Source organism: Yersinia fenwicki (assembly GCF_043099325.1).
In the GTDB taxonomy this organism is placed as follows: Bacteria; Pseudomonadota; Gammaproteobacteria; order Enterobacterales; family Enterobacteriaceae; genus Yersinia.
This window is the reverse complement of record NZ_CP170755.1, coordinates 2,304,646-2,362,316: the sequence shown is the minus strand read 5'-3', so window position 1 is coordinate 2,362,316 and position 57,671 is coordinate 2,304,646. Positions and strand designations below refer to the sequence as shown.

The following is a 57,671-nucleotide window of genomic DNA, read 5'->3' as shown; positions in this document are numbered from 1 at the left end:
ACCATCGGTACCATTTTTGAAACCCACCGGGCAGGAGAGGGCTGAGGCCATTTCGCGGTGGATTTGACTTTCAGTCGTCCGCGCGCCAATCGCGCCCCAACTAATCAGGTCGGCAATATATTGGCCGGTCACCATATCAAGGAATTCGGTGGCAGTAGGCAGGCCTAACTCATTAACGGCTAATAGCAACCGGCGCGCCATTTCAATGCCTAAATTGACCTGACATGAGCCATCAAGCGCGGGATCTGAAATCAATCCTTTCCAACCAACCACGGTGCGCGGCTTTTCGAAATAGGTACGCATGACGATTTCAAGACGGTCCTGGTAGCGAATCCGCAATACATTCAGCCGCTTTGCATAATCGATTGCCGCATCCAGGTCGTGAATCGAACAAGGGCCGACGACAACCAGTAGGCGTGAATCTTCACCGGTGAGTATTTTTTCAATTCGTTTACGTGACGCTGTCACGTTATCAGCAACAGCCTCGGAAATCGGTAGCTTTTCCGCCAACTGTTGTGGCGTCACTAAGCTATCGATGCGCGCGGTCCGCAGTTCATCAGTTTTGTGCATGAAAATTCTCTAAATCTGTTCTTCTCTGCGGCAGGAATACCGGGAAGTGATGGCGATCACAATAAACCAAAAATAGACGAATTCAACCGCCAGCGTCATGATTCATAGAAATTTTGATGAAATAAGCCTTAAATTATCACCAGTATGAATATTTGTACCCAAAGTAATGGGAGTCACAGGAAGGTAGCAAGCGAACATCCTACGACTCACGGACGAAGGGGATAATCAGAACATCCGCCGACTCATGCCCAAAATATCGAGAATTTTGGTTGATATCTCTTCAACGGAGTAGTTGGTTGAATTCAGATAGCGAATTTGATTCTTACGAAATAGGGCTTCCACTTCACCAACTTCCATCCGGCATTGGCGCAGTGAGGCGTAGCGGCTGTTTTCGCGACGTTCTTCTCGAATAGCGGCCAGTCGCTCAGGATTAATCGTTAAGCCAAATAACTTATGCTGAAAGGGCTTCAGTGCCGTAGGGAGCTGTAAATTATCCATATCATCGGCGATAAAAGGATAATTGGCCGCACGAATGCCAAATTGCATGGCCAGATACAGGCTGGTGGGCGTTTTGCCGCAGCGGGAAACGCCCAATAAAATTACCTGAGCCTGGTCGAGGTTACGCAGCGAAATACCGTCATCATGTGCTAATGCATAATCGATAGCAGCAATACGCGCATCGTATTTTCCCAGGTTACTCTCGGTTAAGCCGTGGGTGCGATTGAGAACCGGTTGTGGGGATACGCCCAGTTCGCCTTGAAGTGGGGCCACCAAGGCTTGCACGATATCCTGACAGAACCCTTCACTATGTTGAATGAGTTCCCGAACTTCAGGGCTGATTATTGAATAGAAAACCAAAGGCCTGACACCGGTCTCGCGGTATATTTCATTAATTTTTTCACATACTTCTTGAGCACGCGCCGCACTTTCAACAAAGGGCAGCGTGAAAGTCGTCGCTTTAACTGGAAATTGCGATAAAACGGCATGGCCGAGCACTTCGGCAGTGATGGCCGTCCCATCTGAAATATAAAATACACTTCTTTCCACGCTGACTCCTGAGTCATTTTTTGGCCAATTGATACCACTGGTTAACCCCATCAGTGTGCCTTATTCGTCTTATCCGTAAAGGGTTTGCTGCCAGAATAGCCTGAAAAACATTTTTCTTGTTGGGTTGATCGATTCACCTGTCTATGGGCTATGGATGATTGTGCTAGTCTGAAATGTCTCCTTCGTCATTGACGCCGCAGCTCACTCACCTGCAACGCCAATGATTTTGGGCAGATGTACCCTACTGATCGTCCGTAATTAATGACAATGTAAAAAGGATTGTTTCGATGTCCAACAATGGCCTAAATCTGTGTAATGTGCTTTGGTACAACCAGCTTGGCATGCACGATGTTGAAAGGGTTGGCGGCAAAAATGCCTCCCTGGGTGAAATGATAACCCATCTTTCTGAACTGGGTGTTTCGGTGCCCAATGGTTTTGCCACCACCGCTCAGGCGTTCAACGACTTTCTGGAGCAAAGCGGCGTTAATAACCGTATCTATCAATTGTTGGATGAAACCAATGTTGATGATATTGCGGCGTTAGCTAAAGCCGGCGCACAGATCCGTCAATGGGTGATTGAAACGCCATTCCATCCTGAGTTCGAACAATCAATTCACGATGCCTATCAGCAGCTAGCTGATGATCCACAAACGTCATTTGCCGTACAGCCGAAGATATGCCGGATGCTTCTTTTGCCGGGCAGCAGGAAACCTTCCTGAATGTTCAAGGTATTGATGCGGTAATGATTGCTATCAAGCATGTCTTCGCTTCACTGTTTAATGACCGGGCCATTTCTTATCGCGTGCATCAGGGATACGACCATCGCGGCGTAGCACTGTCTGCGGGGGTACAGCGCATGGTGCGCTCAGATCTTGCCTCATCGGGTGTTATGTTCACCATTGATACCGAATCTGGTTTTGATCAAGTGGTCTTTATCACCGCGGCTCATGGTTTGGGTGAAATGGTGGTGCAGGGGGCGGTCAACCCTGATGAATTTTATGTACATAAGCCGACGCTGCGTAAGGGAAAACCCGCGATTGTACGCCGCAATATGGGATCGAAAAAAATCCGTATGGTTTATGCCGAAAACCAAGACCACGGTAAACAGGTCCGTATTGAAGATGTGCCAGAGGCACAGCGCAATCGTTTCGCTCTCAGTGATGACGAAGTTGAAGCTCTGGCCCATCAGGCTTTATTGATTGAAGAACACTATGGCCGCCCGATGGATATCGAATGGGCAAAAGACGGCCATACCGGCCAGTTGTTTATTGTGCAGGCGCGTCCGGAAACCGTGCGTTCCAATGAACAGGTTATGGAGCGCTATCAGCTTAATAATCAGAGTAATGTGCTGGTGGAAGGCCGTGCTATCGGCCATCGTATTGGTGCCGGGCCAGTTAAGGTTATTCATGATATCAGTGAGATGGATAGAATTCAGGCTGGTGATGTGCTGGTAACAGACATGACTGATCCTGATTGGGAACCTATCATGAAAAAGGCATCGGCCATCGTCACTAACCGTGGCGGACGAACCTGTCATGCCGCCATTATTGCGCGTGAGTTAGGTATTCCGGCGGTAGTGGGGTGCGGTAATGCCACAGATATTCTGAAAGAAGGGCAAAATGTGACGGTTTCCTGTGCTGAAGGGGATACCGGCTATGTTTACCATGAGTTGCTCGACTTCTCTATTCAAAGCTCTCAGGTGGCAGAATTGCCTGATTTGCCTTTGAAAATCATGATGAATGTCGGCAATCCGGATCGGGCTTTTGATTTTGCCCGCTTGCCGAATGAAGGTGTTGGGTTGGCGCGGTTAGAATTTATCATCAACCGGATGATTGGTGTGCATCCTAAAGCACTGCTGGAGTTTGATACTCAACCGCCTGCAATTCAATCAGAGATCAAGGCGTTAATGAATGGTTATGATGATCCAGTTGAGTTTTATGTCGGCCGTTTAACCGAGGGGATTTCGACTCTGGGCGCGGCATTTTGGCCCAAACGTGTGATCGTGCGCTTGTCAGATTTTAAATCTAATGAGTATGCCAATTTGGTCGGCGGAGAAGCCTATGAACCACATGAGGAGAACCCGATGCTGGGCTTCCGGGGGGCAGGGCGTTATGTCGCAGACAGCTTCCGTGACTGCTTTGCACTGGAGTGTGAGGCGGTTAAGCGTGTCCGCAATGAGATGGATTTGACTAACGTTGAAGTGATGGTGCCTTTCGTGCGCACTGTCGCTCAGGCTGAGGCAGTGGTAGCTGAACTGGCCCGCCAGGGACTTAAACGTGGCGAAAATGGCTTGAAGATCATTATGATGTGTGAAATCCCATCTAATGCTTTATTAGCCGATCAATTCCTTGAGCATTTCGACGGTTTTTCCATCGGCTCCAATGATATGACCCAATTAACATTAGGGTTGGACAGGGATTCTGGTGTGGTATCAGCGTTGTTTGATGAGCGTAATGAAGCCGTTAAGGCATTACTATCAATGGCTATTCAGGCCGCTAAACGTCAGGGAAAATATGTCGGGATTTGCGGGCAGGGGCCTTCAGATCATGAAGATTTTGCGCTATGGCTAATGGAGCAAGGGATTGACAGTCTGTCTCTTAATCCGGATACCGTGGTACAAACTTGGTTAAGTCTGGCAGAACATATCAAACATTGATAGATAGTGCTTTGACGACAGACAGATAGTGTTTTGGCTAATATATTTATCATCCGCAGCTTAGGTTGCGGATTTTTTTATCCTTTCTGGCAGTCATCCCCCTTACTCAAGTGATTCAAGGGAATGTATGTGGCGAATACAGGCGCTATTCTAATTACACAGAATATAATAAAAAAAAAGCCCGTCTTAGGTGACAGGCAAAGACTACACACAGCAATATTTATATTCGATTATAGATATTTAAATAAGTCACTATTAGATAATTTATTTAAATATCTCGGGGGAAAGCACTACTGAATAATAGTAAGTAAATTCCGTGAGTTAGTCATTAAGAATCATCTGAATAAGATTGATTGAATATATATTTACAATAAAAGTGATTTCACCTCGTTATTAATAGCAACTTTATTTAATGACTAATACGAACGGTTGTTTTGAATATAAATATGGATATTAAAAAGGCTATTATTTATTTCCAGTAGAGGATGTTGCTGGATAATAGGGGTTAAGTAGCATAACCCCTATTATATTTTAAAGCTCTTCTAAATGTTTGGCGACTTCGGTAATACTCTCTTCAGGTTCCGGTGCTTCATTGACCCAAGCTGAGGTCAATCGATAAGAGATAGCCAGTACCACTGGGCCGATAAACAAACCAATCATACCGAATGACAGTAAGCCACCAATAACGCCGGACAGAATTAATATCATCGGCATATCGGCTTCCATGCGGATTAGGTAAGGCCGCAACACGTTATCCATTGTTCCTACGATACAACTCCACACCAGTAATATCGTGCCCCAGGTTGAATCCCCCGTCCAGTATAGCCAGATGACCGCAGGTATCAGTATTAGCAGCGGCCCAAGTTGCGCGACACAACAAATAAACATTAAGACGGTAAACAACGTCGCGTATTGGATTCCAGCAACAGCGAGACCAATTCCACCTAACACGGCTTGCACCAGTGCGGTAACGACCACCCCCAACGCCACTGCCCGAATGGCCTTTGCTGCCAGCACAACCACCGCATCCCCACGTTTATCGGCAGCCCGCACCGCAAAATGGCGAATACCCAAACCCACTTGCTCGCCATGGAAATAGAGCAAAATGCTGAATAGCACCATCAGTGCTAAATGAATCAAAAAGTAGCCAATATGAGCGGCTTGTGCGACCAACCAGGTTGCTGCAGCACCGACATACGGCTGAATTTTGGCGATTAGCACATTACCGCCGCCAGCAATGAGTGAATGCCAGCCACTATAGAGTTTGTTACCCACCATGGGGATTGATTTGAGCCAGGTGACATCAGGCATTTTCAAATTGGATGGACTGGATGCCCACTGGATGAGCGGGCCGCTATTCTCAACCAGGCTACTGACCAGCAGAGCAATAGGAATAACGAACAGCAAAACCAGCAGAATGGTCATAATAGTCGCGGCCAACCAGCGCTTACCCCATAAGACTTTTTGTAGCCTGATCAGTAAAGGCCAGGTAGCAATCACTACCATGCCAGCCCAGGCAAATCCCATAATAAACGGTTGTACCACCCAAAAACTGGCGATAATCATTATCATAATGAATATCACCCCAAACATCAGTTTGGGTAAATCGAAACGACGTAGCTGCGGGTAATTCATCAGTGGGTTCTCACTTCACAAATCATGGCAAGGTGGCCATCGCACTGTTTTATTTGTACTCATTACAAAATGCACTAATGAGATATTTACACCAATCTTATTCAGGAACAGCTGTAATCATGGTGTATTTCAGTGGTTTTTAACAGATACACTTGAGTTTTACTGCTACATTTTTATCAAAAAAGGGCGATATCCTCGGGATAATATAAATCCGATTGCAGTAAAAGTGATGTAACCGCGCGTTCTGATTGTGGTTTGATTATTATTTGCGCAATATAAAATTTTGATACTTAATAGTTTATTACTGTATTTAACCTTGGTCGCCAGACATCTCTTTCCCATCGTTCTGAATTGGTATAAATCGTTCGACAAAGGTGATTGGTAACGGATAGTCTTTCAGTGGAATAGTCCTTAAAACAAACCCACATATAGATAGGGTCACACTAATGATCCCACAGATTTCTCAAGCGCCAGGTGTTATTCAGTTGGTGCTGGATTTTTTGGATGCTTTGAAGCAAAACGGATTCACCGGCGATACCGCCACCAATTATGCAGATCGTCTAACCATGGCGACGGACAACAGTATTTATCAACTGCTTCCTGATGCTGTTATCTTTCCGCGCTCGACGGCAGATGTTGCACTCATTGGTCGTCTGGCAGGGCAGGATAATTTTAAATCGTTGGTCTTCACGCCACGTGGTGGCGGAACCGGAACCAATGGCCAGGCATTGAATACCGGTATTGTGGTGGATATGTCGCGCCATATGAACCGTATTCTGGATATCAATGTGGAGCAAGGGTGGGTACGGGTTGAGGCGGGGGTGATTAAAGATCAACTTAATCAATACCTACGCCCATTTGGCTATTTCTTCTCGCCGGAATTGTCGACCAGTAATCGCGCCACATTGGGCGGCATGATTAATACTGATGCCTCCGGTCAGGGCTCGTTGGTCTATGGCAAAACCTCCGACCATGTTCTGGGTTTGCGCGCTATTTTGCTGGGTGGCGAGATGCTGGACACTCGCGCTCTGCCGACGTCACTGGCGGAAACGATTGCGCAGGAAGATTCCGTCACCGGGCGTATTTACCATACCGTGCTTAATCGCTGTCGGGATCAACGTGCGCTGATTCTGGAGAAATTCCCTCAATTAAACCGCTTCCTGACGGGCTATGATTTGCGCCATGTGTTCAGTGACGACCTACAAACGTTTGATCTGACGCGCATTTTAACGGGTGCTGAAGGGACGCTGGCTTTTATTACCGAAGCTACACTGGATATTACGCCACTACCAAAAGTTCGTCGTTTGGTGAATGTGAAGTATGACTCTTTCGATTCGGCACTGCGCAATGCGCCTTTTATGGTGGAAGCCAAAGCGCTTTCAGTGGAAACCGTGGACTCAAAAGTCCTCAATCTGGCGAAAGAGGATATTGTCTGGCACTCGGTCAAAGAACTGATTACTGATGTTCCGGATAAAGAGATGTTGGGGCTGAATATTGTCGAATTCGCCGGTGATGATAAAGCGCTGATTGACAGCCAAATGGAGTCACTTTGCCAACGTTTGGATGATCTGATGGCGGCCCGTGAAGGTGGGGTGATTGGTTATCAGATTTGCAGTGATTTAGCTGGGATTGAGCGCATTTATGGTATGCGCAAAAAAGCGGTTGGTTTGTTGGGTAACAGCAAAGGGCAGGCCAAACCTATCCCCTTTGCGGAAGATACTTGTGTGCCACCGCACCATTTAGCTGATTATATTGTGGAATTCCGCCAGTTGCTGGATAGCCATAATTTGACTTATGGCATGTTTGGTCATGTGGATGCCGGTGTGTTGCATGTTCGTCCGGCGCTGGATATGTGTGATCCGCAACAAGAAATGCTGATGAAGCAGATCTCTGATCAAGTGGTGCAACTGACGGCGCGCTATGGCGGCTTATTGTGGGGAGAGCACGGTAAAGGCTTTCGCGCGGAATATAGCCCTGAGTTCTTCGGTGAGGTGCTTTACCATGAGTTACGCCAGATAAAATCTGCATTTGACCCTGATAATCGACTGAATCCCGGTAAGATTTGCTCTCCATTGGGGAGCGATGCCCCGATGATGCAAGTCGATACTTCTGACAAACGCGGTAGCCTGGACAGACGTATCCCACTCTCCGTCAGAACTTCATTCCGTGGCGCGATGGAGTGCAATGGCAACGGATTATGTTTTAACTTTGATGCTCGTAGCCCCATGTGCCCGTCGATGAAAATAACCGGTGACCGAATCCATTCACCAAAAGGACGGGCCACTTTGGTTCGGGAATGGCTGCGGTTGTTATCCGAACAAGGGGTTGACCCGGTGGCACTGGAAAATGGGTTGGCGACTCGGCGGCCCAGTTTGCGGGGGCTGATAGAAAAGACGCGCAATACCTGGCATGCCAGTCAGGGAGATTATGATTTCTCTCATGAAGTGAAAGAGGCGATGTCCGGTTGCCTGGCGTGTAAAGCTTGTTCGACGCAATGCCCGATAAAAATTGATGTGCCGGGTTTCCGCTCCCGTTTCCTGCAGTTGTATCACACTCGCTACCATCGGCCGCTGCGTGATTATGTGGTCGCTGGAGTGGAAGACTATGCCCCGTTGATGGCGAAAACACCTAAAGTGTTTAACTTCTTCCTCAAGCAGCCTTGGGTGGGTGCGTTAAGCCGCAAAAGCATCGGCATGGTGGATCTTCCGTTACTTTCCAGCCCCACCTTGAAACAGTCATTGTCTGGTCATTATGCCAGCACCATGACACTGGAACAGTTGGAGACGTTGCCGGATTCAGAGCGCCGTCAGCATGTTTTGATAGTGCAAGACCCGTTTACCAGCTACTACGATGCTCAGGTTGTCGCCGATTTTGTCCGGCTGGTGGAGAAGCTCGGTTTCAATCCGGTGTTACTGCCGTTCTCGCCGAATGGTAAAGCACAGCATATCAAAGGGTTCCTGCAACGTTTTGCCAAAACGGCGCGAAAAACTGCTGATTTTCTGAATCGCATTGCTTTATTGGGGATACCAATGGTTGGGGTTGATCCGGCCCTGGTGCTGTGTTATCGCGATGAATATAAAGAGATTCTGGGTGATTCTCGTGGTGACTTTAATGTACAACTGGTGCATGAGTGGTTACATGAGGCATTGACTGAACAGCAAGAGCAACAGATGACCGGTGAATCTTGGTATCTGTTTGGCCACTGTACAGAAACTACCGCACTGCCAGCCAGTAGTCAGCATTGGGCTGCGATATTCTCCCGTTATGGGGCCAAGCTGGAAAACGTCAGTGTTGGATGTTGTGGCATGGCTGGAACTTATGGTCATGAAGCCAAGAACATCGATAAATCGTTAGGTATTTATGCATTATCCTGGCAACAGGCATTGCAAAAGCTGCCGGCTAAACGTTGTTTAGCGACCGGTTATTCATGCCGCAGTCAGGTTAAGCGTATTGAAGGCAACGGCATACGGCATCCATTGCAAGCGCTACTTGAATTGGTTTAGGCTTTGTCAGCCATTAACATTTATGCAACCTCAAGTAGGAAGGGAAAAAGAATGCTTTGGAAACGAACAGCAACGCTGGAACAGCTAAATCAACAGAGCCAAGGCTGCATGGTCGGGCATCTGGGCATTAAATTTACTCGATTATCCGATGACGAACTGGAAGCTACGATGCCAGTAGATAATCGGACAACTCAACCCTTTGGCCTGCTGCATGGCGGCGCATCAGTAGTGTTGGCGGAGTCACTGGGTTCGATGGCGGGGTATTTATGTACCACTGAGGGGCAGAACATCGTGGGGTTGGAAATCAATGCCAACCATCTAAAAGCGGTAAAGTCCGGAAAAGTGCGCGGTTGTTGTCGTGCTATTCATGTTGGTCGTAGCCATCAGGTTTGGCAGATTGAGATTTTTGATGAACAAAACCGCCTGTGCTGCACCTCTCGTTTGACCACTGCTGTATTATCATCTCCAAAATTACCTCTCGAAAAATAAATATATATTGCTCAGGGCCAATTATAGGCCTTGAGTAATATGATTCATGATCACATCTTTCTATTACTTACCTTCTGATATTTTGTGTATACCCAAATAATTCGAGTTGCGGGAAGACGGCAATTGAGTAAGTCCCGATGAGCTTACTCAGGTCAGTGATTCGGATACACGAGAGCAGCCAACGCACATGCAGCTTGAAGTATGAAGGGTATATCTGATAAATGCGGCGAATCTCTCTGATAGGTTCCCCCCGAGGGGGATTTCAGCTAAAATTAATGTAGAAATAGGTATTTTTTATGAATGTTTAAAAATACAGAGATTAATCGCAATTAACCTCTGATATAGCAAGGGATTCAGGCATCGCTGTCGTAATTATTGTTTTATTTCATGGCGATAAAAGTGTGTTTGTTTACCCAGACTTCTCCGGCCATCGCAGCATGCTTCTTTCGTTGCCGCCTCATCTGAGGTCTAAACGGCACTTTTCTTAATATCCCTGCAAAACAAACGGTTGAAGTGATAATTATTATCACTACCATTGTGAATAATCTGTGTTGATTTACTCATAATCAGCCAGCTAATTATTAAGAGATAGAAGGTGGGGCATATGCAACAGGAATCCGTCGGAACATTTTCACTTGATGATAATGTTTGGCAAGGCGTTACGATCACCGACAGCGCCGCGGCGCAAATTACACGGCTCATGCAACAGGATCCTGAAATAAAAGGGTTGCAGCTGGGGGTCAAGCAATCCGGTTGTGCCGGTTTTGCTTACGTGATGGATATGGCTAAGGAGCCAGCCAGTGATGCTTTGGTTTTCGAGCACGGTAGTGCCAGACTTTACGTACCTCTGAAAGCGATGCCGTTTATTGATGGCACCGTGGTGGATTATGTCCGCGAAGGGCTAAATCAGATTTTTAAATTTAATAATCCTAAAGCTCAGCACGCCTGCGGGTGTGGCGAGAGCTTTGGCGTTTGAGCGATGTAAACGAAATGACACGAAGCAATGTAGAAGTTCCAGATGATGTGCAGGCTTGGGTCAGCGATGGTCGCTACAAAGAAGGTTTTTTTACACAACTTGCGACTGACGAGTTGGCGAAGGGCATCAATGAAGATGTGATTCGCGCCATTTCTGCTAAGCGTAATGAACCGGAGTGGATGCTGGAATTTCGCCTCGGGGCTTATCGCAGTTGGTTAGAAATGGAAGAACCGCATTGGCTGAAAGCACATTATAAAAGTCTGGATTATCAGGATTACAGCTATTACTCAGCACCATCTTGCGGTAGCTGTGATGACCACTGCGGTTCGCAATCTGGCGCAATGCAGCAATCATCAGCTGAAGATTCAGCCGCGAACACCATGAATGAGTACCTCACCGCTGAGGTTGAATCTGCCTTTGCCCAGCTTGGGGTGCCAGTGCGGGAAGGGGCTGAAGTGGCGGTTGATGCCATTTTTGACTCGGTTTCTGTTGCGACCACTTATCGCGGTAAATTGGCCGAGCAAGGTATTATTTTCTGTTCATTCGGTGAAGCCATTCAGGAATATCCGGATTTAGTACGTAAGTATCTGGGATCAGTGGTTCCAGCCAAAGATAACTTTTTTGCTGCGCTAAATGCGGCAGTCGCTTCTGACGGTACTTTTGTCTATGTACCCAAAGGAGTGCGCTGCCCTATGGAATTATCCACTTACTTTCGTATTAATGCCGCCAAAACCGGTCAATTTGAGCGCACAATCCTGATTGCCGATGAAGACAGCTATGTGAGTTATATCGAAGGGTGTTCTGCGCCGGTTCGTGATAGCTATCAGTTACATGCTGCGGTGGTTGAGGTCATTTTACACAAAAATGCAGAAGTGAAATACTCGACCGTTCAGAACTGGTTTGCCGGAGCGGACAGTACAGGAGGTATTCTCAACTTTGTGACCAAACGGGCGCTGTGTGAAGGTGAGGGCTCCAAAATGTCATGGACCCAATCTGAAACCGGTTCAGCCATTACCTGGAAATACCCGAGTGTCATTTTGCAGGGTGATAACTCTATTGGCGAATTCTTCTCGGTTGCATTGACCAACGGCCATCAGCAAGCCGATACCGGCACCAAGATGATCCATATTGGCAAAAACACTAAATCAACCATTATTGCCAAAGGGATCTCTGCGGGGCATAGCCAAAATACCTATCGTGGGCTGGTTAAAATTTTGCCCGGTGCGGATAACGCCCGTAACTTCACGCAATGTGACTCGATGCTGATTGGCCCGGATTCCGGCGCACATACGTTCCCTTATGTTGAAGTGCGTAATAACACCGCACAGCTAGAGCACGAGGCGACAACCTCGAAAATTGGTGATGATCAACTGTTTTATTGCTTACAACGTGGCATCACCGAAGATGATGCCATCTCAATGATTGTTAACGGCTTTTGTAAGGATGTGTTCTCCGAATTGCCACTGGAGTTCGCCGTGGAAGCCCAGAAATTGTTAGCCATCAGCCTGGAACATAGTGTTGGTTGAGTCTCGGTTGAATAAGCATTTGCAGAGTTTTGCGCGCCTGCGCACCAAGGAAACTTATGTTAAGCATTAAGAATTTAAAAGTCAGTGTTGAAGGTAACGAGATCCTCAAAGGTTTGGATTTGGAGATCAAACCTGGCGAAGTCCATGCCATCATGGGGCCAAATGGTTCAGGGAAAAGTACCTTGTCTGCGGCGCTGGCCGGACGGGAAGAATATGAAGTCACTGAGGGTAGTGTGACGTTCAAGGGTAAAGACTTGCTGGAACTTGACCCCGAAGACCGAGCTGGCGAGGGCGTATTTCTGGCTTTTCAATATCCGGTAGAAATTCCTGGCGTCAGCAACCATTTCTTCCTACAAACTGCCGTCAATGCGGTACGTAAATATCGCCAAGAGGAGCCGCTGGATCGTTTTGATTTCGCTGATTTTATCGAAGAGAAAATTGAGTTACTCAAAATGCCTTCAGACTTACTGACCCGTTCAGTGAATGTGGGCTTCTCGGGCGGCGAGAAGAAGCGTAACGATATCTTGCAGATGGCAGCACTGGAGCCTTCTTTATGCATTCTGGATGAAACCGATTCTGGTTTGGATATCGATGCACTGAAAATTGTCGCCAACGGGGTTAACTCACTACGTAATCAAGATCGCGCCTTTATTATTGTGACTCACTATCAGCGCATCCTCGATTACGTCAAACCTGACTTTGTGCATGTGTTGTATCAGGGGCGAATCATTAAATCTGGTGATTTTACGCTGGTGAAACAGTTGGAGGAGCAAGGCTATGGCTGGCTTACCGACCAACAGTAATATACTGGAACAGCAACGTATGCTTGAAAAACAGCGTGCTGATGCGTTGGCACATTTTGGTGAATTGTTTAAACAACATCAAGGTGGTCAGCGTGCCGAGGCGACGGCACATTGGCAACAAGTGCTGCAATTGGGCTTTCCCAGCATCAAGCATGAAGACTGGAAATACACACCCCTGGAGCGTTTACTCGCTCACCACTTCAGTTTTGCACCCGCAGCGGAAGTCACGGCGACTCAGTGTGATGATTTCTCATTGATCAACGATGCGCATCGTGTGGTTTTCATTGATGGCCGATATGACGCTGAGTTAAGCGACCGCGATTGTGGTCCGTATCAACTGGCACCTGCGACAGACAATGCCCTGTTTCCTGCGGCTATTCGGTCGGAAGTTTTTTTGCATCTGACAGAGAGTCTGGCTCAGCAAAGTCTGCACATTCGGCTACCCGCCGGGAAACACAGCGACAAACCACTTTATCTGCTGCATATCAGCTCAGGTAAGGATTCTGAGGTAGTGAATACCAGTCATTATCGCCATCATCTGACGATTGAGGCTAGTGCACAGGCTGAGGTCATTGAGCATTTTGTTAGCCTCAATGAGCAGCCTCATTTTACGGGCGCGCGGCTGACTATTTCAGTGGGTGATAATGCTGAGCTGAGTCATTGCAAACTGGCATTTGAAACCCCGCAAAGCTATCACTTTGCTCATAATGATGTAGTGCTAAGCCGCGATGCGCGGGCCAAGAGTTACAGTTTTTTGCTCGGAGCGGGGCTGACTCGCCACAATACCAGCGCCCAGTTAAATGGCGAGGGTGCAACCTTGTCCATTAATAGCCTGCTGCTGCCTGTTGGGCGCGAAATCTGTGATACCCGCACTTATCTGGAGCATAACAAGGGCTATTGTGAAAGCCGTCAGTTGCACAAAACCATAGTGCGCGAACGGGGTAAAGCGGTCTTTAATGGCGTGGTTAAAGTGGCTCAGCACGCCTTAAAAACTGACGGGCAAATGACCAACAATAACTTGTTGCTCAGTAAGTTGGCCGAAGTTGATACTAAACCGCAGTTGGAAATTTACGCTGATGACGTGAAGTGCAGTCACGGGGCTACCGTTGGGCGCATTGATGCAGAACAGCTGTTTTATCTGCAATCGCGCGGCATCAATCAGGCAGATGCACAGCAAATGATTATTTTTGCTTTTGCCGCCGAATTGACCGAAGCGATCCACCACGAATCCATCCGCAAAGTAGTGTTGGCGCGCATTGCAGAGCGATTGTCTGGGGAGTCGCTATGAGTTTCTCTATTGGACAAGTCAGCATAGAACAGATTAGAGCCGATTTTCCACTGCTTAGCCGTGACGTTAACGGTCAGCCGTTGGCATATTTGGACAGTGCTGCTAGTGCGCAGAAACCACAAATAGTTATTGATAGAGAGCTTAACTTCTATCGTGAGGGCTATGCGGCGGTTCATCGCGGTATTCATACCTTGAGCGCGGAAGCGACGACGCAGATGGAAGCGGTGCGCAGCCAGGTTGCTGACTTTATTCACGCAACTTCTGCCGAAGAGATTGTTTTTGTCAAAGGCACCACTGAAGCTATCAATCTGGTGGCTAACAGCTATGGCCGCCATGCGCTCAAAGCCGGTGATAGCATTATCATTACCGAAATGGAGCATCACGCCAATATTGTGCCGTGGCAGATGCTGGCAAAAGAGATTGGCATCGAAATTCGAGTCTGGCCGCTGACGGCAACCGGGGAGTTGGAACCTGCTGCGTTGGCAGGGCTGATGGATAACACCACCAAACTGTTAGCGATAACCCAGGTGTCCAATGTGCTCGGAACAGTGAACCCGATTAAAGAGATCGTGGTGCAAGCCAAAGCGGCGGGCTTAGTGGTGCTGGTGGATGGCGCTCAAGCCATTATGCATCAAGCCGTCGATGTACAGGATCTGGGTTGTGATTTCTATGCCTTCTCCGGTCACAAACTGTATGGGCCATCGGGCATGGGTATCTTGTATGGCAAGCGTGAATTGCTACAGCAAATGCCGCCGTGGGAAGGGGGCGGTGCGATGATTAAAACTGTCAGCCTAACGCAAGGTACAACCTTTGCTGATGCGCCGTGGCGCTTCGAGGCGGGTTCGCCAAATACAGCCGGTATTATGGGGCTGGGTGCGGCAATCAGTTATGTGAATGGTCTGGGCCTGGATAATATCCACGCATATGAACAATCGCTAATGCAGTATGCATTGGCGCAACTGAGTCAGATCAAAAGTCTGATACTTTATGGCCCGACCAACCGGGCAGGGGTGATAGCGTTTAATCTGGGGCGACACCACGCCTATGATGTGGGCAGCTTCCTGGATCAATACGGTATTGCTATTCGTACCGGACATCATTGTGCCATGCCGCTGATGGCGTTCTACCAAGTCCCGAGTATGTGCCGTGCCTCACTGGCACTGTATAATACCCGCGAGGAAGTGGATCGCTTGGTGGCAGGATTACTCCGCATCGAAAAATTACTGGGCTAGCGCAAACAGCTCGCGACAGAGTACCCGAAAGCCGATTATCATTATAAATAGTCGGCTTTTATTTTTACTGTAAGAGGCATGTTATGGCGGGTTTGCCAGATAAAGATAAATTGATTCGTAACTTTTCCCGTTGCTTAAATTGGGAAGAAAAATATCTCTATGTCATTGAGTTGGGCGCGCAGCTACCATCGTTAACTGAGCAGCAGCGCCAGCCTGTGAACCTTATCTCGGGCTGCCAAAGTCAGGTGTGGATTGCCATGAGCACTTCAACTGAAGGCAAAGTGGTTTTTGCCGGTGATAGCGATGCTGCCATCGTCAAAGGCCTGGTCGCAGTAGTGTTTATTCTGTATCAGGGTTTGACTCCGCAACAGATAGTCGATCTTGATGTTCGACCATTTTTTGCAGATTTAGCCCTCAGTCAGCATCTAACCCCTTCGCGATCCCAAGGCCTTGAAGCCATGATTCGCGCCATTCGTGCTAAAGCAGCGGCACTACAAGCGGGCTGATTCACGCCAACATTTTGTGCCTTATTCTCCCATGACTGAGCATTTTTGCGTCATGCGTCACAGTCTTAAAATGGTGAAATTTCAGCAGCTTAAATCGCCTTCCAACGTGGAAAAAGCATAATAAATTACATTGTAACACCTTGATTTCTAGAGATATAAATTGCCTTTATAATAATGACTGTTACTATATGGTGGCCTTATTATTGGCTGCTAAAATTAACGTAGATAGCCGAATCGAATTTTAAGAAGTGATGTAGGAACTAAGCATGAAACGTGCATTAACTTTGATTGGTATGTTATTCGCAACTTGTCTAGCGGGAAGTATTACCGCTGCCAATGCGACCGAGTATCCTCTGCCGCCAGCCAATAGCCGTCTGATTGGTGAAAATACTACCTATACTGTTCCAAATGATGGTCGTCCACTGGAGGCTATTGCTGCCGATTATAAAATCGGTTTGTTGGGGATGCTGGAAGCAAACCCAGACGCTGACCCGTACTTGCCGTTACCCGGTTCAGTGTTAACTATCCCGACTCAGATGTTGCTGCCTGATACCCCGCGTGAAGGTATCGTCATCAACTTGGCTGAACTGCGTCTTTATTATTACCCTAAAGGCCAGAACAAAGTCATTGTATACCCAATCGGTATCGGCCAGTTGGGGCGTAATACTCCAACCATGACAACTTCGGTCAGTCAGAAGATCCCGAACCCAACCTGGACACCAACGGCTAACATCCGTAAGCACTACGCAGCTGACGGTGTGACTTTGCCAGCAGTCGTGCCAGCGGGCCCAGAAAACCCTATGGGTCTGTTTGCCATGCGTTTGGCTGCCGGTGGCGGTGAATACCTGATCCACGGAACTAACGCTAACTTCGGTATCGGTATGCGTGTCAGCTCAGGCTGCATTCGTTTACGTCCAGATGATATTGAAGCGCTGTTCAAAGCTGTACCGAAAGGCACCCGCGTTCAGATCATCAACGAACCGGTTAAATATTCCGTTGAACCAGATGGCAAGCGTTATGTTGAAGTTCATCAGCCGTTGTCTCGTGTAGACAGTGATGATCCGCAAACGATGCCAATCGCTATCAGCAGCAGCCTGCAGAAATTTATCAATGACAGCCAGACTGATGCACAAGTGGTTCAGGAAGCGATTGTACGCCGAGCTGGCATGCCAGTTATTGTTACTGTAGGAGAGGCTGCCCCAGTACAAGCTCCGGCTGCTGTGGCTCCTCAGAGCGAACAACAGGCACAGCCGCAAAGCGAAGGTCAGCAACCTACTGAACAAGAAATTCCTAAGTTGGTTCAGCCAGGCCCGGTTTACTCAGCAGCGAACTAAGTCTTAACGTATCCAAGTATTAACGTATCTTAGCCACGGCAGTTATCATTTTGCCGTGGTTAATTTTTTTGCGTATCTGCATGGTGAATGAATAAGTTGATGATGGTCAGGGAAGGGTATAACAGGGCCAGTTACCGTCAGAGGCGAGTTTCTGCGAGGCAAAAAAATGGCGCACATTGTGCGCCATTTTTCATTCAGGAAGTAATATTACTTCTTGTAAGCGTGAGCTTGGTTGTCAAGACGTTGGTTAGCACGTGCTGCATCGTCTTTAGCTGCTTGAACGTCAGAACGGATTGCGTTCACGTCGTTGCTCAGTTGGTCAACTTTAGCGTTCAGAGTCTGAACGTCAGAAGACAGTTGATCGATTTTAGCATTGCTTGAACAACCAGCCAGCATAGTAGAAGCCAGAATTACCGCGCCCAGTACAAGTTTAGTACGATTCATTATTAACACCCTCTAGATTAAGTTAATCTCCATGTAGCGTTACAAGTATTACACAAAGTTTTTTCGAAAGAGAATAAATTTTTAGTATTAGAGGGGTTTATTTTGATCGTTCGCTCAAAGAAGCATCTTGTTTTAAAAAAAAGTTAAAAAAACGAGGTAAAACAGCCTGATTCTTTCGGATAAGTCCTGCTCAAGAAAAAGGGTTTGGTGTACCTAAGATAAAATGGATTTTTCGGAAAGTTTATTTGGCGGTGCTCAAAAAGAAAAACGCCGCTATTGAAAGCGGCGTTTTTAATTAGCGTTTAGTCGTGCATTAAGGTTATAAAACGTGCACGGAAGAGGTATTGGTGGTGCCACTTGGCACTAACGCACCAGAAACCATCACGACAACGTCGCCTTTCTGTGCCAGAGCGCTAGCCAGAGCGGCTTCTTTACCGATACGGTAGAAGTCATCTGTTGAAGCAATCTCGTTGACCAGTTGAGTTATCACGCCTTTAGTCAGAATTAACTGACGAGCGGTCACTTCATTGGTGGTCAGTGCCAAAATGGTTGCTGTTGGGAAGTATTTACGTACTGACTTGGCAGATTTACCACCGCCAGTTGCTACCACGATCACTTTTGCTTCCAGTTTTTCTGCAGTTTCTACCGCACCACGGCAAACGGCTTCAGTGATACGCATTTTGCGATTGTCGCTCAGCGTTTCAATGCGGCTAGGCATGATACGGTCTGTACGCTCACAGATGGTCGCCATGATGGTAACAGACTCTAATGGGTACTTGCCCTTAGCACTTTCACCAGACAGCATCACGGCATCTGTACCGTCCAGAATGGCGTTAGCAACGTCGCCTGCTTCTGCGCGGGTAGGGCGCGGGTTTTTGATCATGGAATCGAGCATCTGAGTTGCAGTAATAACAACTTTACGTGCGCGGTTACATTTCTCAATCATCATCTTCTGCGCGAAGATAACTTCTTCTACCGGGATCTCAACACCCAAGTCACCGCGGGCAACCATGATACCGTCGGATGCTTCGAGGATTTCGTCGAAGTTATTCAGACCTTCCTGGTTTTCAATTTTGGATATGATCTGAATGTTCTCACCACCGTGGGCTTTCAGGTGTTCGCGGATTTCCAGCACGTCTGAACGTTTACGGATAAAGGATGCTGCAACGAAGTCCACGCCTTGCTCACAACCAAAGATCAGGTCAGCTTTATCTTTCTCAGCCAGTGCTGGCAGTTGAATAGAAACACCTGGCAAGTTAACGCCTTTGTTTTCACCTAAATCACCGTTGTTCAGCACTTTACAGACCACAGTGCTTTCTGTGACTTCGATGACTTCCATGCCGATCAAACCATCGTCAACCAGCACAGTGTTGCCAATTTTCAGGTCAGCAGCAAAGCCAGGGTAGGTCACCGCAACGATGTTGTTGTTGCCAATAACACTTTGATCAGTGGTGAAAGTGAAAGTCTGACCTGCAACCAGAGCAGCATCTTTGCCGCCTTCCAGTTTCATGGTGCGAATTTCTGGGCCTTTGGTGTCCAGCAAGATACCGGCTTTCAAGCCAGTTTTTGCCATAACAGCACGGATGTTCTTGATACGTTGACCATGTTCTTCATAGTCACCATGGGAGAAGTTTAAGCGCATAACGTTCATACCCGCTTTCAGCAGGTTCGTCAGCATTTCTTCGGATTCGGTTTTTGGACCGATAGTACAAACAATTTTAGTCTTTTTCATGACGGATTTTTTCTACAAGTTGTGATGGATTAAAAGCGAATATTCCGTTAAACACAGCAACGGAGTGGAATTTGATTAGTGTCTGGTGTAGCGAAACGTGACCAAGAAGTAAAACATTACTAAGAATAGATGACAGTTGCGGAAATTGAGCGGAAAACTTTAGCACGAAGCTAAACGCATGATCGATATACGTTGGCGTAAATGTGAGTTGTATTTTTTTAGCGTATCGGCAGATCAAGATGCTGAAACCATTCAACTGAAACAACGGTTCGTATTATAAGCGGTAAGTCGCGGGAAATGAAATAGAAAACAGAAACTCATTGCCTATTTTTATAAAAACGGGTCATTAGTCGCGCAAACTTTATGAATAACACTTGGTTTGTTGCGCAACAAAAAAGTTTTTTAACAATTTTAACAAAATGAAGATGGAATAATTGCTGGAAACAACATCAAAAGATTTAAGGGGATTGAGCCAGATTGATTAGCGTAGGGAGGTCATCGGAAATAATAGAGTGGTGCGTTCTAATGGACTCGAACCATCGACCCCCACCATGTCAAGGTGGTGCTCTAACCAACTGAGCTAAGAACGCATTGAAAGACTGGCAATTTACTACTTCTGGATAATGCGAGAGTGGTGCGTCCGAATGGACTCGAACCATCGACCCCCACCATGTCAAGGTGGTGCTCTAACCAACTGAGCTACGGACGCACATCATACTCTTGGCTTGCTAATAACTTGGCCTTTTAATAATAAGATTGGTGCGTCCGAATGGACTCGAACCATCGACCCCCACCATGTCAACGTGGTGCTCTAACCAACTGAGCTACGGACGCAATACCTAACTCTTATTATTCGCCATCATTGCTGACAGCGGGGACGAATATTAACGAGCCGCCCGTCCTCTGGCAAGGAGAAAAACATAATATTCACCGCAAACTCACGTAATTGCTGTGCTTTTACTCGTTGCGCTGTTTTTTTCTCCAGATTTTCTTATTTGGCAGGGCATTAATCGCTGAGATGAGCACCAGCGATGAATGCCCAAAATGACAAGTGCTTAGTGTGCCGCTTTTTGCAAAATAAGTGCTGGCGGTTGTTTTTGTAACCAACGGATACGTAATGCCATTAATACCGCCGCCGAGGTCAGGCCGATAACGAAGCCTATCCAGAAACCACTTGGCCCCATCGCTGGCACAATATAATCGGTCAGCCCCAACACATAGCCCGTTGGTAGCCCCAATAACCAGTATGCGGTAAAGGTGATAAAGAAGATCGAGCGAGTGTCTTTATAACCGCGTAACACGCCGCTGCCGATCACCTGAATGGCATCAGATAACTGGTAAAGTGCTGCCAACAGCATCAAATGGGAGGCCATTACCACGACTTCCGGTGTCTTGTTATAGAGCAGTGCGATATGTTCGCGGAACACCACAGTAAATATCGCGGTGACACATGCCAGCATTAATCCCACACCAATACTGGTATACGCGGCCACTCTGGCGTTTTCAACTGACCCTTGCCCAAGACGAAAGCCGACACGAATAGTCGCGGCAACACTCAATGACATCGGTAACATAAACATTAATGAACTAAAGTTTAGGGCAATCTGGTGCCCAGCCACCGCGACAATACCCAGCGGAGAAACCAGTAGTGCGACAACGGCAAACAAGGTCACTTCGAAAAACAGCGCCAGCGCAACCGGCAGCCCTAGGCCCCCGAGGCGTTTCATGACTTGCCAGTCAGGTGCAGCAAACCCTTTTTCCAGTTTGATATCTTGCTGTGAGCGGGCGCGAGTGACATACCAACGCATCATTAAGAACATCACCCAGTAAACCGTTCCGGTTGCCACCCCGCAACCGACGCCGCCCAATGCTGGAGCACCAAATTTACCGTAGATGAAAATATAGTTAATGGGAATGTTAACCAGTAAACCAATAAAACCAATCACCATGCCGGGTTTGGTTTTGGATAGGCCTTCACACTGATTGCGTAGCACCTGAAAGAAGAGATAACCAGGCGCGCCCCACATAATGGCGTGTAGGAAACCAACGGCCTTATCCGCCAACACCGGATCAATGTTGTGCATCTGCTTAATCACATGGTCGCTATTATAAATGACCACCATGATTAATACCGAAACACAGGATGCCAGCCAAAAGCCCTGTCTGACCTGATGAGCGATTTGGTTGCGGCGCCCGGAGCCATTAAGCTGGGCTACCGTTGGCGTTAACGCCAACAATAATCCGTGACCAAATAAGATAGCCGGTAACCAAATAGAAGTCCCTACAGCCACAGCAGCCATATCTGTTGCACTGACAGAACCGGCCATAATAGTGTCAACCACGCCCATGGCTGTTTGGGACAATTGCGCGATAACAACAGGAATAGCGAGAGCCAACAAGCTACGCGCTTCGACGATATACTTCTGCACGCATGCACCTTTATCTACCCATCGTTCATCACGATGCATGGGTATAACCTAGTTATAATTTCAATAACGCAGACTGCTAACAGCCCCCAACGACTCGATCTTACAAGGTGAAGACCGGTAGAAGAGTAAAGTGTCCGCGCCAGGGATGGCGCGGCTCGAGCCTACAAGGATGTATTTACGGCGTCTTTACGATCTGCCTGTTTTCACCGCTACGGGCACTTTGTCATTAACCTCTAACAATAATTTATCGTTTTGTAGCCGATAAATAAAATAGCGGGAAAACATAATACTCTTGGAACACGAAGAGTGTAAAAGATTGTACCTCCTCGCAGTGCTTAAGCAATCCTTGTCATTCAGTTTCAATGAAATAACGCGAATACAGATATTTAGTCTAAGTGGTTTGGTTTTCCTTATCTTCTGAGGCAAAATCAAGGCAATTAAATTTTTTCTACAGATAAGAGGCATGGCGTATGTTCACCGGTATTGTTCAAGGCACCGCGCCAGTGGTTGCCATTGACGAGAAATCCAACTTCCGCACCCATGTGGTCGAAATGCCAACTGAGATGTTACCTGAATTAGCATTAGGTGCTTCAGTGGCCCACAATGGCTGCTGTTTGACAGTGACTGAAGTAAATGGAAATCGAGTCAGTTTTGATTTAATGAAGGAAACTCTGCGTATTACCAACTTGGGTGATATTAAAGTTGGCGACGTGGTTAATCTGGAGCGGGCCGCTAAATTTAGTGATGAAATTGGCGGGCATCTTATGTCCGGTCATATTATTTGTACCGCTGAAATAGCGAAAATATATACCTCAGAAAATAACCGTCAGATCTGGTTTCGACTGCCCAGCGACGATTTAATGAAATATGTATTACACAAAGGATTTATCGGCATTGATGGTATCAGTCTGACCATCGGCGAGGTGGTGGGTAACCGTTTTTGCGTTCATTTGATTCCGGAAACACTGGCGCGAACCACATTAGGTAAAAAGCGACTGGGGCATCGGGTGAATATTGAAATAGATCCACAAACACAGGCTGTAGTGGATACCGTTGAACGGGTATTGGCGCAACGTGAAATTGCGCAGATAGCAGCAGCGGTTGAAAAAGTCGCTCGCGCATAGAATGCTAAAAGGCAGGACGGATGTGCGCCTGCCTTTTTTAAAAAAGGATCACGTTAGATATTAACGAGTAACCCGAATCCCACCTTCTACCCCGTTGGGGCTGAACAATACCTGCCACAATTGAATATCCCTCGCGCGGAATGCACCGGCACAGGCATTCAGATAATAGCTAAACATCCGCTCAAATCGAGGCGAATAATTTTCCACTAAACTCGGCCATGCTGCTTGGAAACGTTCATACCAGGCCATCAGTGTTCGGTCGTAATCTGCCCCAAAATTATGCCAATCTTCCATGATGAAATAAGGCTCGCTGGCCTTGGCAATATGTTGTACGGACGGCAGACACCCATTGGGGAAAATATATTTATCAATCCACGGGTCAACGCTCAGATCAGTACGATTAGCGCCGATAGTATGCAGCAAAAATAATCCGTCAGGTTTTAAATTACGCTTAACCACCTCGAAGTAGGTGTTGTAATTTTTGGGGCCAACATGTTCGAACATTCCCACCGAGACAATACGATCGAATTGTTCATCCAGGTCGCGATAATCTTGCAGTAAAATTGTGACGTCCAAACTTTCACAGCGTTTTTGGGCCAACTTTTGCTGTTCAGCTGAAATCGTTACACCTGAAACCGACACCCCGAAATGGCGCGCGGCGTAAGCGGCAAGCCCACCCCAGCCACAACCAATATCGAGTAGTTTCATGCCTGGTGCTAATTGCAGCTTCTCACAGATCATCTGCAATTTATTTTCCTGGGCTTGCTCGAGGGTGGTTGCATCTTTCCAATAGGCGCAAGAATATTGCATATTGGAGTCGAGCATTAGGCTAAACAGATCATTACCGAGATCGTAATGTTCTTTACCGACAATCCAGGCCCGTTTCTTTGATTGCAAATTGATAATACGTGCGGCAGCAATACGTAAAGTATCTTTGAAATGGTGTGGAAGTTGATGCTCCAGACCGGCTCTAAGAACGCGGTGGAAGAAAATATCCAACCGTTCGCATTCCCACCAGCCATCCATATAACTCTCACCTAATGCCAAAGATCCTTCTTGTAATACCCGCTTAAAAAAATCTGGGTTATTGACTCTAATATCGAAGGGACGTGAGCCATTGATTTCAATATCAGCGCGATTCAGCATTTCTTGTACAATGCGAAACCACGGATTTTCTTGAATACTCTGGTCTTCTATACAGGATGAACTCATAGCTTCTCCATCACTTTCTTCTGACTTATGACCCGCGATAAAGTCTATATGCGCAGATACTTACCAATAAAACTGGTGTCTGGTATCCATTACGGACAGAGGAAGATTAAGAAGAAACCCTAACTTAGGGCAACTCATCCATAAGAGTCAATGTGACGCAATCCACGCGTCCAGTAAATGCTGAAGATAATGCTTTTTTTAAATGATATTCTAATTGATTAAACCGAGTATAGGCCTGCCGGGAAGCTTTCTCAATACTAAATCTTTCCCGGCCAAAATTTCGCTTAGTGACTATTTTTACAAGGAATTATGACTCCGTGCAATTATAGTCCTTATTGTTAGTATGGACTTTTTCTTTCCTCAGCGCAGAGCAATGAAGGCCATATCCCAATGCGGCTAAAACTACCGTTGACAGCATTACTGTGACGGTTGCCAGCAAAGGTTGGCTGATATAGGCCGACACCATCATGCTGGCAATAAAACACAAGCCCAGTTGTAATGTGTTTTGCAATGCGGCTGCTTTGCCCGTATTGGCTGGAAAGGGCATTAATGCATTTGCTACGATAATAGGGTAGCAGGCACCATTCACAAGCGCCATTAAGCAGAACGGAATAAGTAAGGTCATCAGTGTTGGCGTTGTCAGCGTTGCTATCATATAGAGTGCAATCATACTGATAGCATAACCGGCTAATAGCCACGGTAGCAGGGTGTTACCTTTGATTCGACTCAATGCACTACGACAACCAAATCCCCCCAGCAAAAAGGCTAATGTTTGCGGAACATAACTCAAACCAATGACATTCGGGCTATATCCCATATCACCTAAAATAAAAGGTGAACCCGTTAACCAAGCGAAAAATCCGGCGCTGCATGCCGCAAACATCATCACATTGCCGCTGAATGCCGGAGATTTCAGTAACTGCCAGAAACTAATGGCACTTTTGTTTTTATCTACGTTATTCGAAGCTGTTTTTTTCCGTTCCTTAAGCAAGGCCGTCGGGATCAGTAACAGCAGAGTAATCGCTAATAGCACGACAAAAATTGAGCGCCAGCTGAAATGGTTTAATAACCAGGCGCCCAGTAATGGCGCGAGCGCAGGGGATAACGCCACTAATGGCATAATAGTCGCAAATACTCGGTTGGCTTTGCCATCGCGATAGCGATCGACCACTAATGCTTGCCAGCTCACCGCAGCGGAACAGACCCCCACCGCCTGAATAAAGCGCAAAATCAATAACTGCGCTGCAGTTTCAACCCATAAAACCCCCAGGCAGCCGATGGCAAATAAACCCAATCCTGCTAACAGTACGGGTTTGCGGCCTATTTTGTCCGAAACGGGTCCCCAGATAAGTTGGGCCATAGCGAAACCCGCGAGAAAGATACTGAGACTGGCGCTGATAGAGCCAGCGGAGGTTTGTAATTCTTGTTGCATAGCACCAAATGCGGGCAAATACATGTCAGTGGCCAGATACCCTAACATGCTCAAACCTGCCAGGTAGAACATGAAGCTCGACGTTGTTTTCATTGTTGTTTCTCATTATATCCATCGTCCTTGAAACCGCAGGGGTGTTAGCCGCCTGCCGGTGGTTCCAATGATTTTGGCTAAATTATAGTTTTTGCAGGTAAATTTTTGTTATTGAAAATTAATTGCGGGGGAGAATTCTAACGGCGAGATATTCTGTTGTGAAACGCTAATATTTGCGCCATGCTGTCAAAAAAATTGATATCAAATGTTCCGTCTAAAGGAAGTGCCAAACCATGTGGTCAGAATACTCATTGGATGTAGTGGATGCCGTTGCACGCACCGGGAGTTTCAGTGCTGCTGCGCAAGAATTACATCGCGTACCGTCTGCGATAAGTTATACCGTGCGCCAATTGGAGGAGTGGTTGGCGGTGCCACTATTTGCGCGACGCCATCGCGATGTAGAATTGACCGAAGCAGGTAAAGTTTTTATTAAAGAATCGCGTGATGTTATCAAAAAAATGAATGACACACGTCGTCAATGTCAACAAGTGGCGAATGGCTGGCGTGGGCAATTAAATATCGTGGTCGATAAGATCGTCAAACCTCAGCGGAGCCGCCGTTTAGTGTTGGATTTTTATCGTCATTTTCCCGATATTGAATTGCGGGTGCGCTATGAAGTCTTTAACGGTGTTTGGGATGCGCTAGTGGATGGGCAAGCGGATATGGCCATTGGTGCGACTCGTGCCATCCCTGTTGGCGGGCGGTTTGTCTTTCGCGACATGGGTTTTCTGACCTGGCATTGTGTCGTGAGTGTTAATCATCCTTTAGCGCAGCTAACCGGGCCACTCAATGACGATCAGTTGCGGCCTTATCCCTCTCTTTGTTTAGAGGATACTGCACGAAATTTGCCGAAACGAGATGCATGGACGTTGGATAACCAGCAGCGATTAGTGGCGCCGGATTGGGCACCGGGCATAGACTGTTTGTGTGAGGGGTTATGTATTGGAATGGTACCCGCTCATATGGTGTCGCCCCTGATTGCACAAGGGAAACTGGTGGCACTAACACTCGCGGAACCATTACCTGCTAGCCCATGTTGCTTGACGTGGGAGCAGAATAACCATTCCCCAGCTCTAGCCTGGATGCTGGAATATTTGGGTGACAGTGTCACGTTAAATGATGAGTGGTTAAGAGATGATAAGGGCACAGATGATGAGATTTGGCAGAATTAGCAGCCGGTAACAGTGCGCTACCGGCAGACTAAGTATTTAGCGGCGATAATCGCGGAATGGACCATCAGCAACAGAGCGGCGTTCGACCAGCTTAGGATGTACCTCAATCGTTTGAGGGTCTTCACGTTTGCTGATAATTCTGTCGAGTAACATAGCAAAAGCCGTTTCACCCAATCGCTCTTTCGGCTGATGAATGGTGGTCAACGCCGGTGAGAAATAGCGGGCATTACGCACATTGTCATACCCGATCACTGAAATATCTTGTGGCACACGCAAGCCTAATTCATCTGCGGCGCATATCGCACCCATTGCCATAATATCGCCACCACAGAACACAGCAGTCGGACGATGCTTTTGTGTCAGAATTTGATGCATGGCTTTATAGCCGGATTCTGGCTCAAAATCACCTTGAACTACCCATTCTTCTCGCAGGGTGATATTGGCCTCCTCTAATGCTTTTAGGAAGCCCTGATGGCGACCGCCACCGGTATTACGCGATAACTGGCCGGGGATAGCCCCGATATCGCGGTGACCACGCTCAATAAGATAACGGCCAGCTAAATAACCGCCTTCGAATGCGTTATCAATAATCGAGTCGGTAAAATCGCCACGGGCGGTTCCCCAATCCATCACTACCATCGGAATATTGCGATAATCCTCTAACATTCCCAGTAACTGTTCCGGATATTCAGAACACATCACCAATAAGCCATCAACACGCTTTTGTGCCAGCATCGCCAAATAGGCTTTTTGTTTATCCAGATTATTATGAGAGTTACACAAAATCAGCGTGTAACCTTTGCTATAACAGCTATTTTCAACCGCTTCGATCACTTCAGCGAAATAGGGGGCTTCACTGGATGTCGCCAATAAGCCAATTGATTTAGTATGATTAACTTTCAAACTGCGCGCCACAGCACTCGGCGAATAATGCAGTTCTTTAATAGCCGCCCACACGGCAGCCTTGGTGTTTTCGGCGACGAAACGAGTTTTGTTGATAACGTGCGAAACGGTGGTAGTAGACACACCCGCGTGTTTGGCCACATCTTTAATCGTTGCCATAAAAAGAATGACTCCTAAGCTCACCTGTTACAGCAGGTAAGTATTATGTTAATCGTTTGCCTGCATGACTCGAACACCGCTCAGACAGAAACAATATAGTAGGCTGGAGAGCTAAGTCAGATGGTCGTCTGAGTGTATTTATTAGACGTTATTAGTCGGCATACAGTTATGAACTGCGAATTTTGGCTGATCTGAAGGAAAAGTGGAAGAGGTAATCAATGTTATAAAGTGCGTAATGAGGACAAGATTTTTTTTCTTAACTGTGGGAAAATAATTTAACGCACTAACTATGTGCCTTTACCTTACTATACTTTAAATAATTCGAGTGAGTGAACCTAGCCGACGCACATGCGACTTGAAGTATAACGAGTATAAAAATTAACCGACTGAGGAGTTCTTATGGATACCAATTTGAAAATGTCGCTGATTACGACTGTTGGTGCGCTGGCGATGATTATTGCCTTTAGCTTCGTAGCGGTCATGAATTAATTAAGCCGCGTGCCGGTGTGAAGTGATAAGTAGGGCGGTTAACCCGCCCTTAATTATTTCTGCTGGTAATGTGATTACACGGCGTCTTTTGCTTCTCGTCTTTTCAGGCTAAGTTTTTCTCAACAAAAGACCAATTCACCAATGCCCAGAAATTCTCCAGATATTTTGGTCGCGCATTACGATAATCAATATAGTAAGCGTGCTCCCACACATCTACGGTTAACAATGGCTTATCAGTTGTCGTCAGCGGTGTTGCCGCATTTGATGTGCTGACAATAGCTAACGTGCCATCCGCTTTCTTGACCAGCCAAGTCCAGCCCGCACCAAAGTTTTTCACCGCTGCATCAGTAAATTGCTCTTTAAATTCAGCAAAAGATCCAAAAGATCGATTAATGGCATCGGCGACTTTTCCGGTGGGTTCGCCACCGCCATTAGGTGACAAACAGTGCCAGTAAAAGGTGTGGTTCCAGACTTGAGCTGCATTGTTAAAAATACCGCCACTGGAGGTTTTGACAATCTCTTCCAAGGATTTACCTGCAAACTCAGTATCCTTGATCAGGTTATTGAGATTTACTACATAGGTGTTGTGGTGCTTGCCGTAATGGTATTCAAGCGTTTCAGCAGAAATGTGGGGTTCCAGTGCATTTTGTGCATAAGGTAATGCCGGTAATTCAAAAGACATAGCTCTCTCCTTTCGGGGTTGCTCAGGGTGTTTGCTCTTCAAATCCGAACGTTAGCTCACTAAGATGTGGTGAGGAGCGGTTAAAATCATAATTGTTGTAGTTTTATTATGGGTATTAATCTTAACAACTTTTAACAGGAATGACAGGTATAACCACACCATTTGATGGGATATTGGCTGTTTGGAGTTTGGCTGCTCTATAAGCACCCGATAGGGCTACCGGGTGCGAGGTTTGGCTTAGCGGATAGTTTTCGGCGTCACAACACGACGCGCACCGACATAATGATCTTGCCAGTAGTCGTTATCTAGCATGCTGATACGAATTTCTTCACCGGTGCGTGGTGACTGAATAAATTTACCGTTGCCCAAATAAACGCCGACATGATCAGCAACACCGCGATTAGCAATATTGAAGAAAACTAAATCACCACTTTCTAATTCAGCGCGCTTAACCGGTGCCGCATCACGCAAATGATACATTTCATTAGCTGTGCGTGGCATTTTTATTCTGATGACATCTTTATAGGCGTAGTAAATAAGCCCGCTGCAATCAAAACCAGTATTAGGGGAGGTGCCACCCCAGCGATAAGGTTTTCCCACTTGCTTCATCAGTTTGCTCATTGCGGTCTGCTTAGCATGCTGGTAGCGTTTTTTGTGCGCAGGACTGAGTTTTATTTTACTGTTTGCTACTAATTCGGTTGCGGCTTTACCTTGGGCTTTATTGCGATGACGGCCATAAGCTACTTTTTCGGTTTTTTTAACTGTCGCTTTTTTATTGCTAGCAGTTTTAATATTCGCGTTTTTGCTACTAGTGATTTTTTTGCTAGTAGGTCTACTGACTTCCTGTACCTTTTTCTTAATGGTTTTGCTGGCGGTAGCTGCCGTTTTCTTTTTATCGTTGTTGGTCGCTATTTTATTTGTCACATTTTTATTATTAGTTTTATTGCTATCAATTTTGGATTTTTTAGTACTTTTATCAGCTTTACGCTTTTTACGGTCATCAGGACTGGCCTGGCTGACTTGGCCTTTTTTTTGCTCAGCCGAGACGTGAGCCTGCGGCGACGCATGTGCGAGGTTTAGAAATAGCTGGGTAAACAGCAGCACAAACAGCGTAAGTATTAAACGCATAATAACGCTACCAACCTTGGCCCTGAAATGAATACGAAGAGTCACAGTATTGCCGAAACTCCGGATATAAAAAAGCAGAGAGCTACAGGATTTTAGTCGATATTGTGAGAAAACGTTAATGGCGTCGCAATTGTTGTTTTTTCACACGGCTAATGGACTTAAATCAACCATACGTCAACGAGTTAGTCGACCCGAATTTCTGGCATCTCTCAGTGAAGATAATAATGAAGGTAAGGGATCAAAAATGTTATTCTAAATGCACATATTTGTAGCTGATAATATAACCCACAACTCACCGAGTAAAACCCCTGCAAAAGATGGCGTTTTATTCCAGTGGTGACAGTCGCTACAATAGGCTGGACGCAATAATAAAATAGCCCTAATGGATAGGTTCTAAGTATTGTAGCCACTAAATGGCTTGAGGAAGCAAGAAATGACGACGATTGATAAAATTCAGCGCCAGATAGCAGAAAACCCAATCCTGCTTTACATGAAGGGCTCACCAAAGCTGCCAAACTGCGGTTTCTCTGCTCAGGCCGTACAGGCGCTATCTGCTTGTGGCGAGCGCTTTGCTTACGTTGATATTTTGCAGAATCCTGATATCCGTGCTGAGCTGCCAAAATACGCTAACTGGCCAACTTTCCCACAACTGTGGGTTGACGGCGAGTTAGTGGGTGGTTGCGACATCCTGATGGAAATGTATCAGCGTGGCGAACTGCAACAATTATTGAAAGAGACCGCAGATAAATACCGTACTGAAGAAGAAAAGCCTGCAGCAGAGTAATGAACTGCCAGCTTAGGTAATAAACAAAAAGGTGGCTCTCAGGCCACCTTTTTTAATAGTGAATTTGCAATTATTGACTTGAGTTAGGTTACTCAGATTCACCCGCTGGTACCGGCCAGCCACCCAATTTCTTCCAACGATTGACCAACTCACAGAATAATTTCGCCGTTTGCATTGTATCGTACAAAGCAGAGTGAGCCTGGCTGCTATCAAATGGAATACCGGCCGTCAGGCAAGCTTTTGCCAATACGGTTTGCCCGAGAACCAGCCCACTAAGCGCAGCGGTGTCGAAAGTGGCAAAGGGATGGAACGGATTACGCTTCAAGCTGGCGCGTTCTGCTGCGGCCATCACAAAGCTGTGATCAAAATGAGCATTATGCGCGACGATAATGGCGCGGTTACACCCTTGTTCTTTGAGCCCTTTGCGTACGGCTTTGAAAATAGCATGTAATGCATCATGCTCACTCACTGCGCCACGTAATGGATTCGTGGGGTCTATTCCATTAAATGCCAGCGCTTCGGGTTCCAGATTGGCACCTTCGAACGGATCTACATGGAAATGTAGCGTTTCATCAGGCAGCAGCCAACCATCCTTGTTCATTTGCAAGGTGACGGCAGCAATCTCTAATAATGCGTCAGTTTGAGCATTAAAACCGGCGGTTTCTACATCAATTACTACGGGATAATACCCACGAAAACGGCCACTCAGGGCGTTAAGGTCACTTTTATCTGCCATCAGTTTCTTATCTTCATCGAATTCAGCACGCATTATGTCAAATTTTGGCGTGGGATGCAGGGGGATATCGCGATGAGAAAAAAGGCACCTCGCAGGTGCCTTCTTGCTAATCAGTTTCCGAGGCCGTGCCCGGCACTTTTATTCTCGATTAGCTCTATTTTGTAACCGTCTGGATCTTCGACAAAAGCAATAACAGTGTTACCGCCCTTCACCGGGCCTGCTTCACGGGTCACTTTGCCCCCGGCATCACGAATTTGGTCGCAGGTAGCAGCAACATCATCTACACCCAAAGCCAAATGACCGAATGCCGTTCCCATTTCGTAGCTGTCTACGTCCCAGTTATAGGTCAACTCGATCACTGAACCTTCACTCTCATCGCTGTAACCAACGAATGCCAGTGAGTATTTATATTCGGTATTTTCACTGGTCCGCAGCAAACGCATCCCTAATACCTTGGTGTAGAAATCGATGGAACGTTGCAGATCACCGACGCGGATCATGGTATGGAGTAGGCGCATAATACCCTCTATTGATGTATTGCCTGGATGGTAGGCAATAGTGAATGAAACCAAGTTTAAGTATAGCCTTGGTAATTAAACCAGTTCAATGGGTTACAGAAAATGAATAGACTACGAATGATAACGGCCAGGCATATTGCCTGACCGCGATCACATGACATGATTCACAACTAAGTAGGATTTACAGGGTTGGATAGTCGGTATAGCCCTTAGCACCACCGCCGTAGAAGGTTTCACCGTCAGGCTCATTCAGTGGTGCATTTTGCTGCAACCGTTCAACCAGATCTGGGTTGGAAATATAGCTGCGGCCAAAGGCAACGGCATCGATAAATCCTTTCTCAATCAGGTTTTCGGCTTTTTCTGCGGTATAAGCACCTGCACCAATAATCACCCCGTTAAAGCGGGCACGTACAGCATCGCGGAATGCATCTGAATAAGGCTTACCGCCGGCCCAGTCTGGCTCGGAAATATGCAGATAAGCGATATGGCGTTTGTTTAACTCTTCAACCAGATACAGCGCCGCTTCTTCCTGATCTTCACCATTATCCAAACCATTGAACGGGCCCAGAGGTGAAATACGGATACCAATATGCTCAGCGCCCCATTCAGCTACCGTGGCATCAACCACTTCTAAGGTCAGGCGAGTTCGGTTTTCAATGCTGCCACCGTATTGGTCGGTACGTTGGTTTGATGCCGGAGACATAAATTGATGTAATAAATAGCCGTGAGCAGCATGTAATTCAATATAGTCAAACCCAGCCTCACGAGCATTGGCTGTCGCCTGGCGGAAATCATTAATGATGCCTGGGATCTCTTCTGTCTCCAGCGCGCGTGGAGTAGAGCAGGGAACACGAACCCATGCACCTGTTTCATCACGAACGGTGGTACGGGTATCTGCGGCAATGGCAGATGGCGCAACAGGTGCTTGTTGGCCGGGCTGTAAACTGTTGTGTGAAATACGGCCCACATGCCACAGTTGCACGGCAATATGACCACCGTCATCATGCACAGCTTGCGTGATTTTTTTCCAGGCGTTTAACTGCTCTTGAGTGTGCAACCCCGGAGCTCCAGCATAGCCTTTCGCCTGGAAAGAAATCTGTGTCGCTTCTGTGATAATCAAACCTGCACTGGCGCGTTGACGATAATATTCAGCCATTAAAGGAGTAGGAATATCACCAGGCTCAATACTACGCAAACGCGTCAGTGGAGCCATAAATACACGGTTTGGCAAAGTGAGCGCGCCAACCTTCAAAGGGGAGAACAGTTTAGCAGTCTTCATGGTGCATCCTATATTAATAGACCAGTCGACTAGAGACTGGATAAACCCTGAAAATAAAATTCAGGGTTATTGGGCTGGTTGTAAAATCAGTTCGATACTTTCTAGCGCACAAGTCAGCGGCGCAACTGATCGTTTCACCTTCGCTCGTAACGAAGCGCCTAACCACAGGGCATAGAGCGTTTCTGCGGTTGCCACAGAGGAAAGCTTAATACTCAAAGAGCCTTCTTCTATGCCGGCTTCGATGGCATCTTGCAAACGACCAATGACGCGAGCAGTGCCGATATCTAACGCATGACGCATAGGTTCGGATAAATCACTCACTTCAGCTGATAGTTTAACCGCCAGACAAGCATTGTGGCATTCACTGCCACAATAGTTAGCAATCGCTTGAGCAAAATAGTGCAACAGATGATGGCGCTTATCACCTTGCGAGCCGGTTAACAGAGTTGCCATCTCTGCATCATAGCGATCAAAATAGCGCTGTAGCATCGCCTCACCAAAGACTTCCTTCGAGCGGAAATAGTGATAAAACGACCCCTTAGGGATACCGGCAGTCGTGAGTAACTGGCTGAGGCCCATGCCATTAAAACCGAGGCGTAGGCTTAGGCTCTCACCGGTTGCTAACAGATGTTCACGGGTGTCTACATGTACGTGCTGTATTTTGTTCATGCTCGAAAGCCTAATAGACCAATCGGTCTAGGTCAAGAAAAAAATGCCAGCGGAGAGGCGCTGGCATCAATATAAATGTCTATCGACTGTTTATGATGACTTTTTATTGGCTTACCTTAACTTCGACATTTTTGTAGTAAATCCATTCCAGATTGATATTCAGTAGTGAGAACATTCATCATCCCTAAAAGGGTATGGAAGAGATTATCTTGTGAAATTTCATTATGTTGCGCGCTATCGGACAAACACTGGCGATCAATGCCATAGTTTTTGGTGTATTCAGGCGACAACCACATCAAAAAAGGAATATGTGTCTGCTGGTTGGGAGCGAACATATAGGGCGTGCCATGTAAATACATGCCATTTTCACCTAACGATTCTCCGTGGTCAGAGAGATAAACCAGTGCGGTATTAAATCTATCATTATGCTGTTGCAGTAATTTGATGGTGTTATCGAGCATAGCATCAGTATAAAGAATAGAATTGTCATAGGTATTGACCAGTTCCTGTGGTGTACAATCCTGAATTTGGTTGCTATCACAGGTAGGAGCAAACTGACGTATTTCTGGCGTGGATCGGCGGTAGTAAGCTGGGCCATGACTGCCCATTTGATGTAATACGATAACACCATCGCCTTGTAGCCCATTGATATAATTATCTAACTTGTAGAGCAAGGCATTATCCAGGCAAACGCCATTCTCGCAATCAGTGGTTAATTGCAACTGAGTCACGTCCTGATGAGGAATACGATCGCAGGCACCTTTGCAGCCACCATCATTTTCGCGCCACAACACATTCAACCCGGCATGAGCAAGAATATCCATCAGGCCCTCCTGATGGCTGGCAAGTGTTGCATCATAATTTTTACGCGGCATATTTGAGAACATGCAAGGCACGGAAACCGCCGTTTCAGTCCCGCAGGATGATGCATTCTTGAAATAGGTTATATCCTGTTTTTTCAGTCGTGGATTGGTTTCCCGCTCATAACCACCTAATGAGAAATTCTCTGCTCGAGCGGTTTCGCCCACGACTAATATGACCAGTGTTTTCTTTTGTTGTCCGCTGATTAACAGGCCTTTATGCGCATCCTCCCCAATTGTTACTAATGACATATTACTGGTGAAGTATTTATGTTTGGCGAATTGAAAACTACCACTGACAAAATTGGACGGTGTAAGCATTTTAACAATGCTTTTATTATTACGGATAAGCGAAGCGTAATCTTTATAAAATAATGCCGCGATGAGCAAGATAATGACGACTGACGCCAGAATATTCGCGGCTCTTAACCCCAGCATATACCACCAGGGGCGTGTTGCTCTGATACGTACAAAGCAAATAATAATCGCGGGGAAAATACCTAATATAAGCAACCATAAAGCCATGCGTGGCGTGAAAAGGGCGGTTGCTTCCAGTGCGTTGGTCTCAAACGCATTTTGCATCATATTGGCGTCGATAACTACACCATAACTGAACATAAAATAGTTGGCCGCAGCACTCCCCAGCAGAAACAAAATAATGATTGGTTTACGCAGTACGGGTACGGCTAAAAGACTAAAAATAATATTAAGGGCGCAGAAAATCACCAGCGGAATAGTTGCTGCAAAGAAATAACTATCACTGCTGTCAAAGTGAATTAACGACCAGGCTTTATGAATAAACAACGCATTCTGGAAGAGAGTAAAAAACAGTGCAGTGATTAAAATAAACATCAATCCGTTACACTGTAACTTATATCGAGCATTCATTGTAAAAATCAAACCCTACATATTAACCAATTAACGAAATATTACTGAGTAAAACTTAAGATAACCTTAGCGGTCAGGGCATAGCGTGTAGCGTGATTAGCAATAGAAACTTGCCAGTCGCGCTGAAGCAGGCTTCAATTAAACTATACCTCTTGTGCTCGGGGCCGCAGGGGTGTTAGTTGTATTCACTCACCCGAATCACTTACTTGAGTAAACTCATCGGGGTTCATTCATTTGCTGTCTACCTGCAACCTCAAGTTCCTCAGGTATGTCAGTAGCAGGAGAGGCAATTTGGCTCAGCAACTTGAGTTTTTTGACATCCCGAGTCCATGCCGTGGTATCTGCCAAACAGATGATCGTGGCTTTTGCCGTGGGTGTATGCGTAGTCGAGATGAGCGCTTTAATTGGATGAAAATGAGTGACCCGCAAAAGCGGGATGTCCTGCGGTTGTGTCGTCAGCGTCTATTACGCTTGCAGCGCGCCAACAAACAGCTGGATGATCCGCTACCAGAACAGCCTTCATTATTCTGATTCAACATTGTTTTGCTTTAATGTTTAGCGATTATGGCGATTTCGCTGCTCAGCCCCAATTCATTACTCAGGGAGGATTTCACCTTTCTGCTTGTTGTGTATGCTTAAGGCAGATAAACAAATGAGGTAGTAAATAATGGATACACGTAGCCAACTGGCTCCGCTTGGGCCTGAGTTTTCTCGTATGATTTGCGGCTATTGGCGGCTGATGGAATGGGAGATGACACCGCAACAGTTACTGGCCTTTATTGAGCAACATATTGAGCTGGGTATCACTACGGCTGATCACGCTGATATTTATGGCGGCTATCAATGCGAACAGGCATTTGGCGAGGCATTGCGCCTTAAGCCTTCCTTACGCAGCCAACTGGAGTTAGTCAGTAAATGTGGTATTGCCACCACGGCCAAGCCAGAACATACTTTGGGGCATTATATTACTGATCGTTCCCATATTATTGAAAGTACGGAACAATCCTTAACTCATCTGCACACAGATTATCTTGATTTATTGCTCATCCATCGGCCTGACCCATTGATGGATGCAGATGAAGTTGCTGAAGCATTCACTCAATTACACAAAAGCGGCAAGGTGAAACATTTTGGTGTTTCAAACTTTTCGCCTGCGCAATTCAGTTTATTGCAGTCACGCTTGCCATTCTCATTAGTCACTAATCAGGTTGAGATTTCGCCGTTGCACCAGCCCGCAATTGTGGATGGGACATTGGATGCTTGCCAGCAGTTGCGTGTTAAGCCAATGGCATGGTCTTGTTTGGGCGGCGGGCGTTTGTTTAGCGACCCCGAATTTCAGACATTACGCAATGAGTTACAAACAATAGCTGATGAGATTGGCGCTGAAAGTATCGAGCAAGTGGTGTATGCCTGGGTTTTGCGTTTGCCATCGGCACCTTTACCGATTATTGGTTCCGGCAAGATAGCACGGGTTAAAACTGCCTGGGCCTCGCTCTCCCTAACCATGACTCGCCAGCAGTGGTTCCGTATCCGCCGTGCTGCGCTGGGCTATGACGTGCCTTAATTTTGTCTTTTGCGCCAGCGAGGCTCAGGCTGGCGCAACCTTACTTTCATCACCCGGCAACGCCATTTGCAACTGTGTTAGCGAACAATACAGCCGCCAGATAAGCCCGGCCAGTTCTCGGCCTGTAGCATCCGGGTATTGTCCCAAAATAGCACTCATACGCTGCAATTCTTGCAACGTCGCTTGTAGTGAACTCGGTTGAATACCTTTCTCGGTCATACAACCTTTCAGACAGTGAATACACACATCCCGCACGGCAGACAACGGCGCAGAAGTGGTTTGCCAATCGCGTAACTGCCACACGACATGACTGCAATTGAGTAGCACCATCCCCCACCGTAGTAACCACAGGCGCGCGGGTTGATCTTTGCTAAGATTAAGTTGATTGATGCGGTGATATATCAATGACTCAAATTGATTCTGGCTTTGCCGCGGGTGAGCGCTGAGTTGGTCGATAAAATCACGCCGCAGCATACGAATAATACGCCGACTCTTGCGCTTATCAGAGCTTGGACGAAGTATCTGAAAGGCTACACCGGCTAACATCACGCCAACTAATTTGCCAATGTTATCATTGAGAAACTCTTGATAATCATAGCTCGGGGGATTGGTCACGCTCAGAAATGATCCCATAAAAACAATCAATTGCCCCCATAGCGAAGCATAAGTTGGATGCTGGAGTTTCATCATTTGCATGGTGATTAAAATGGGAAATAGCACCACGGCAAATTGCCAAAAATCATCAATCTGCACCATCACGCCAAATTTCAGAATAAAACAGCTAATGGAGAGCAGAATAATGGCTTTCAAGAGTGTGGCAATGCTGTCAGTTGGCGACGGAGTGGCAGAGTAGAGCACGCAACTGACCGCCGCCAATGACAACGCAGCAGCCCCAGAACTCCATTGTGTACTGATCCAGAAGGCACAACCGATAACAATGCAAACAAAGGTTCTCAGGCCGTTATAGGCGGCCTCATAGGTGTCGGTGTGGCGAGCCAACGAGGTTACAGCCGGTGGCAACAACATGCCGCTTTCCGGTTCCTTATCCAACTGAGCAAGCCAGCGATTAACTTGCAAATATAACCAGCAAAAATGCCGCAAGCGTAACCAGAAGGCCCGATGGCGATAATCAAACTCATCATGGGGAGCAATTTGTTGCAGGATCTTGGCTATCTGATATTTATCACAGTCAGGTTGTTGTAAGGCGGTTAGCAATTGATTGATAACCGCGGGCAGATTCTCCGGCGGCGATGGCCAGTTAACCAACATACGACGCAAACTGGTAATCACGCTGGTGATGCGTAATTGGCGATGCAGAATGAAATTCAAGACATTATTGTGTCGCCGTAAACGATAATGGCTCCAAAATGCCTGAATACGCAGGAGATTCATGGTAAGAATCTGGCCAATCAGTCCCTCATGGGAGGCGCGAATCTGCGGTGTTAGCTCCGTCTGCCATAATAATTCTGCATGTTCTAACAACCGTGATTGCATGCGGCGCAGTGACGTCAACAGTGCTTCGCCGTCTGAAGTGCTGGGGAGCAGCATCATCATCAGACCCCCACAGAGAATACCGGTAATGACCTCACAAACCCGGGCTTGGGCAATATCAAAGATTTGTTGTGTGTCAGTAGTATTGACAGTAGAAAAGGCAATGATCGCGGTGGTATAACCCGCCAAAGCGAAAGCATAAGAAACGTTATTTTGATAGTGATTGGAAACAAAAGTACACAGGCCAATCCAAGCGGCAATGACAAAGGTGAACAACCAAGGATCATTCAGACAATGACCTGCAATCATCAGTGATGCGGCGGCACCGATAAGGCTGCCAATAATCCGGCCAATACTTTTGCTGATAACACCGCCAACCGTTGGAAAACTGACTACCGCCGCAGAGGTCATTGCCCAATAGGGCTCATCCAAATTCAGTGCAAATGCAATCCACAGGGATAAACACATTGCCAGCGAATTGCGCAACGCATAACGCCACTGACCTGCATTAGCCTTGCCCCAGGGAGTGTGCTGCCACGAGGGAAAAGAGAAGCGCATTTTTAATCTGCCAGCGAAATGGTGCAGGTGGTGCCGGCGATCAAGGTGACATCGGACGGAACATCCAGCAGCTTAATCCTGACGGGTACCCGCTGTGCCAGACGAACCCAAGGGACATTCGGTTTCACATCAATCAACAAACTCCCGCTGGTATCGACGCTTTGATCATAAATGGCTCGCCCAATACTTTCGACTACACCGCGTAAAGGAACATTGCCATTATACAAAACAATCCTGGCTTCATTACCTTCTCTAATGTGTCTGAGCTTAGTTTCTTCGAAATATCCCATCACGTAGAATGAGTCGGTATCGATAAGTGCGACTAATGGAGTGCCGACGGTTGCATAGTCACCAACACGGGTTTGCAAGTTGGTGATATAGCCATTGGCGGGGGCATAAACCCGCGTTTTACTCAGATTCCATTTCGCTTGTTCAAGGTTTGCCTGCGCGCCTTGATATGCGGCCTTCATGCTGTCAGCGGTTAGGTTAGCAATGTCGAGATCTTCGCCTGAAATGATATTTTTAGGTAAGTTCCGCCGACGTTCGGCTTCATGATTGGCTTTGGCCAGATCTGCCTGCGCCCGGACTACGGCAGCTTGTGCATTATCCAACGCTAATTGATAGGGCTGTGGGTCAATCACAAATAATAAGCTTCCAGTGCTTACCAACTGGTTATCATGAACTAATATTTTAACCAATCGACCAGAGACTTCTGGTGTGATACTGACTAGTTCCGCCCGGACTTTGCCATCACGAGTCCAGGGGGATTGCATATAATAATTCCACATCCACCAACCGGCACAAAGTGCAAAGGCGAATACGATGACAGAAGAGAAGTATTTAAGAGACTGATGATTCATATCAATTTACCAACCGGCTAATATCCATAAAGAAACGCTGACTGCAATGACAAAAATGGACAGATCCATTAATATTGGATGCCAGATATCACCAGAGTAGATCCAATTCCGCAACATATGATGGATCAGTAGCCATAAAACTAAACCTAGCATAACCGCCTTAAACATTGGCGGGAAATAGATTGAGGCACCTAAAACCAAGTCTGATAGGGGTGCACTTGTGGATAACATAGATACATACATAAGGTTAATCCTTAAGAGGTAATTTTAGTCAATACATAACTTTTGCTAAAGGATTCCCCGTATTTATTGCTATTGTCCTAGCATCGACGGTATATATACATTTGTGTTTTTAATGTTAATTACCCAAAATAGACTGGACTCTGGTAGTTATGCTAGCACGCTAAATAAAAGGAGGGGCAATTGGAATCGACATTAGGATCTGATTTAGCACGATTAGTTCGCGTTTGGCGCGCGCTAATAGACCATCGGTTGAAGCCGTTGGAGCTGACCCAAACGCATTGGGTTACCTTGCATAACATTAATCGTTTACCACCTGAGCAATCCCAGATTCAACTGGCAAAAGCGATTGGTATCGAACAACCATCATTGGTTAGAACCTTAGATCAACTGGAGGAGAAAGGTCTAATCACACGCCATACCTGTGCAAATGATCGGCGTGCAAAGAGGATAAAACTGACGGAACAGTCTTCACCGATAATAGAGCAGGTTGATGGAGTCATATGTTCCACCCGTAAAGAAATTCTTGGGGGAATTTCACCAGATGAAATTGAATTGTTATCTGGTTTGATTGACAAACTTGAGAGAAACATTATTCAATTACAAAGTAAGTAAAATTAATTTTTAAGACTTAATTCACAGCAGAAAGAAAATTTTTAGCAGTAAAAATAAGCCAGAGATCGCAGTGATCTCTGGCTTTACGGGCTATATCATAAAATGAATACAGCGGCCCGATTAGCGCGGGCTAACAGTTACTGTACTGCCACTGCTGGCGAGCATCACGCGCTGTCCTACGCTAAAGCGGGTTGGGCCTTGTTTCTGAACAACCAGAATAGTGGTGCCATCATCTTTACGTACTTCAAGCTGTACGCCGTCAGTACGGTTCATCGCACCTTGAACACCTTGTCCTGCCATACCACCAGCAACCGCACCAGCTGCTGTCGCCAGACTACGGCCTGTGCCGCCACCGACAGTATTCCCGAGGAAACCACCCAGTACAGCACCACCGATTGCGCCCATAACATTGTTGTCATCGCCGCCTTGAATCGTCACCGGACGCACGGAAAGCAAGGTACCGTAAGTCACTGTTTGTACTTGCTTGGCTTGTGAAGCGGTAAAAACGTCACCAGATAAGGTGTTGTTGTTAGCACAACCGGTCAGAGTAACCGCAGCAATAGCAACGGCGATTAATGGCTTGATCATAAAAACTCCTATTAAAATGCATAACCGTATTACGGTTCAGTATTCCTAGTATATCCAAATCCAGTCCAATAACGGCCTAGTATTTGCATAAAGTATGGCTTACTCAAATATTTATTTCACTACTTACCGTATTTTGACTGTGTGCTTCATTTTTTGATAACACTAATAAGACCGCAGCTTAGCGGTTTATACTTCAACCAATATTAAACGGCAGTTTAACTTTCTCAAAGTTAGAAATGTCTCTGCCATAACTCATACTGTAAGAATTAATGACTTTTATGTGACCCTTCTTGCAAATAAAAATCATTCTTTAAGATATGTCCCTATGGCGGTATACACTTAAAAAAGTATATCTTTTCATGGTGTTAATTTTATTATTCTGACGTGATTTGGGTGAAATCTCGTTGCCATTTTGTCCCACAATGGGAAATAAGGTCATTGCTATGAAATCAGGCCGTTTTATTGGGGTGATGTCGGGAACCAGTCTGGATGGCATCGATGTTGTTCTGGCCGCTATTGATGAGCGCATGGTGGCTCAGCAGGCCAGTTATTGTCACCCGATGCCGCTTCAGTTAAAAAAAGACATTCTCGGCATGTGCCAAGGTCAGTCAACCACGTTATCTGCTGTGGGTAAACTCGATGCGCAATTAGGAATACTATTTGCTGAAGCGGTGCTGGCACTGCTGGCCAAAGCGGGGCTGACAGCACAAGACATCACGGCAATTGGCTGTCACGGGCAAACGGTTTGGCATGAGCCGTTGGGTGAACCGGCCTTTACCATGCAATTAGGTGACAATAATCGTATTGCTGCCATGACAAAAATTGCCACTGTAGGGGATTTTCGCCGCCGGGATATGGCTTATGGCGGGCAGGGCGCGCCACTGGTTCCGGCCTTCCATCATGCTTTATTAGCGCATTCCACGGAACGGCGCATGGTGCTGAATATTGGCGGTATCGCGAACTTATCTATGCTACTACCTGATTTGCCGGTGCGCGGTTTTGATACTGGGCCGGGGAATATGCTGATGGATGCCTGGATTTGGCGTAATTGTTCGCTACCTTATGATAAGGATGCTGCCTGGGCACTATCGGGTCAGGTAAATCAGCCATTGTTGGAACTGATGTACAGCGATCCCTATTTTGCGAAACCAGCACCGAAAAGCACCGGTCGCGAGTATTTCAATGCCGGGTGGCTGGATAAACAATTGAATAAAATTCCGGGTATCAAACCTGAAGACGTCCAGGCGACATTGGCAGAGCTGACCGCACTCTCCATTGCTGAACAAGTTCAGTTGGCAGGGGGGTGTGAACGACTGCTGGTTTGTGGTGGCGGAGCGCGGAACCCATTAGTGATGTCACGGATGTCAAGACTATTGCCGGGTACCGAAGTGTGTATCACCGATGATTTTGGTGTCAGTGGCGATGATATGGAAGCGTTGGCATTCGCCTGGTTGGCTTTTCGAACCTTGTCCGGTAAATCGGGTAATTTGCCCTCGGTGACCGGAGCCAGTTGCGAGACCATTTTAGGAGCAGTCTATCCTGTATCCTCACGATGAGGGTGCTAATCTGCTATAAACTGGGGTGGCTTATCCACGCAATAAGGACGGCAAAAATGAAATTTCTATTTGGCACGGCGGCAGTATTAGGTACAGCGGCAGTATTGTTGCTCACGGGATGCAGTTTGGTGCAGCCAAAAAACGAAACTTTGCATTACCAATGTGGTGGTACCAAGCTAACAGTCATGCAAGATAATAAGCAGGATAAAGTCAGTTTAGTGCTAGACGGTAAACAGCTTACCTTGCCGCAAGTCCGTGCTGCTTCCGGGGCCAAGTACAGTGACAACCGCTACACTTTCTGGTCGAAGGGCAATACGGCTTTTGTTGAGCGTGACGAAAAAGTTATTATCAATGACTGTATGTTGATAAAATAAATACTTTGATCAAGTAATCAGGCTGTTGTCGGCTCAGGGTGATTGTGATTCTGCCGCTGTGAGGGCAAAATGATAATCACAGCTTTCCTGTGCCATACCGAGCTTATATGACTGACAATAATGAATTTGATGTTGCAGATTTGCGCCGTGAATATATTCGTGGCGGTCTACGCCGCAGCGACTTAACCGAAAATCCATTGGAATTGTTTGAGCGCTGGTTAAAACAAGCCTGTGATGCGCGTTTACCTGATCCAACAGCCATGTGTGTGGCAACAGTGGACGCCAACGGACAGCCCTATCAGCGGATTGTGCTGCTAAAGCATTATGATGACCAAGGTTTGGTGTTCTATACCAACTTAGGCAGTCGCAAAGCGCAACAATTAGCTGAAAACCCACACGTCAGCTTATTATTCCCTTGGCATATGCTTGACCGGCAAGTCATCTTCCTTGGCAAAGCCGAGCGGCTTTCCACCCTCGAAGTAGTGAAATATTTCAGTTCTCGTCCCAAAGATAGCCAAATTGGAGCCTGGGTATCCCAGCAATCCTCACGGATTTCGGCTCGTGGTGTATTGGAAAGCAAATTTCTCGAGCTTAAGCAAAAATTCCAACAAGGTGATGTGCCACTGCCCAGTTTTTGGGGGGGGTTCCGGGTTAAATTCGACTCTGTCGAGTTCTGGCAAGGAGGCGAACACCGCCTGCATGACCGATTTATCTATCAGCGGGATACAAATGCTTGGAAAATTGACCGTTTAGCGCCGTAAGAGTGATGAAATCCTAGCGCTTGTGCTGCGGGCGCTTTATTCTATACCCGTCATACTTCAAGCTGCATGCGCATTGACTGCTTTCGTTAATCCCAGTCACTTACTTGAGTAAGCTTCTGAGAACTTGCACAATTGTCGCCTTCCTGCAACTCGAATTATTTACGGTATAAATCCGCGTTACCTCGTAAAAGACAAATTTTTGTAAAAACAATTTTGTAAAAAACAATGGAGTCGTTGATGACCAGCAGCAACCTGATTAAACAATTGCAAGAGCGGGGCCTCGTTGCCCAGGTTACGGATGAAGACGCGTTAGCAGAGAGACTGGCGCAAGGGCCAATTTCACTGTATTGCGGTTTCGATCCAACCGCAGACAGCTTGCACTTGGGTCATCTGGTTCCATTGTTATGCCTAAAGCGCTTCCAACTGGCAGGGCATCGCCCGGTTGCTTTAGTGGGGGGAGCGACCGGTATGATAGGTGACCCAAGCTTCAAAGCCAGCGAACGTAAGCTGAATACCGAAGATACGGTGAACGAGTGGGTGGAGAAAATTCGTCGACAGGTTTCGCCATTCCTGGATTTTGATTGCGGTGAGAATAGTGCTATTGCGGCCAACAACTACGATTGGTTCGGTGGCATGAATGTACTGACGTTCCTGCGTGATATTGGCAAGCACTTCTCTGTTAATCAGATGATCAACAAAGAAGCCGTTAAACAGCGTTTAAATCGCGACGATAGCGGTATTTCATTTACCGAGTTCTCCTACAATTTGTTACAGGCTTATGATTTTGCTTGCCTAAATAAAGCGTACGGTGTTGCACTACAAATCGGGGGATCTGACCAATGGGGTAATATTACCTCTGGTATCGATTTAACCCGCCGTCTTCACCAGCAGCAGGTTTATGGCCTGACTGTGCCATTAATTACCAAAGCAGATGGCACCAAGTTCGGTAAAACCGAAGGTGGTGCGGTGTGGCTTGATCCGAAGAAAACCAGCCCTTACAAATTTTACCAATTCTGGATCAATACCGCAGATGCTGACGTTTATCGCTTCCTGAAATTCTTTACGTTCATGAGTTTGGAAGAGATTAATGCACTGGAAGAAGAAGATAAAAATAGTGGTAAAGCGCCGCGCGCTCAGTACGTATTGGCCGAAAATGTCACCGGTATGGTGCATGGCGAAGAGGGTCTGGCTGCGGCAAAACGTATCACTGCCAGCTTGTTCTCCGGTGATTTAAACGACATGACAGAAGCTGACTTTGCTCAACTGGCGCAAGATGGTATGCCGACCATTGAGCTGACTCGTGACGCCGATTTGCAGCAAGCGTTGGTCAATGCGGAGTTGGTACCTTCTCGTGGCCAGGCTCGCACCATGATTAGCTCGAATGCGGTAGCGATTAACGGTGAGAAGCAATCTGATCCGGAATACGCTTTCACGGATGCCGATCGTCTATTTGGCCGCTATACCTTATTGCGCCGCGGTAAAAAACATTATTGCCTGATTAGCTGGCTGTAAGGGTAAAAGAAAATAAGGGGCAAGATATGTCCCTTATTTTTTTGCTAATGGTTTATTCACTTTAGGCCGTATCAATGAAAAATATTCTTTCGATTCAGTCACACGTTGTTTTTGGCCATGCAGGTAATAGCGCGGCTGAATTTCCTATGCGCCGGATGGGTGTTAATGTCTGGCCGTTAAATACCGTTCAGTTTTCGAACCATACGCAATATGGTCACTGGACGGGATGTGTTATGCCCGCCAGCCATCTGACTGAAATTGTACAAGGTATTGCCGATATTGACCGGCTTAAAGACTGTGATGCTGTATTGAGTGGCTATATTGGCTCACCAGAGCAAGGTGGTCATATATTGGCAGCTGTCGCGCGGGTGAAACAGGCCAATCCAAACGCGTGGTATTTTTGTGACCCGGTCATGGGACATCCAGAGAAAGGGTGTATCGTGGCACCCGGTGTGGCAGAGTTCTTCTGCAACGAAGCATTACCTGCCAGTGATATCATTGCGCCGAATCTGCTTGAACTGGAACAACTCAGCGGCGTGCAGGTAGACAATGTAGAGCAAGCGGTAAAAGTCGCCCGCGACCTTTGTGCGAAAGGGCCGAAAATCGTTCTGGTTAAGCATTTGAGCCGTGCCGGTTATCATCTCGACTGTTTTGAAATGTTATTAGTGACTATGGATGATGCCTGGCACATCAGCCGTCCACTGGTAGATTTTGGTACACGCCAGCCAGTGGGTGTGGGTGATTTGACCAGTGGGTTATTGCTGGTAAATCTACTTAAAGGTGAACCTTTGGATAAAGCACTGGAGCATGTAACGGCTGCGGTATATGAAGTGATGTTGAAAACTCAGCAGATGGGTGAATATGAACTTCAGGTAGTTGCGGCACAGGACGCTATTGTTAACCCTTCCTGTCATTTTACTGCGACGAAATTATAATCTTGGTATGAAGTGCCCCGTATTTAGGGGCACTTCAAATGAGTGACTTTCTTATTTCTTCACATCTTCTGCAGCTAGTGCCGCTTTGACTGCCGGACGTTCTGCTACCCGCGCCATATATTTATCTAAATGGCTACGCTGCTTAATTTCAAGTTTCAGTGCAGTTGCCCAGCGGGTTACGGTAAAGAGATAAGCATCGGCCACGCTGAATTTTGAGCCCAACAGATAATCATGTTTTGCTAATACGCTATCAACATAGCTGAATTGCTTATCAAGCCGTTCACGGGCGATAGCTTTATATTCATCTGGCGTTTTCGGGTTAAACAGCGGGCTGAAACCTTTATGTAATTCAGTCGCAACGAAGTTTAACCACTCAATGGCGTGATAGCGGGAAAGGGTACCTGATGGTGCAATCAGGTGGCGATCAGGCACTTTGTCTGCCAGATATTGCACAATGGCCACACCTTCAGTGAGCAGACTTCCATCGTCCAGTAACAGAGCAGGCACTTGTCCTTTCGGGTTGATGTGTAAATAGTCTTCACCCGTTTCAGTTTTTTTAGTCGCCAAATCGACACTTTCAATACTGAAGTCTAGTCCCGCTTCACGTAACACAATATGGGGAGACAAAGAGCAGGCACCGGGTTTATAGAACAATTTCATCACAAACTCCTTAATAGCATACTGAAAGAAAAAAGCTTCCATTAATCCTAAGACAGGCAGACAAAAAATACAGCTAGTGCAATGTAATATAATTATGCAGGAAGTGAGAAGCTAACCTACAGCAGTATATTTTCCCCACTGTAGGCCATCTATGACAGTTATTTTCTGTCAGTGGAGATTATTACCGTGGTGGACGTGTGCTGATCGAGGCAGACCAGCTAAAAGTGGTGGTGCTTGGTGCTGTTTTTTTGGTTTTTCTTTCTACGCGGGTTAATTTTGCGACTTGTTCGCGGGCGTTCATGATTTTTTCTATGGCTTCGTCTTTCACTTTATTTTGTTCTGAGTTGGTTAATGCCCTTCCTAAATTTATCCTGGCTTTATCGAGTTGCGTTTTGACATCACGTTGCTCACTTTCGGTCATTTCTTTTAATGTCAGCTTTTTCATTTTTTTTGCCTTGTTTGCCTCAGTCTTACTTAGTGTACAACTTTATCTTAAATGGAGATGTAAGAGATTGCGATCTGGGCGACATTAATCACGATAAAAGCCTGTTAATGACTTCAAATGGCGAATTAGCGCCCGCTCTCAGCAAAATAATACCAAGAGCGTGGCACCGCAGTTATTTTAGTGAATTACAGCAATCGCGAACCGTAGCCCCACAGTAAAACGGTCAGGCCAAGAAGTAACTCTAATACCAGCACTCCGATGGCAAAGGTAGAACCAGAGAAGATAAAACCTTCTTGCCGATCAATATTGAGGAAGGTGGGGATGCCCAGATACATCAAGTAGCCGGCATAGCAAAGTGCAATCACCCCGACTAATAAACACAACCAGATCATTGGGTAGAGGGCGACCACTCCGGCCAGCAACATTGGCGTGGCAGCATAACCGGCGAATAAGGTGCAGCGCTGCCAACTAGGGCGGCTTTCATAGCGGCGCGCCATCCAGTAAATCACACGGCCCATCAGTGCTACCGCAGCCAGAATCAAGACGTAAAAAATGACAGCGAAATAGAGTGCGGTGAGGGGTATCAGTTTTATGGTCTGCCCATCACCAAAATTCCAACCGACTTGTGTGGTGCCGATAAATGCGCAAATCACAGGGATAGCCGCCATCAGGAGAATGTGATGAGCATACATGTGGCGTACACTTTCGCCTTCACGTTTGATTTGCTGAAACTCCTGACCGGGATGGGTCATAAGCCCCCAAACATGGTTGATCATAAATCACCTCCTGATCGGATATTGGCCGCAGACAACAGACGTGTATCAACCTGAGATAGGGAGTAATGCTCTGCGATATAAATTGAGTATAGTTTATTTTTTGTACACCAAGAGTGTGGAGTTATTCACATTGGTGTTGCGTGGCGGTGCAGACATAATTACAGAGAATGAATAAGATAAATCAGCAATGCTATTTGATGAGTTAATCACAGGAGTAGATCATGGGTATTCAGGGAAATGATAGTCGTATCGACAATATAGAGTTTGCTGTCAGTGATATCGCCCGTTCAAAAGGTTTTTACGGGACGGTTTTTGATTGGCGCTTTACTGATTATGGGCCGAGCTATTGTGAGTTTACCGATGGTCGATTGACGGGGGGATTCACCTTAGGCGAAGTTAAGCCTAATGGTGGGCCACTTGTCATTCTGTATGCTGATAATTTAGAACAGATGCAAAAACGTTTGGAACAGGCGGGTGCCGTGATTGTCATCCCGATATTTGCTTTCCCGGGTGGGCGGCGTTTCCACTTCACCGATCCTGATGGATATCAGTTGGCAGTATGGTCAAATAACTGACAGCCTGCAGAAATCAAAAAATAAAGCGCTCCCGAAGGAGCGCTCTTAGCCAGCCAGCAAATTAAGCAACTGCGGCAGGAGATGGTTTGTTACTGTCACTTGGCGCCAATGTCATGCGATACAGTTTTGGTGCGGTGAGCATCATCAGAACTGCGATAATAGCCGTCACAATACCAATCTGCATAAACACGTGGCTATAGATAGCAAGTGATGCATGGGCATCGGTGATATCACTTGGTACCGCGGTCAACGCGGCAACTTTACCGGCGATCAGCGCAGCTGCAGCTGTGGTCAGGAACCATGACCCCATGATGAAGCCCATTAAACGCTGAGGTACCAGTTGTGCGACCATCGCCAGACCCAGACCTGAAATCATCAGTTCACCGATGCTTTGCAGCGCATAGCTGAGGATTAACCAGTTGACGGAAACAATGCCGTGTTCGTTGGCAAAACTTGCACCCCACGGCAGCACCAGGAAGGCTGCGGAACAGAGCGCCATACCGAAAGCAAACTTGTGCGGCATTGGCAGGCGGTCGCCCATTTTATTATAGACGGCAGCCAGTATTGGGCTGGCAACCATAATCCAGAATGGGTTCAATGCCTGATATTGTTCCGGCTCAAAGGCAATACCAAAGATAGAGTGTTCAACGTTATGAATAGCGAAGAAGTTCAGTGATGTTGGCATTTGGCTGTACAAGACGAAGAACACCACCGCTTCCAGCATCAGCAGAAATGCGACGATCATCCTACGACGTGCGGTGCCGTGCAGTGAGAATGTCTCTTTGGCAAAGATAAAAATAATGCCGACAGAAACCAGAGCCAATGCCCAGCGTGCCACTATTTGGTTGTGTAGCAGCCAGCTTGACAATGCAACCAGGGCGATGACACCAACCAAGACCATCAGCAGTTTTTTAAATTGTAATGGAGCAAAATCAGGTTTAGATCCTTGATTTTTCACCCATTTACGGCAGAACCAGAAGTTCACCAGAGTGATCAGCATCCCGACAACGCTCAGTGAGAATGCGACGCTCCAGCCATACTTTGCCGCTAACCACGGGGTCGCCAGCATAGAGAAGAACGAACCGATATTGACGGACATATAGTACATAGTAAATGCACCGTCCAAACGCGGATCGTCTTTGTTATAGCAGGTTGACAGCAGGGAAGATGGGTTGGCTTTGAACAAACCATTACCAACTGCAATAGTTGCCATACCCAGATAGACCCAAAAAATGTCATGACCGGAGTAGGCTATCATGGCATAACCCACTGCCAGCGTCAGTGCACCCAGCACAATGACGCGTTTTGCACCGAGGACTTTATCTCCTAACCAGCCACCAATGGCAACAAAACCATAAACCAGTGCGCTGAAGGATGAGAACAAGGTGATAGAGTCGGCTTCGCTCATCCCGAGCATTTTCACCAAATAGACGGCCATGATCCCTTGCAGGCCGTAATAACCAAAACGCTCCCAAAGCTCGATAGAGAAGATCAGGTAAAAAGCCTTCGGTTGCTTGAAAGCATTCATGCTGATTTCAGGCTGGCTATCGTTTGGTGGTTGTTGATTGTTGTTTGCTGTTAATAGCGGTGTGGGAAACACCAAGGCGCTTAGCAAGTTTACGTGTGCTGGGATAATTACGATAAAGCCGAGTTAAAACAGAGCGTTCAAAACGCTTGCTAATATCGTCGAGCGAACCATCAAGCACTTCATCTCCCAGAGCCGCTTCAACCTCAAACTCCGGCAAGACGATATCTTGTGGCCGTAACTCAGCCCCTTCCAATTGGGTCAAAGCACGATAAACCGCATTTTTCAGTTGGCGGACATTCCCTGGCCAACCGTAATTGGTCAGAAAACTACTCAGCTCAGGCGCTAATTTCGGCCGTGGCACACCCTGTTCATCAGAGAACCGCGCAACAAACAGTGCTGTCAGTGGCATGATATCTGCTTGACGTTCACGCAAAGGCGGCAAAGTGATAGTCAATACATTAAGGCGGTAATAGAGATCCTCGCGGAATTCGCCACGCTGTACTAATTCCACCAAATTCTTTTGGGTGGCACAAATAACCCGCACATCAACATGCACCTCATGCTCCTCTCCCACACGTCGGAAAGACACGGAAACCTCTGTTTTCACTATCCGCCATAAATGACAGGAAAGACAAAAGTGAATGCGCGAGATGGCATCCTTTTGCGTTGTTATAAGATGTTTTGCGGCGGTTAATGTTCACTATCTTTGTCAACGAGACAAGGCTTTTGTAATATCCGGTTACATATATCTTACTCAATGCGATAAAGCTATGTTGCAAATGTTATGCAGTATTAACGTTTATGTTTTCGCTGTTTGGCGAATTTTTGTTTTGATTAAAAGCTGAACTGATTTTAATTAGTGATATATTCTACTATTTGGCTATTTTATGGTTCATATCGTTGCATGTATGTAAATGGATAAATCATTATTATGCATATGGGTGAAAATCTGAAATTATCCAAAAAAAGATTAAATGTTAACCAGGCAAATGCCTGGGTTGGGCAGTGAAGTGAGATCTGGATCAGAGAGTTGTGTAAATTTTTGGCCGGTAAAAACAACAACACGGCAAAACACGGATGCAGACGCGATGATATACTGCATGGAATCATGAAAATCTGAGAATATGTATGGATATCAAACAGCTTATCTATCTCTGTAATTTGGAGCGCGAGCGGCATTTTGGCCGAGCAGCTGAAGCCAGTTTTGTGAGTCAGCCAACATTGTCGATGCGCTTGAAAAATCTGGAGCGGGAGCTGGGCGTTGCACTCATAAACCGTGGCAATAACTTTGAAGGATTTACCGCAGAAGGTGAGCGCGTATTATCGTGGGCCAGAGAGATTGTCTCTGTTTATCAGGGGCTAAAATTGGAAGTCGAGTCACTTAAAAATGGGTTGAATGGTACATTGCGTATTGGCGTGGTGCCACAATGCAGTATCTCATTGGCACGATTACTGAAAAGCGCCGGTGAACGCTATCCTCATCTTGACTTCCGGGTCTCGGTGTTAAGCGCAGATCAATTGTTGGAAGCGTTAACTGGTCATTCGGTTGATGTAGGCATAGGTTTTTTTGAACTGACCATACTCAATGAGCTGCATTTTCAAGCTCAACCGCTGGTCGATAGCGGGATTGATGTGGTGTTTCATCTCGAGCATTTCCCTCAGTTGATAGGCACCGAGCCACTGGCACTTTCTCAGGTCGCGGCATTGCCACTCTGTCTGACAGAGCCTAGCCGTTACTTCCGACGTTATTTGGATAATAGTTTCCGCGAAGCAGGGTTATCACTGCATACTCGGCTGGAAAGCACATCAATATTTCAGTTGCTACAAGGGATTTTTGTTGGCTTGGGCTGTGGTTTATTCCCTCAAGGAAGTTTGCTGGCAGAGATGTCTCCGGCATTACTGCGAAGGCCGGTGGATATTCCTAAAATGAGTCGGCATGCTGCGGTCGTGGTGGCTGAACCAGGGCGGGTAACACCGCTGGCCCAGCACTTCTTTGACGTAGCCCAAGAGTGGCTGACTTCCCACGAGACGGAATAACTGAGGTCAGCGCTGAATTTAAATCGTTTGCCCGAGAGTGTGGCGTAACCGGTTAGTCCATCCCGCCGAGGCGGCGCTGAAGATAATACCCAGCAACTGTTTATCACTGAGGCCTATCGCCCGCAACGGGCTAATATGTTGGTGGCTAAAGCGCTCTGGTGCGCGGGTCAGCTCGGCCGTAACAGAGATAAGCTGGTGGGATATTTGCTCGCGAGATTGTGCTGCTAAAGCCTGATCGACTCCGGTCTGTAGCGCAGCTAATAATGCGCTATCTTCACTCAATTGTTGCAACTTATGCTGATGACGAGCCTGACAGTAGAGGCTGCCATTGATGCGGGCACTGACCAATGACACCCATTCCTGCCAGTCAGCGGGGACTCGATCTGGGTTGTCCAACTGAGCGGTAATCGCGCTATAGGCTGACAAACTCTCTTGATGGTGTGAAAGCAACTCGTTGAGTGTCACCTCGCTAGCTATTGAGGTGTCCTCGGCTGTAACGGAGTCGGTTTGCGCCAGCGAAGGCAGCCAACCTTGCCACTGTGGTTCACTTTCCAATAACAGGGCTGACGGGGCATCCTCCATTCGTGGGAAGCCGGGGAGCATGACGGTTGGATAGCCCGCTTGGGCAGAAAAACCGGCGACTACTCTGGCCTGAAATCCAACAAAACCAATTATCTGCGATAAAACAATAATATCTGCATCTGTTAGTCCGACCTCTGCCAGTTGTTGCAACGCATGTCGGTCAATCATTGTCGGTTGGCTGGCGAGTTGTCGTGCATATTGGGTAATTTGTGTCAGCCGCATATTACTTTCCCGCGAGGCATCTGGGCTGGAAAGTGGTGTGAGGAGGGCGGCATAGTGACTACATAAACGTTGAATTCCGGTCACTTGTGCGACAGTCAACGCGCTACTTAATCGGTCATAGAGCGAGAATGTATTCTCGTAATTTAGCTCGATAACCGCAGGGAAAAGCGCCAGGTACATGGCATCTGAGGCAGATAAAATAGCAGAGTAATGCTGCAGGGAGTGAGTTAGTGCCAGCGGAATATTGTGGGCTAAGCCGAGCAGAAAAATGCTTTGCTCAAGCGGGGAGCCACTCTGATATGGATTGCCGATGTTGCCAGTATTGGTTGTGTCATTTTCGTCGGCAATTTGTGGTGGAAAAGCACCACCACTGCGTTGAGTTTCATGATACCAATGCGCATTATCTTGTCGTCTAAATTGCACCATAATAACCTCCGTTAGGGGCAGCAACGCGCCAAAGTTAAAGGTGAATGAATCACCTCTTCAGGCGACAGGTACAGATGAATACTGGACAAGATGGGTATTGCGGTATCTGGCTGGGCGTTATGAAAAGTGCGGAGGTTCAACATCGGCAAGATATCCTGTTGTTTTATGGAAAGAACACAGTGGATATCATTGCTGATTGAGTTGGCGAGATAAAATAATGTTAAACCATAATCCATAACTAAAAGTAATAACATATTATTATATATAACAAAAATGTTGTTACGTTAGTTAATAACTGGCTAACGAGGGTATTAGACTGCTGACGAATTCAAATGAAGGGGAATCGTATCGCTGGGGTCGCTCTTAGTTTCAAATACAAGTGCGTAAGCGACTGAAGTGCCCCGAGGTGCGGTAAACCCTTCACTCACTGAACTATCAATAGTTTTGTGATTAACTTCATATAGGATCATAAAATTTCCGCGACCAGATGATCGCGGAGGCAGGTTTGTTTGCAAATGACGTGACAATGTCACATTAATTCTGGGTGGTTAGAAATTTGCGCTATCTCGACGCCAGGCATCTGCGGTCAGTACTTCACCAAAATGGCTGGAAATCAATCGTTTAGTTAAGTCATGCAAGGGGGCCGCGAGCACTTCGCCGGTACTACCGCGCTCTACAACTTCCCCTTCATGCATCACAATCACCTGGTCACTGATATGCTTCATCATGCCCAAATGTTGGGTCACATAAATATAGGATATGCCGTGCTTTTCCTGTAACTCCAACATCAGATTAATAATCTGTGAACGCATGGACATATCCAGTGATGCCAAGGCTTCATCGGCAACAATTACTTTTGGTTGCAGAATCAATGCCCGCGCCAGCGCAATACGCTGTTTTTGACCTGAGGCCAACATATGTGGATAGTAATTCGCGTGATCCGGTAACAACCCGACTTGGCGTAAAGTCTGGTAGATTCGCTGTTCGCGTGCGGCAGCATCTAAATCGGTATTCAGCTTTAACGGAGCATCCAATAGCTGGCCAATACGTTGACGCGGGTTAAGCGAGGTACTCGGGTCTTGGAAAATCATGCGAATACGTTGGCTGCGATAAGCATAATCGCCATATACCAGACGGTGGTCGTCAATGAGCAATTCACCGTCGGTCGGTTCAATCATGCCCGACAGCATTTTTGCTAAGGTCGATTTACCCGAACCATTTTCACCAATAACCGCCAGTGTTTGACCTTCGCGTAAGGTGAAACTGACTGCTTTGACTGCCTCCACATGCTGGCGACGAAACAAACCAGTGCGATAGCGAAAGGTTTTGCTCAGGTTACGGACTTCGAGCAGTGTCTCGGCCATTATTGCTCCTCCAGATTTAAGGGGAAGTGGCAGGCAAAGGCGTGGTTTTTCACCAATCGCAAGCGCGGAGTTTCGATACAGGTTTTCTGGGCATAAGGGCAACGTGGCCCCAGACGACAACCAATCGGTAAGTGTTCCAATGACGGAATCGCCCCCGGTAAAGTATTCAGTCGACTTTTATGTGGCAGAGAGCGGCCAAAGTCAGGCATCGCCCGGATCAGCGCTTGAGTATAAGGATGGTGCGGGGAAGCCAACAGGTCTTCACAAACAGCACTTTCCACCGTCTGACCGCAATACAACACATTAATCCGCGTGGCCCATTTACTCATCATTTGTAAGTCATGGCTGATGAGCAAAATCGTGGTGTTATTGTTTTGATTCAACCGCGCCAGTAAACGGAAAATTTGTGCCTGAGTGGTAGGTTCCATCGCATTTGTTGGCTCATCGGCAATCAGTAAGCGGGGCTGATTCGCCAGTGCAATGGCAATCATCACCTTCTGGCATTCGCCTTCGGTCAGTTCGTAGGGATAGCTGCCCATAATGTCCTTATGGTCTTTAATCCCCACTCGATGCAGCAGTTCGATTGCCCGACGTTTACGCCAATGAAATCGCTGCCACCAGCGCCCTTTATAAGTCCAACCTGGTATAGCTTGTACCAGTTGTTGACCAATACTTTCTGATGGATCTAAACAGGATTGCGGCTCCTGAAAAATCATCGAAATATTATGGCCGATCACCTTACGTCGCTCACGGGGTGTCAGTTGCAACAGGTCAATATCATTAAAGCGAAAACGGTCGGCAGTAATACGCCAGTTATCTTTGCTTACACCACAGATAGCCTTAGCAATCAAGCTCTTGCCCGATCCTGATTCACCGACTATTCCACGGACTTCTCCCTCAGTGAGAGTGATGCTGATACGGTCAACCGCCTTCACCATTCCTTCGGAGGTCATAAATTCAATGGTGAGGTTACGAATATCCAGTAACGGCATTATTCCACCCCCGCATTAATAGCTCGGCGCATACCATCACCTAACAGATTAACCAGCAGTACACTGACCAAAATTGCCCCACCGGGTAACATCACTGTCCACGGTGCGACATAGACTAAATCCAGTGAATCTCCGAGCATCGCCCCCCATTCTGGCGAGGGTAATTGCGCGCCTAAATCGAGAAAACCCAAGGCCGCAATATCCAAAATCGCCATTGAGAGCGCACGAGTAAATTCAGTGACTAACACTGCCGCGATATTCGGCAAAATGGCATAGGCCAAAATATGGGGAGTAGATGCACCATCCAAACGGGCGGCAATCACATATTCTTTATCCAGTTCATCATGCACTGCACTATAAATAGTGCGCACCATGCGAGGCAGTAGTGCCAGCCAGACAGCGAACATGGCGTGTTCTAAACTCGGGCCGACAAAAGCCACCACAATAATGGCTAGCAGCAGGGAGGGGATTGAGAGCAGTGTATCTAGCACGTGATTAAGAATGGCTGAACGAAAACCGTGGGTGATACCTGCAAACACCCCGAGGATCACGCCACACAGTGCAGCTGCCACTGTTACCAACAGCGCCGACCCATAAGTGGATGCGGTGCCCGCTAATAAACGACTTAAAATATCGCGTCCTAAGTCATCAGTGCCCAGGAAGAAAGAGACATTACCGTAACGTGACCATGAGGGGGGCAGTAACTGGTAGC

53 protein-coding genes, 3 tRNA genes, 1 other RNA gene and 2 pseudogenes (2 of these 59 only partly in view) are annotated in these 57,671 nt (G+C 46.8%); 26 read left to right on the top strand and 33 right to left on the bottom strand.

Annotated features, from left to right (window positions below; genetic code table 11):
- Positions 1 to 570, bottom strand: the 5' portion of a protein-coding gene (locus tag ACF3VQ_RS10895) for a 3-deoxy-7-phosphoheptulonate synthase (protein WP_392430694.1). It extends 483 nt beyond the left edge of the window; only the first 570 of its 1,053 coding nucleotides appear in the window; it begins with the start codon at positions 568 to 570; its stop codon lies beyond the left edge, outside the window.
- 225 nt (positions 571 to 795) lie between these two features.
- On the bottom strand, positions 796 to 1,617 hold the full coding sequence (locus ACF3VQ_RS10890) for a pyruvate, water dikinase regulatory protein (RefSeq protein WP_392435402.1): 822 nt from the start codon (positions 1,615 to 1,617) through the stop codon (positions 796 to 798).
- A gap of 287 nt (positions 1,618 to 1,904) precedes the next feature.
- Between ACF3VQ_RS10890 and ppsA the strand changes: the two are divergent.
- Positions 1,905 to 4,273 (top strand): annotated as a pseudogene (gene ppsA, locus ACF3VQ_RS10885) (phosphoenolpyruvate synthase).
- Positions 4,274 to 4,442: 169 nt separating this feature from the next.
- On the opposite strand, the gene rprA reads toward ppsA, so the two are convergent.
- Together rprA and ydiK are read right to left on the bottom strand one after the other, a co-directional pair.
- An RNA gene (gene rprA / locus ACF3VQ_RS10880) (antisense sRNA RprA) lies at positions 4,443 to 4,547 on the bottom strand.
- Positions 4,548 to 4,804: 257 nt separating this feature from the next.
- Positions 4,805 to 5,908, bottom strand: a complete 1,104-nt coding sequence (gene ydiK, locus ACF3VQ_RS10875) for an AI-2E family transporter YdiK (RefSeq protein WP_392435400.1) — start codon at positions 5,906 to 5,908, stop codon at positions 4,805 to 4,807.
- A gap of 446 nt (positions 5,909 to 6,354) precedes the next feature.
- On the opposite strand from ydiK, the gene ACF3VQ_RS10870 reads away from it, so the two are divergent.
- The 9 genes from ACF3VQ_RS10870 (at position 6,355) to ACF3VQ_RS10830 (ending at position 17,565) form a co-directional block, all read left to right on the top strand.
- The gene (locus tag ACF3VQ_RS10870) at positions 6,355 to 9,411 is read left to right on the top strand and encodes an FAD-binding and (Fe-S)-binding domain-containing protein (RefSeq protein WP_392435398.1); all 3,057 of its coding nucleotides are present in this window, start codon (positions 6,355 to 6,357) and stop codon (positions 9,409 to 9,411) included.
- A gap of 51 nt (positions 9,412 to 9,462) precedes the next feature.
- Positions 9,463 to 9,900 (top strand): hotdog fold thioesterase, encoded by a 438-nt coding sequence (locus ACF3VQ_RS10865; protein WP_392435396.1) that lies wholly within the window; start codon positions 9,463 to 9,465, stop codon positions 9,898 to 9,900.
- A 604-nt stretch (positions 9,901 to 10,504) separates the two neighbouring features.
- Positions 10,505 to 10,876, top strand: a complete 372-nt coding sequence (gene sufA, locus ACF3VQ_RS10860; protein WP_005165616.1) for a Fe-S cluster assembly scaffold SufA — start codon at positions 10,505 to 10,507, stop codon at positions 10,874 to 10,876.
- Between the two features lie 14 nt (positions 10,877 to 10,890).
- Positions 10,891 to 12,402 (top strand): Fe-S cluster assembly protein SufB, encoded by a 1,512-nt coding sequence (sufB, locus tag ACF3VQ_RS10855; protein ID WP_392435394.1) that lies wholly within the window; start codon positions 10,891 to 10,893, stop codon positions 12,400 to 12,402.
- 56 nt (positions 12,403 to 12,458) lie between these two features.
- Complete coding sequence (gene sufC, locus ACF3VQ_RS10850; RefSeq protein ID WP_392435392.1) at positions 12,459 to 13,205, top strand: Fe-S cluster assembly ATPase SufC; 747 nt, start codon at positions 12,459 to 12,461, stop codon at positions 13,203 to 13,205.
- Positions 13,180 to 14,493, top strand: coding sequence for a Fe-S cluster assembly protein SufD (gene sufD / locus ACF3VQ_RS10845; protein ID WP_392435390.1), 1,314 nt, complete (start codon positions 13,180 to 13,182; stop codon positions 14,491 to 14,493). The genes sufC and sufD overlap by 26 nt, the downstream gene beginning before the upstream one ends.
- A complete protein-coding gene (gene sufS, locus ACF3VQ_RS10840) occupies positions 14,490 to 15,725 on the top strand; it encodes a cysteine desulfurase SufS (RefSeq protein WP_392435388.1) in 1,236 nt (411 codons plus the stop codon). Before sufD ends, sufS begins: the two co-directional genes overlap by 4 nt.
- Positions 15,726 to 15,808: 83 nt before the next feature.
- Positions 15,809 to 16,231: a cysteine desulfuration protein SufE gene (gene sufE, locus ACF3VQ_RS10835; RefSeq protein ID WP_392435386.1), complete on the top strand. Its 423-nt coding sequence runs from the start codon at positions 15,809 to 15,811 to the stop codon at positions 16,229 to 16,231.
- Between the two features lie 266 nt (positions 16,232 to 16,497).
- Positions 16,498 to 17,565, top strand: coding sequence for a L,D-transpeptidase family protein (locus ACF3VQ_RS10830; RefSeq protein ID WP_392435384.1), 1,068 nt, complete (start codon positions 16,498 to 16,500; stop codon positions 17,563 to 17,565).
- A 207-nt stretch (positions 17,566 to 17,772) separates the two neighbouring features.
- On the opposite strand, the gene ACF3VQ_RS10825 is transcribed toward ACF3VQ_RS10830, so the two are convergent.
- The 6 genes from ACF3VQ_RS10825 to ACF3VQ_RS10800 all read right to left on the bottom strand — a co-directional run bounded on the left by ACF3VQ_RS10825 (position 17,773) and on the right by ACF3VQ_RS10800 (position 22,170).
- Entirely contained in the window at positions 17,773 to 18,009 is a 237-nt protein-coding gene (locus tag ACF3VQ_RS10825) for a major outer membrane lipoprotein (protein WP_005165631.1), read from the bottom strand.
- A 319-nt stretch (positions 18,010 to 18,328) separates the two neighbouring features.
- Entirely contained in the window at positions 18,329 to 19,741 is a 1,413-nt protein-coding gene (gene pykF, locus ACF3VQ_RS10820) for a pyruvate kinase PykF (RefSeq protein WP_392435382.1), read from the bottom strand.
- A gap of 513 nt (positions 19,742 to 20,254) precedes the next feature.
- Positions 20,255 to 20,331: transfer RNA gene (locus ACF3VQ_RS10815), tRNA-Val, on the bottom strand.
- 42 nt (positions 20,332 to 20,373) lie between these two features.
- Positions 20,374 to 20,450: transfer RNA gene (locus ACF3VQ_RS10810), tRNA-Val, on the bottom strand.
- 48 nt (positions 20,451 to 20,498) lie between these two features.
- Positions 20,499 to 20,575, bottom strand: a tRNA-Val gene (locus tag ACF3VQ_RS10805).
- A gap of 221 nt (positions 20,576 to 20,796) precedes the next feature.
- Complete coding sequence (locus ACF3VQ_RS10800) at positions 20,797 to 22,170, bottom strand: MATE family efflux transporter (protein ID WP_392435535.1); 1,374 nt, start codon at positions 22,168 to 22,170, stop codon at positions 20,797 to 20,799.
- Between the two features lie 168 nt (positions 22,171 to 22,338).
- On the opposite strand from ACF3VQ_RS10800, the pseudogene ACF3VQ_RS10795 reads away from it, so the two are divergent.
- Both ACF3VQ_RS10795 and ACF3VQ_RS10790 read left to right on the top strand, forming a co-directional pair.
- Positions 22,339 to 22,404 (top strand): annotated as a pseudogene (locus tag ACF3VQ_RS10795) (gluconate 5-dehydrogenase); the annotation flags it as partial.
- A 236-nt stretch (positions 22,405 to 22,640) separates the two neighbouring features.
- Positions 22,641 to 23,294, top strand: coding sequence for a riboflavin synthase subunit alpha (locus tag ACF3VQ_RS10790; RefSeq protein ID WP_392435380.1), 654 nt, complete (start codon positions 22,641 to 22,643; stop codon positions 23,292 to 23,294).
- Positions 23,295 to 23,354: 60 nt separating this feature from the next.
- Here ACF3VQ_RS10790 and cfa read toward each other — a convergent pair whose 3' ends face one another.
- Positions 23,355 to 24,506 carry a cyclopropane fatty acyl phospholipid synthase gene (gene cfa, locus ACF3VQ_RS10785; RefSeq protein WP_392435379.1) on the bottom strand — a complete coding sequence of 384 codons (1,152 nt, stop codon included), beginning with the start codon at positions 24,504 to 24,506 and terminating at the stop codon, positions 23,355 to 23,357.
- A 307-nt stretch (positions 24,507 to 24,813) separates the two neighbouring features.
- Positions 24,814 to 26,031 carry a purine nucleoside transporter PunC gene (gene punC / locus ACF3VQ_RS10780; protein WP_392435377.1) on the bottom strand — a complete coding sequence of 406 codons (1,218 nt, stop codon included), beginning with the start codon at positions 26,029 to 26,031 and terminating at the stop codon, positions 24,814 to 24,816.
- 233 nt (positions 26,032 to 26,264) lie between these two features.
- Here punC and punR point away from each other — a divergent pair, with 233 nt between their 5' ends.
- Positions 26,265 to 27,203, top strand: a complete 939-nt coding sequence (gene punR / locus ACF3VQ_RS10775; protein ID WP_392435375.1) for a DNA-binding transcriptional activator PunR — start codon at positions 26,265 to 26,267, stop codon at positions 27,201 to 27,203.
- A 36-nt stretch (positions 27,204 to 27,239) separates the two neighbouring features.
- Here punR and purR read toward each other — a convergent pair whose 3' ends face one another.
- On the bottom strand, positions 27,240 to 28,265 hold the full coding sequence (gene purR, locus ACF3VQ_RS10770) for an HTH-type transcriptional repressor PurR (RefSeq protein ID WP_392435373.1): 1,026 nt from the start codon (positions 28,263 to 28,265) through the stop codon (positions 27,240 to 27,242).
- Positions 28,266 to 28,664: 399 nt separating this feature from the next.
- On the opposite strand from purR, the gene ACF3VQ_RS10765 reads away from it, so the two are divergent.
- Entirely contained in the window at positions 28,665 to 28,754 is a 90-nt protein-coding gene (locus ACF3VQ_RS10765; protein WP_016266160.1) for a YnhF family membrane protein, read from the top strand.
- Positions 28,755 to 28,857: 103 nt separating this feature from the next.
- Here ACF3VQ_RS10765 and sodB read toward each other — a convergent pair whose 3' ends face one another.
- Positions 28,858 to 29,436: a superoxide dismutase [Fe] gene (gene sodB, locus ACF3VQ_RS10760; RefSeq protein WP_392435370.1), complete on the bottom strand. Its 579-nt coding sequence runs from the start codon at positions 29,434 to 29,436 to the stop codon at positions 28,858 to 28,860.
- Positions 29,437 to 29,673: 237 nt separating this feature from the next.
- Positions 29,674 to 30,564, bottom strand: coding sequence for a C40 family peptidase (locus ACF3VQ_RS10755; RefSeq protein WP_392435368.1), 891 nt, complete (start codon positions 30,562 to 30,564; stop codon positions 29,674 to 29,676).
- 433 nt (positions 30,565 to 30,997) lie between these two features.
- Here ACF3VQ_RS10755 and ACF3VQ_RS10750 point away from each other — a divergent pair, with 433 nt between their 5' ends.
- Entirely contained in the window at positions 30,998 to 31,348 is a 351-nt protein-coding gene (locus ACF3VQ_RS10750) for a Grx4 family monothiol glutaredoxin (RefSeq protein WP_004390185.1), read from the top strand.
- An 88-nt stretch (positions 31,349 to 31,436) separates the two neighbouring features.
- Here the strand turns inward: ACF3VQ_RS10750 and rnt are convergent, their stop codons facing one another.
- The 5 genes from rnt to eptA all read right to left on the bottom strand — a co-directional run bounded on the left by rnt (position 31,437) and on the right by eptA (position 36,298).
- On the bottom strand, positions 31,437 to 32,084 hold the full coding sequence (gene rnt / locus ACF3VQ_RS10745; RefSeq protein WP_005169454.1) for a ribonuclease T: 648 nt from the start codon (positions 32,082 to 32,084) through the stop codon (positions 31,437 to 31,439).
- A gap of 110 nt (positions 32,085 to 32,194) precedes the next feature.
- Positions 32,195 to 32,602, bottom strand: coding sequence for a lactoylglutathione lyase (gene gloA, locus ACF3VQ_RS10740; RefSeq protein WP_392435366.1), 408 nt, complete (start codon positions 32,600 to 32,602; stop codon positions 32,195 to 32,197).
- A 181-nt stretch (positions 32,603 to 32,783) separates the two neighbouring features.
- Positions 32,784 to 33,881, bottom strand: coding sequence for an alkene reductase (locus tag ACF3VQ_RS10735; protein WP_392435364.1), 1,098 nt, complete (start codon positions 33,879 to 33,881; stop codon positions 32,784 to 32,786).
- A gap of 66 nt (positions 33,882 to 33,947) precedes the next feature.
- Positions 33,948 to 34,550, bottom strand: coding sequence for a TetR/AcrR family transcriptional regulator (locus ACF3VQ_RS10730; RefSeq protein WP_392435362.1), 603 nt, complete (start codon positions 34,548 to 34,550; stop codon positions 33,948 to 33,950).
- Between the two features lie 116 nt (positions 34,551 to 34,666).
- Positions 34,667 to 36,298: a phosphoethanolamine transferase EptA gene (gene eptA, locus ACF3VQ_RS10725; RefSeq protein WP_392435360.1), complete on the bottom strand. Its 1,632-nt coding sequence runs from the start codon at positions 36,296 to 36,298 to the stop codon at positions 34,667 to 34,669.
- Positions 36,299 to 36,589: 291 nt separating this feature from the next.
- Between eptA and ACF3VQ_RS10720 the strand changes: the two genes are divergently transcribed.
- Complete coding sequence (locus ACF3VQ_RS10720; protein WP_005165934.1) at positions 36,590 to 36,829, top strand: DUF1289 domain-containing protein; 240 nt, start codon at positions 36,590 to 36,592, stop codon at positions 36,827 to 36,829.
- A 136-nt stretch (positions 36,830 to 36,965) separates the two neighbouring features.
- Positions 36,966 to 37,862 carry an aldo/keto reductase family oxidoreductase gene (locus ACF3VQ_RS10715; protein WP_392435358.1) on the top strand — a complete coding sequence of 299 codons (897 nt, stop codon included), beginning with the start codon at positions 36,966 to 36,968 and terminating at the stop codon, positions 37,860 to 37,862.
- A 24-nt stretch (positions 37,863 to 37,886) separates the two neighbouring features.
- On the opposite strand, the gene ACF3VQ_RS10710 is transcribed toward ACF3VQ_RS10715, so the two are convergent.
- Genes ACF3VQ_RS10710 through ACF3VQ_RS10700 form a run of 3 tightly spaced genes read right to left on the bottom strand, consistent with a single transcriptional unit; the run spans position 37,887 to position 41,014 of the window.
- Positions 37,887 to 39,911, bottom strand: a complete 2,025-nt coding sequence (locus tag ACF3VQ_RS10710) for an FUSC family protein (RefSeq protein WP_392435356.1) — start codon at positions 39,909 to 39,911, stop codon at positions 37,887 to 37,889.
- Between the two features lie 2 nt (positions 39,912 to 39,913).
- Positions 39,914 to 40,771, bottom strand: coding sequence for an efflux RND transporter periplasmic adaptor subunit (locus ACF3VQ_RS10705; protein ID WP_392435354.1), 858 nt, complete (start codon positions 40,769 to 40,771; stop codon positions 39,914 to 39,916).
- A gap of 6 nt (positions 40,772 to 40,777) precedes the next feature.
- Positions 40,778 to 41,014 (bottom strand): DUF1656 domain-containing protein, encoded by a 237-nt coding sequence (locus tag ACF3VQ_RS10700; protein WP_392435352.1) that lies wholly within the window; start codon positions 41,012 to 41,014, stop codon positions 40,778 to 40,780.
- Between the two features lie 180 nt (positions 41,015 to 41,194).
- On the opposite strand from ACF3VQ_RS10700, the gene rovA reads away from it, so the two are divergent.
- Positions 41,195 to 41,626 (top strand): virulence master transcriptional regulator RovA, encoded by a 432-nt coding sequence (gene rovA / locus ACF3VQ_RS10695; RefSeq protein WP_004706617.1) that lies wholly within the window; start codon positions 41,195 to 41,197, stop codon positions 41,624 to 41,626.
- 120 nt (positions 41,627 to 41,746) lie between these two features.
- Here rovA and ACF3VQ_RS10690 read toward each other — a convergent pair whose 3' ends face one another.
- Positions 41,747 to 42,214, bottom strand: a complete 468-nt coding sequence (locus ACF3VQ_RS10690; protein WP_392435349.1) for a glycine zipper 2TM domain-containing protein — start codon at positions 42,212 to 42,214, stop codon at positions 41,747 to 41,749.
- A gap of 443 nt (positions 42,215 to 42,657) precedes the next feature.
- On the opposite strand from ACF3VQ_RS10690, the gene anmK reads away from it, so the two are divergent.
- The 5 genes from anmK (at position 42,658) to pdxY (ending at position 47,352) form a co-directional block, all read left to right on the top strand.
- Positions 42,658 to 43,770 carry an anhydro-N-acetylmuramic acid kinase gene (anmK, locus tag ACF3VQ_RS10685; RefSeq protein ID WP_392435347.1) on the top strand — a complete coding sequence of 371 codons (1,113 nt, stop codon included), beginning with the start codon at positions 42,658 to 42,660 and terminating at the stop codon, positions 43,768 to 43,770.
- 56 nt (positions 43,771 to 43,826) lie between these two features.
- Entirely contained in the window at positions 43,827 to 44,144 is a 318-nt protein-coding gene (locus ACF3VQ_RS10680) for an MliC family protein (RefSeq protein ID WP_392435345.1), read from the top strand.
- Between the two features lie 107 nt (positions 44,145 to 44,251).
- The gene (gene pdxH, locus ACF3VQ_RS10675; protein WP_392435343.1) at positions 44,252 to 44,905 is read left to right on the top strand and encodes a pyridoxamine 5'-phosphate oxidase; all 654 of its coding nucleotides are present in this window, start codon (positions 44,252 to 44,254) and stop codon (positions 44,903 to 44,905) included.
- Between the two features lie 237 nt (positions 44,906 to 45,142).
- Complete coding sequence (tyrS, locus tag ACF3VQ_RS10670; RefSeq protein ID WP_392435341.1) at positions 45,143 to 46,417, top strand: tyrosine--tRNA ligase; 1,275 nt, start codon at positions 45,143 to 45,145, stop codon at positions 46,415 to 46,417.
- Positions 46,418 to 46,491: 74 nt separating this feature from the next.
- Complete coding sequence (gene pdxY, locus ACF3VQ_RS10665; RefSeq protein ID WP_392435339.1) at positions 46,492 to 47,352, top strand: pyridoxal kinase PdxY; 861 nt, start codon at positions 46,492 to 46,494, stop codon at positions 47,350 to 47,352.
- A 51-nt stretch (positions 47,353 to 47,403) separates the two neighbouring features.
- Here pdxY and gstA read toward each other — a convergent pair whose 3' ends face one another.
- From gstA to ACF3VQ_RS10650, 3 genes are all read right to left on the bottom strand, one after another.
- The gene (gene gstA, locus ACF3VQ_RS10660; protein ID WP_392435337.1) at positions 47,404 to 48,012 is read right to left on the bottom strand and encodes a glutathione transferase GstA; all 609 of its coding nucleotides are present in this window, start codon (positions 48,010 to 48,012) and stop codon (positions 47,404 to 47,406) included.
- Between the two features lie 181 nt (positions 48,013 to 48,193).
- The gene (locus tag ACF3VQ_RS10655; protein ID WP_392435335.1) at positions 48,194 to 48,457 is read right to left on the bottom strand and encodes a DUF3811 domain-containing protein; all 264 of its coding nucleotides are present in this window, start codon (positions 48,455 to 48,457) and stop codon (positions 48,194 to 48,196) included.
- Between the two features lie 185 nt (positions 48,458 to 48,642).
- Positions 48,643 to 49,233 (bottom strand): Yip1 family protein, encoded by a 591-nt coding sequence (locus ACF3VQ_RS10650; RefSeq protein WP_392435333.1) that lies wholly within the window; start codon positions 49,231 to 49,233, stop codon positions 48,643 to 48,645.
- A 221-nt stretch (positions 49,234 to 49,454) separates the two neighbouring features.
- Here ACF3VQ_RS10650 and ACF3VQ_RS10645 point away from each other — a divergent pair, with 221 nt between their 5' ends.
- Positions 49,455 to 49,808, top strand: coding sequence for a VOC family protein (locus ACF3VQ_RS10645; protein ID WP_392435331.1), 354 nt, complete (start codon positions 49,455 to 49,457; stop codon positions 49,806 to 49,808).
- Positions 49,809 to 49,869: 61 nt separating this feature from the next.
- Here the strand turns inward: ACF3VQ_RS10645 and dtpA are convergent, their stop codons facing one another.
- Both dtpA and ACF3VQ_RS10635 read right to left on the bottom strand, forming a co-directional pair.
- On the bottom strand, positions 49,870 to 51,336 hold the full coding sequence (gene dtpA / locus ACF3VQ_RS10640; protein ID WP_392435329.1) for a dipeptide/tripeptide permease DtpA: 1,467 nt from the start codon (positions 51,334 to 51,336) through the stop codon (positions 49,870 to 49,872).
- A 16-nt stretch (positions 51,337 to 51,352) separates the two neighbouring features.
- Entirely contained in the window at positions 51,353 to 51,988 is a 636-nt protein-coding gene (locus ACF3VQ_RS10635; RefSeq protein WP_392435534.1) for a TyrR/PhhR family helix-turn-helix DNA-binding protein, read from the bottom strand.
- A gap of 476 nt (positions 51,989 to 52,464) precedes the next feature.
- Between ACF3VQ_RS10635 and ACF3VQ_RS10630 the strand changes: the two genes are divergently transcribed.
- The gene (locus ACF3VQ_RS10630; protein ID WP_392435327.1) at positions 52,465 to 53,373 is read left to right on the top strand and encodes a LysR family transcriptional regulator; all 909 of its coding nucleotides are present in this window, start codon (positions 52,465 to 52,467) and stop codon (positions 53,371 to 53,373) included.
- Positions 53,374 to 53,391: 18 nt separating this feature from the next.
- On the opposite strand, the gene ACF3VQ_RS10625 is transcribed toward ACF3VQ_RS10630, so the two are convergent.
- Positions 53,392 to 54,603, bottom strand: a complete 1,212-nt coding sequence (locus tag ACF3VQ_RS10625; RefSeq protein WP_392435325.1) for a CMD domain-containing protein — start codon at positions 54,601 to 54,603, stop codon at positions 53,392 to 53,394.
- Positions 54,604 to 54,677: 74 nt separating this feature from the next.
- Here ACF3VQ_RS10625 and ACF3VQ_RS10620 point away from each other — a divergent pair, with 74 nt between their 5' ends.
- Positions 54,678 to 54,803, top strand: a complete 126-nt coding sequence (locus tag ACF3VQ_RS10620; protein ID WP_392435323.1) for a hypothetical protein — start codon at positions 54,678 to 54,680, stop codon at positions 54,801 to 54,803.
- A 348-nt stretch (positions 54,804 to 55,151) separates the two neighbouring features.
- Here the strand turns inward: ACF3VQ_RS10620 and sapF are convergent, their stop codons facing one another.
- The 3 genes in view from sapF to sapC are tightly spaced (each overlapping or abutting the next) and all read right to left on the bottom strand, a layout consistent with a single transcriptional unit that may run on beyond the window.
- On the bottom strand, positions 55,152 to 55,967 hold the full coding sequence (gene sapF, locus ACF3VQ_RS10615; RefSeq protein WP_392435321.1) for a putrescine export ABC transporter ATP-binding protein SapF: 816 nt from the start codon (positions 55,965 to 55,967) through the stop codon (positions 55,152 to 55,154).
- The gene (gene sapD, locus ACF3VQ_RS10610; protein ID WP_392435319.1) at positions 55,967 to 56,959 is read right to left on the bottom strand and encodes a putrescine export ABC transporter ATP-binding protein SapD; all 993 of its coding nucleotides are present in this window, start codon (positions 56,957 to 56,959) and stop codon (positions 55,967 to 55,969) included. Before sapD ends, sapF begins: the two co-directional genes overlap by 1 nt.
- Positions 56,959 to 57,671, bottom strand: the 3' portion of a protein-coding gene (gene sapC / locus ACF3VQ_RS10605) for a putrescine export ABC transporter permease SapC (protein WP_005169515.1). It continues 178 nt past the right edge of the window; 713 of the gene's 891 nt are visible here — the last part of the coding sequence; its start codon lies off the right edge, out of view; the stop codon is at positions 56,959 to 56,961. The genes sapD and sapC overlap by 1 nt, the downstream gene beginning before the upstream one ends.

Bases quoted from the DNA above. Each gene is read 5' to 3' on its own strand.
- ydiK (WP_392435400.1), bottom strand. From the start codon at position 5,908: ATGAATTACCCGCAGCTACGTCGTTTCGATTTACCCAAACTGATGTTT.
- ACF3VQ_RS10870 (WP_392435398.1), top strand. From the start codon at position 6,355: ATGATCCCACAGATTTCTCAAGCGCCAGGTGTTATTCAGTTGGTGCTG.
- ACF3VQ_RS10865 (WP_392435396.1), top strand. From the start codon at position 9,463: ATGCTTTGGAAACGAACAGCAACGCTGGAACAGCTAAATCAACAGAGC.
- sufA (WP_005165616.1), top strand. From the start codon at position 10,505: ATGCAACAGGAATCCGTCGGAACATTTTCACTTGATGATAATGTTTGG.
- sufB (WP_392435394.1), top strand. From the start codon at position 10,891: ATGACACGAAGCAATGTAGAAGTTCCAGATGATGTGCAGGCTTGGGTC.
- sufC (WP_392435392.1), top strand. From the start codon at position 12,459: ATGTTAAGCATTAAGAATTTAAAAGTCAGTGTTGAAGGTAACGAGATC.
- sufD (WP_392435390.1), top strand. From the start codon at position 13,180: ATGGCTGGCTTACCGACCAACAGTAATATACTGGAACAGCAACGTATG.
- sufS (WP_392435388.1), top strand. From the start codon at position 14,490: ATGAGTTTCTCTATTGGACAAGTCAGCATAGAACAGATTAGAGCCGAT.
- sufE (WP_392435386.1), top strand. From the start codon at position 15,809: ATGGCGGGTTTGCCAGATAAAGATAAATTGATTCGTAACTTTTCCCGT.
- ACF3VQ_RS10830 (WP_392435384.1), top strand. From the start codon at position 16,498: ATGAAACGTGCATTAACTTTGATTGGTATGTTATTCGCAACTTGTCTA.
- ACF3VQ_RS10825 (WP_005165631.1), bottom strand. From the start codon at position 18,009: ATGAATCGTACTAAACTTGTACTGGGCGCGGTAATTCTGGCTTCTACT.
- pykF (WP_392435382.1), bottom strand. From the start codon at position 19,741: ATGAAAAAGACTAAAATTGTTTGTACTATCGGTCCAAAAACCGAATCC.
- ACF3VQ_RS10790 (WP_392435380.1), top strand. From the start codon at position 22,641: ATGTTCACCGGTATTGTTCAAGGCACCGCGCCAGTGGTTGCCATTGAC.
- cfa (WP_392435379.1), bottom strand. From the start codon at position 24,506: ATGAGTTCATCCTGTATAGAAGACCAGAGTATTCAAGAAAATCCGTGG.
- punC (WP_392435377.1), bottom strand. From the start codon at position 26,031: ATGAAAACAACGTCGAGCTTCATGTTCTACCTGGCAGGTTTGAGCATG.
- punR (WP_392435375.1), top strand. From the start codon at position 26,265: ATGTGGTCAGAATACTCATTGGATGTAGTGGATGCCGTTGCACGCACC.
- purR (WP_392435373.1), bottom strand. From the start codon at position 28,265: ATGGCAACGATTAAAGATGTGGCCAAACACGCGGGTGTGTCTACTACC.
- ACF3VQ_RS10765 (WP_016266160.1), top strand. From the start codon at position 28,665: ATGGATACCAATTTGAAAATGTCGCTGATTACGACTGTTGGTGCGCTG.
- sodB (WP_392435370.1), bottom strand. From the start codon at position 29,436: ATGTCTTTTGAATTACCGGCATTACCTTATGCACAAAATGCACTGGAA.
- ACF3VQ_RS10755 (WP_392435368.1), bottom strand. From the start codon at position 30,564: ATGCGTTTAATACTTACGCTGTTTGTGCTGCTGTTTACCCAGCTATTT.
- ACF3VQ_RS10750 (WP_004390185.1), top strand. From the start codon at position 30,998: ATGACGACGATTGATAAAATTCAGCGCCAGATAGCAGAAAACCCAATC.
- rnt (WP_005169454.1), bottom strand. From the start codon at position 32,084: ATGGCAGATAAAAGTGACCTTAACGCCCTGAGTGGCCGTTTTCGTGGG.
- gloA (WP_392435366.1), bottom strand. From the start codon at position 32,602: ATGCGCCTACTCCATACCATGATCCGCGTCGGTGATCTGCAACGTTCC.
- ACF3VQ_RS10735 (WP_392435364.1), bottom strand. From the start codon at position 33,881: ATGAAGACTGCTAAACTGTTCTCCCCTTTGAAGGTTGGCGCGCTCACT.
- ACF3VQ_RS10730 (WP_392435362.1), bottom strand. From the start codon at position 34,550: ATGAACAAAATACAGCACGTACATGTAGACACCCGTGAACATCTGTTA.
- eptA (WP_392435360.1), bottom strand. From the start codon at position 36,298: ATGAATGCTCGATATAAGTTACAGTGTAACGGATTGATGTTTATTTTA.
- ACF3VQ_RS10715 (WP_392435358.1), top strand. From the start codon at position 36,966: ATGGATACACGTAGCCAACTGGCTCCGCTTGGGCCTGAGTTTTCTCGT.
- ACF3VQ_RS10710 (WP_392435356.1), bottom strand. From the start codon at position 39,911: ATGCGCTTCTCTTTTCCCTCGTGGCAGCACACTCCCTGGGGCAAGGCT.
- ACF3VQ_RS10705 (WP_392435354.1), bottom strand. From the start codon at position 40,771: ATGAATCATCAGTCTCTTAAATACTTCTCTTCTGTCATCGTATTCGCC.
- ACF3VQ_RS10700 (WP_392435352.1), bottom strand. From the start codon at position 41,014: ATGTATGTATCTATGTTATCCACAAGTGCACCCCTATCAGACTTGGTT.
- ACF3VQ_RS10690 (WP_392435349.1), bottom strand. From the start codon at position 42,214: ATGATCAAGCCATTAATCGCCGTTGCTATTGCTGCGGTTACTCTGACC.
- anmK (WP_392435347.1), top strand. From the start codon at position 42,658: ATGAAATCAGGCCGTTTTATTGGGGTGATGTCGGGAACCAGTCTGGAT.
- ACF3VQ_RS10680 (WP_392435345.1), top strand. From the start codon at position 43,827: ATGAAATTTCTATTTGGCACGGCGGCAGTATTAGGTACAGCGGCAGTA.
- pdxH (WP_392435343.1), top strand. From the start codon at position 44,252: ATGACTGACAATAATGAATTTGATGTTGCAGATTTGCGCCGTGAATAT.
- tyrS (WP_392435341.1), top strand. From the start codon at position 45,143: ATGACCAGCAGCAACCTGATTAAACAATTGCAAGAGCGGGGCCTCGTT.
- pdxY (WP_392435339.1), top strand. From the start codon at position 46,492: ATGAAAAATATTCTTTCGATTCAGTCACACGTTGTTTTTGGCCATGCA.
- gstA (WP_392435337.1), bottom strand. From the start codon at position 48,012: ATGAAATTGTTCTATAAACCCGGTGCCTGCTCTTTGTCTCCCCATATT.
- ACF3VQ_RS10655 (WP_392435335.1), bottom strand. From the start codon at position 48,457: ATGAAAAAGCTGACATTAAAAGAAATGACCGAAAGTGAGCAACGTGAT.
- ACF3VQ_RS10650 (WP_392435333.1), bottom strand. From the start codon at position 49,233: ATGATCAACCATGTTTGGGGGCTTATGACCCATCCCGGTCAGGAGTTT.
- ACF3VQ_RS10645 (WP_392435331.1), top strand. From the start codon at position 49,455: ATGGGTATTCAGGGAAATGATAGTCGTATCGACAATATAGAGTTTGCT.
- dtpA (WP_392435329.1), bottom strand. From the start codon at position 51,336: ATGAATGCTTTCAAGCAACCGAAGGCTTTTTACCTGATCTTCTCTATC.
- ACF3VQ_RS10630 (WP_392435327.1), top strand. From the start codon at position 52,465: ATGGATATCAAACAGCTTATCTATCTCTGTAATTTGGAGCGCGAGCGG.
- ACF3VQ_RS10625 (WP_392435325.1), bottom strand. From the start codon at position 54,603: ATGGTGCAATTTAGACGACAAGATAATGCGCATTGGTATCATGAAACT.
- ACF3VQ_RS10620 (WP_392435323.1), top strand. From the start codon at position 54,678: ATGAATACTGGACAAGATGGGTATTGCGGTATCTGGCTGGGCGTTATG.
- sapF (WP_392435321.1), bottom strand. From the start codon at position 55,967: ATGGCCGAGACACTGCTCGAAGTCCGTAACCTGAGCAAAACCTTTCGC.
- sapD (WP_392435319.1), bottom strand. From the start codon at position 56,959: ATGCCGTTACTGGATATTCGTAACCTCACCATTGAATTTATGACCTCC.